This is a genomic window from Paenibacillus taichungensis, from assembly GCF_003287275.1.
GTDB classification, from domain to species: Bacteria; Bacillota; Bacilli; order Paenibacillales; family Paenibacillaceae; genus Paenibacillus; species Paenibacillus taichungensis_A.
In genome coordinates, this window is sequence record NZ_QEVW01000008.1 from 403,699 (window position 1) to 461,369 (window position 57,671).

The following is a 57,671-nucleotide window of genomic DNA, read 5'->3' on the forward strand; positions in this document are numbered from 1 at the left end:
TTATCAACTGGGCCGATCGAAAACAATCCGGTTTCTGGTGTTAGACCGACACAACAGGTAACGATTAGGTTGGTAAGTCGAACTGCTGTGGACCCTGTAACAGTATCCGTTCAGGGGTATGTGTTAAGCACAACAAGAACACTGTATGTGAGCGAAATGATCAGTATTGCATCAAACGAAGCAGTGACCAGAAATTATTTTGCAGACTTAGATGCTTTTGAGTTTGTTTTTGGAACCAGTACAGAAGGTGCGGAAGAAGTAGGAATCTCAGTATGGGGCAAACAAACGTCGGGACAATTGGTAGATGCTCACCGGGTAGTGGAGCACGAAAAAACAGTTAAAAACATCTAGCAGATAAAATTTACTCAAAAGAAAGGGGAGAGTAACGATGAGCTTTTTATCAACAGGGCCGATTGAAAATAATCCTGTTAGTGGTGTAAGACCGACTCAGTCAGTTACCGTCAGAATGGATAACCGCAGCGATGTGACAGCTTCAACTATACAGATGCAAGGGTATTACATGAGTGGTGGATTGAGGGTTCTGTATATCAGTGAATCTTTTGACATCGCACCAAATCAAGTCATAACCAACAACTACTTTGCAAATCTGGATGCCTTCGAGTTTACTTTTACAACAACAACGATGGTTGATGATCCTGTTCAAGTATCCGTATGGGGGAAGAGCAGCACAGGTTCTTTGGTAACAGCCCATCGATTGGTTTCCTCAGAATTGCTGAGTGAAATTCCGAGCATCACTGGAGCCACAGGCGCAACAGGGGCTACGGGAGCGACAGGTACGCCAGGTGCAACCGGAGTAACGGGAGCGACAGGCACACCTGGTGCAACCGGAGTAACGGGAGCGACAGGTACGCCAGGTGCAGCCGGAGTAACAGGAGCGACAGGTACACCAGGCGTAACCGGAGTAACGGGAGCGACAGGTACACCAGGCGAAACGGGAGTAACGGGAGCGACAGGCACACCTGGTGCAACCGGAGTAACGGGAGCAACAGGCACACCTGGTGCAACCGGAGTAACGGGAGCGACAGGTACACCAGGCGTAACCGGAGTAACGGGAGCAACAGGTACCGCAGGCACAACCGGAGCTACGGGAGCGACAGGTACACCAGGTGTAACCGGAGTAACGGGAGCGACAGGTACACCAGGCGAAACGGGAGTAACGGGAGCGACAGGTACCGCAGGTACAACCGGAGCTACGGGAGCGACAGGTACCGCAGGTACAACCGGAGCTACGGGAGCAACAGGTACACCGGGGGCAACCGGAGTAACGGGAGCAACAGGTACCGCGGGTACAACTGGAGCTACGGGAGCAACAGGGGCAGCAGGTTCTGGAGCAATCATCCCTTACGCATCAGGCCTGCCTGTTGCATTGACTACGGTATTAGGCGGACTTTTGAATACCTCCAGTTTAGTTGGATTTGGCAACAATGCTACAGGAATAAGTGTTAACGGAGGGATTATTGATCTCACAGGCGCTGCAGGCACCTTGCTTAACTTTGCTTTCTCGGCATCGCGTCCAGGAACGATTACTTCACTGGCCGCTTATTTCAGTACAACAGCTGGGCTTAGCTTGGTTGGATCTACAGTAACCATAACTGCACAATTATACCATTCGACTACACCTAATAACTCCTTTACCGCTGTACCGGGTGCAGTGGTAACCTTGGCTCCACCACTGACCGGCATTTTGTCATTGGGCACAATATCCAGTGGATTGACCACAGGACTGAGTATTCCAGTAGCTGCCGGTGATCGTCTGCTTATGGTGTTCTCAGCATCAGTAACGGCCGGAATTGATGTGGCTTCAACCATAGCCGGATATGCAAGCGGCAGTCTTACCATCACTTAATTTCGCTTTATACTTTATATCCAGTCAAGGAACAGGGACCCCTTGCCGATTATGGCAGAGAGGTCCCTGTTTCTATGTGTGAGCATAACAGTAGAGCAGTAGCACTTTTACTTAAGTTAGCCCTCTTCAACAGCAACCGGATTCTCCCTATAACTATTCAAGTCGCTCCAGCTCCGCTCATATGTTATAACATCTGATTATCATAATGCCTATGTTACAATAGGTTGAAAAAGGAGGAGTCATTATTGATTAAACAAAAAATTGTGATTATTGGCGCAGGTATTGTTGGGGCGTCCATGGCCTATCATCTAGCCAAAAGAAATCAAGATGTAACCGTTATTGAACGACATCCTGCAGCGGCGCGCGAAGTCACGGATAAATCTTTTGCCTGGATACATACGACTCATAGGGTGGCTCCCGATTACTGGCATTTATATGATGCGGCTTTGGAAGAATATCATGTTCTTCAGCAAGAATTATCCGAACTGGAAATTCATTGGCGCGGAGCGTTGACTTGGGACACTCCGCCGCTAAGAGAGCAACTCCACTTTCAAAAATTAAACCGGGAGCAGCTTGAGGCATTGGAGCCGAATCTGCTGGACTATCCGGATGAAGCGATGTATGTCCGCGAAGAAGGTGCGGTAGACCCCATAGGGATAACGGAGCTGTTGTTGAACAAAGCACGGGAGTATGGAGCAAAGATTCAGTTCGATACCAACGTTACACAGCTTCAGCATGAAGATTCACGCCTGGTCGGCGTGCATACGTCCAACGGTTTTCTGGAGTCGGATGTCGTAGTATTGGCTGCAGGTACAGGCGTCCCCGAACTTTGCAACCCGTTAGGTTGCCCAGTGCCAGTAACGTCGTCGCCTTCCATTCTGATTCGGATGAAAACTGCGAATAAACTGATCCATACATTAATCTCCAATGCGCAATTTGAAGCGCGTCAACTGACAGATTATACGCTGCTGGCTGCGGAAGATTATATCGACGAGTCGGAAGAAAACGGACCAGAGGCAGTTGGTAAGAGGGCGTTCGACACGTTGCGTCGCAGTCTGAAAGATGGGAATCAACTGGAACTGGAAAGCATAAAGGTCGGGTTGAGACCAATGCCTGAAGACGGCTATCCGATTGTGGGTTTCCAAGATCACGTAAAGGGACTTTATCTAACCGTGATGCATTCTGCAATTACACTGGCGCCGCTGATTGCACGTCTGGCTGCAAGTGAAATCATCGATCGGGAATCAAGAATTGAATTAGAACCTTGTCGACTCTCCCGATTTTAGGACCATACGAAAAATAAAAGAGTACATCGCCACATGACAGATGTACTCTATATTACATAGTGCATAGCTGCTTATTTCTTTTATTCTTCCCCCGTCGCCACCGGATTTTTCGACATAACTAATCACTTGATTCGGAAAGGAGACATCTTTCTATGAAGTATTACTTTCTGGAATCTCAATACCCACGTAGAGGGTTTATTAGTGGCGGAACGACCTTCACTCCCAAATTAGACATGAATTATTTGGCGATAGAGAATCCGCTGCCAGAGGGGACAACGGCAGAAGTTGAGTTACTGTCTACGGTGCGCAATCTGAAAGTAGATTATTTTGAGACGATCACAGGAACAAGGCATGTATCAGATCGTTTTAAAACGTTGTTGGAGGAAACTAAAACAAACACACAGTTTATTCCGACAACTGTGTGTTACCACGACGGTCGTTCGGTTGAAAAAACCTATTGGACTGCACATCACCTTGATCGTTTGGATGTTTTCGATTATGAAAATTCGGAATATGGGCGCAAAGCGGTCATTGCTGCATCTGTACAACAGCCTCCACGTAAAATAGTCAAAGTTGTATCTCGAGTCGGCCTTCATGAAGAGCAAATTGGCGAGCATGAATTTTTTATGCTGGACTATATAAATATCTTCAAACCCATTATTTCAAAAGATTTTTACGAAGTATGCCGAAAACATAAGCTGAATCTGAACGTTACAGGAGTCGGAAATATAAGCATCTAAAATTCTACATGGATATAATAAAAGAACAAAAAGCCCGCATTTGACGTGGGCTCTTAGTCTTTATTCTTCCCCGGTAGCCACCGAATTCCCCTCATAACTGATCCAATCGCTCCAGCTTCCTGAATACAACTTCACATTCGTGTATCCCGCTTCTTCCAGCGCAATCACATTCGGGCAAGCAGAGACACCCGAACCGCAATACACGATGATGGCTTCATCCTTGTCCAGCTTGCTGAAACGCTCTTCTAACACCCCAGTATCTGTCCAACGTCCATCCCAATCCAACACATCTTTCCAAAAATAATTCACCGCACCCGGAATATGTCCGGCCTTGGCATCAATGGGTTCCTCCAGACCAGCGTAGCGGCGGGCATCGCGGGAGTCGATTAGTACAGCTGAGCCGCCGGCAGATGCTTGTTGTACTTCCTCCACACTCGCCAATAGCTCTGGCTGCACGTTCACCTCAAACGAAGCCGGAATCTGAACCGGCACATCCCTAGTCACTGGAAACTTGGCATTCTGCCAGGCGGAGAACCCTTCGTCCATGACATACACCTGTTCATGTCCCAGATAACGAAGTAACCACCACAACCGGGATGCGTTCATACCACCTTGGTCATCGTAGGCAATAATGCGTGCATTCGAGCTGATGCCTGCTTTGGAGAGGCGATTGGCCAGTTCAGCCGGATCTGGTAGCGGGTGACGTCCTCCGTGGGTAGATACAGGAGCGGATAGATCCTTTTCCAGATCGAGATAAACAGCACCAGGAATATGTCCAGCTTCATAGGCTTGTCTTCCGGCATCCGGTTGACCGAGCAGGAATCGGCAATCGGCAATGACGACATCTGGTTCATACATTCTGGCGAGCAGCCAGCGCATGGATACAATATTTTTCATGAAAACACACCGCCTTATATGTAGTGGGATGGATTCAACCGGAATCTGCGTGGTGCAGGTTCCAGTTGTTTTTACAAATATCCGAATACAAACGCAAGTTACACCGCTGTAGGTTCGACTGGTCCTTTTCCAGCTAGCGGAGCATCTGAGGGAATGGGCTGTGGTTTGGTTTTGCCATACCGAATGAAGATCCATACCCCGAAAATAATGACAACTCCGGCAGACATCTGAAGCCCGTTGAGGGATTCACCGAGTAGCATCCAGGCCAGCAGAGAGGAAAATACAGGTTCCCCCAGTACCCCCATCGATACTGTCGTGGCATTCATATATTGAAGCAGCCAGTTGAAGAGATAATGTCCAAAGATCGTTGGTACGATTGCGAGCAACAGGAAAATTCCCCACTCGGAAGCCGCATAACCGCCAAACGGGTGACCATTAACCAGATTATATACCGCAAGTGTACAGGCAGCTACGAAAAATACCCAGAAGTTATAGGAGAAGGCACTTAGTCCGGCACGCAAAAACTGTCCAAGCAGCATGTGTACCGCCACAGCGATCGTTCCGAGCAAAGAAAGAATATCCCCTCGCAGCGCTGTGCCTGCCAACTGGAAATCTCCAGCTCCAATAGCGATCGATCCGAGCAGGGCAACGCCCATACCGATGATCATCATGCGGTTAATTTTGGCTTTGAACAGCCAGACGGAACCGGCGAGAATCAATATCGGCTCCAAAGCGAGAATGACCGTTGAACTGGCTACACTCGTGAGCCGAAGCGATCCCATCCAGAGCAGAAAGTGCAGTGCCAGCATCACGCCGGATGCGAGCAGTAAAGCCCACTGTCTGAAGTTTAAACGCATCATCTCGTGCCGGTATTTCCACACAAAAGGCAGCATTAGCAGATTGGTGAGGAACAGTCGGTACATCGCAATGACGGCGACGTCGGCTGCGGACCAGCGCACAAAGATGGAAGAAAACGAAATGGCAATAATGCCGACAAAGAATAGCAGATAGATCGATCTGCCGGCACGGTTCAAGCTAGTCATGGATGTAGCTCCTTCTTGAAGTCAAATGGCGTAAATCAATTTATTATACAGGAGAATGCATCCGCAGGAAAAGCATAAGAGAAGAAATAGATAAGTAGATTGTAACCGGCCTTGTAACTATTCTGTCATTCTCACGGACTATTTTTCTATTAATCTTCTATATAGAGACATGAAACGATATAATGTACCAATAATCGGGAAAAAATGAAAGTAAGGAAGTGGCCTGGAAGTGAGAGTTCAACAACAGAGAGCGGGAGAGAGTGGCGGCATTCCGCATAGAACAAGCCGAACCAAGACGCATGGAAGAAGAAAAATCCGATATGGGAGACTGAGTGCTGCGCTGGCGCTTCTGGCACTGCTCATTATCGGTTTAACATATGCATTCATTGGCATGACGCACTGGATCAAGGATTATGTAGCACCTCCGCCAGTAGCTGCAATTGAACAGCCAACGAAGCTTGGCATGATTGAAATGACACCGGAGTCCAAAGAGGAGCCTGCGCGGTTCCAGGGTCAGGTGCGCAAGCTGGCATACATAACGTTTGATGATGGACCAAGTGTATATACTGATCAACTGTTGGATATTTTGAAGCAGCATGAGGCAAAGGCAACCTTTTTCATGATTGGACGTCAGTTGAATCAACACAAGGAAGCAGTGGAGCGGCTTGTCAAAGAGGGCAGTTATCCGGGGCTTCACAGCATGACACATAACTATAACAAATTGTATAAGAGTGGCAGCTCCTCTAACTTTGTGAAGGAGTTCAAAAAGGAGCAGAAGATGGTCAAGGATCTGATCGGTTTTACGCCGCATCTGATTCGTGCTCCATATGGCAGTAGCCCACAGATCGGAGAAGAATTCAGGGGCGACATTGCTGCGGCCGGATTCAAAATGTGGGATTGGACCACTGACTCCCTCGACTGGAATCTTCCCGGTCAGCCGGACAAAATCGTGGAACGGGTTAGCAGCAGTGTACATCGGGATAAGGAAGTGATTCTGATGCATGAGCGTGAGCAAACGGTACAGGCACTGCCACGCATTTTGAAGCTGCTTGAAGATCGGGGTTATGAGTTTGAGGTTTACGATCCGAATGCACATTGGGTATCCAATTTTAGCGCAGACACCCGCCTGTAAGAATAACAACATAGCAGTTGCAAGAGAGGAGGCACCCCGAGGTGCTTAGAAGAAAAAAGATAGCTCTGGCCGGGGTCAGCATATTGCTGGCTCTGCTTGTCAGTGCTTGCGGTCAACCACAGGAACCTGCGGCTAATCAAGTCAATCAATTAATTCTTACCGATCAGGAGATGAACCAAAGCCTGAAGGAGCTTGTACGCCATGAACGGGAAGACATGGAATTATACGGATCGATTCTGAGTAAAGGAAAGAACAAAAACAGTAATCTGGAGGCCTTGCTCGATCAGGCAGACGGACATATTGCCGAGCGAAGAACACTGCTGGAACAAGCTGAAGCGGTGATGAGCCGGACTAAAGAACAGATGGAAGAGCTGCGAACTTCGCTGGATCAGTTATCCTTTGAGAAGGAAGAGAACCTGGCTCAAGCCCACACGGTATTGGATCAGTATGAGCAAAGAGCTACGTCATTTGAAGCGTTTGTTGCCTCCTACAGGCAGAGCCTTGATGCGGACGAGCAGTTATATGCATTGATGAGAGGCAGTGTGGAGCCCAATCTGGTCAAAATCAAACGTGCGATTCGGGAACGGAACAGCCAATATGCCAAAGTTGCCGAGTTAAGACAGCAGTTTAACAAGCAGACAAAAGCTTTTAATGGAGCCAACGCGAAGCTTGTGCAAATGGAGCAAGCTGGCTGACTATTCATGGTGTCAAAGGAGCATTGAACACGTTCTATGATTGAGTGACGGGTCAGCCGTGTAAATAATACTAAGCTGTCAAGTTAACAAGTCAGGCAACATGGACAAACATCATTGCGTATAAGCTAACGGAGGTGTTCATATGCGAAATACTATGAATATTAGTGCATCATTACTTGTTTTGGTTATGGGATTCTCGCTGGTGGCCTGCGGCAATAGTAGTCCTACTGCTCAGCCACCCGCGAATAATACAGAAGAACAGACACCGACACCAGGGAAGCAGCCAGAGGAAAGTACTGTGATTGAAGCTGAAGGCATTTTGACCGGATGGGCAGACCCGCACACGGTTGAAATTCGTGTGAAAGAGGAACCGATGTCTTTCCAGGTGGGCGAAGATCTGCAGAAATCTCTGGATGACATTGACGACGAAGATTCCGTTCAATTCAAATATGTAGAGAAAGCCATTGAAGGCGATACAACGACCAAACAGCTGGTGCTTACGGAAATTGCCAAGGTCGAGTCCGATGATGGTAACGGTACGAATGCAGGCGGTAATGTTACATCTGATCGTGCCAAAACATCCGAGTTGGAAGTGACCGTGGAAGGCATGACCGAAAAGCGCTCGGTTACACTGGCTCAAGGCAAAGGATACTCATTATATGTGTTTGAACCGATGGTTTACGATGCGGATGATCAAGAGTTGACCATGAAGATTGATCCGGATTACGAGGTCGAGATTGAAAAACTGTCTTCGGATTATAACCTGAATGAACTGAAGGTAGATGCGAAGAAAGAATTGTCAGAAACCGGAACGGTCAAACAATTAAGCGAGGAAGAGCTTAGCAATGGCCCGATGAAAGAGGCAAAATTGTTCATGATGTCTCAAAACAATAAGAAAATAGAGTATTTCATCATAAAAGAGCTGGATGGCAATGGATTCGCTTTCCATATCCATGCACCGGTTGGCGAACCTTCCGAGGGCTTCCTGCCTATGGTTTATGCCTCCATCAATTCCATCATGAACGAGTAAGCGTGCTTCAATAAAAAATATGTATGCCGTAAGTTTGAAAAAGCCGGAAGGAACGATGCGATAAGCATAGGTTCCTCCCGGCTTTTTTGGCCGTATGTCTATTCAGTTTGCGCGATCAACCTACTGACCTATGGTTAATCAGGTTAAGATGGTTGATTCCTGTCGCCCTTTGAGCTCTTCATAACGGGCGATAGCATGCTGATGAACGGGATGTTCGTCGGGAATTCCCATGCGTTCACGAATGAAGGCAGAGACGCCATCTTCGCGAATCAGGTGTTGGAGCTTCATGGCTTCCTCGTCGTGTTCATGATTGAACAGCATCGCGGCTGCCATAGCTGAAGTTAAATGAGGAATTTCAATTCCGAATTCGCTGGCCTGCATCGCTGGGCGAACAAGCCGGTCGTAAGGCGATAACTTGCGAAGGGGTGAGCGTCCGACCCGGGTTACCTGATCCGTCAGGTTCGGGTTGGCAAAACGTTCGAGAATCGTATCGATATATCTGTTGTGTTTCTGAGGATTAAAACCGTGCTTGGCGATGAGCAGGGCTCCGGTTTCTTCCATCACTTTGCGTACCTTGGCACGAATCGGTGCATGGCTCATTACTTGCCGGATCGTCTTGAATCCTTCAAGATATCCGAAGTATGCGGCGACGCAGTGACCGGTATTTACCGTAAACATTTTGCGCTCAATATAAGGTTCAAGAGAGTCCACGTAGTGCACGCCTTCAATTTCCTTAAATCCTTCCAGCAGTGCAGGGCGATGAACCACCCATTCATAGAAAGGCTCAACGGTAACTTGTAGCGGGTCTTTATGATCCTGAGCGGGGACGATGCGGTCAACCGCTGCATTGGGGAATGAGACATAACGTTCTGCTTTTTCCCGGGTCTCCACATCCAGAAACGGATATACCCGTTTTTTCAGCCGAGTGCTGCCTCCGATGGCATTTTCGCAAGCGATAATGTGAAGTGGCGCAGAATTATTATTTTTCATACGGAGATAGATGCCTTTGGCAATAGGTTCAGCGATATCTTCCAGTGCTGATACACCGACGGCTGTTGTGATCAGATCTGCTGAAGCAATCACTTCAGCAACGCGATCCTGTTCGTCGACATTAATGGCGGTTACGTTATTCACAATGGTTGTATCCTTATCCGCATTTGCGAGGGTAATGGGATATTCCTGCCTCTTTTGAAGCATGGCGATTTTCTTCGGGTTACGTGCGACAAAGCAGACTTCATAATCGGAAGCGGACAACATATGACCGATAAATCCGCGGCCAATATTGCCCGCACCAAAATGTACAGCTTTCATGTGTGAACTCCCCCTTTAAAGTTTGAAATGCGAAATTCGTTCAGTCCCTAGACTGTAGTGACGAGTGGTTTCGAAATCAAATCGTTAAATTCGAGGTCGGTCAGGCATGACAGCCGTTGGTGAGGCATATCGAAATCAAGTGTCCCGGTAATGGTATTCGAGATGACTACACAGTGAATACCAGCCGCAGCAGCTGAACGCGCGCCGTTAGGTGAATCCTCAATCGCTACGGCTTCGTCTGCAGTTACTCCAAGGGCTTCAAGTGCTTGATTGTACAAAGCAGGGTCAGGCTTCACATGGGCAACGTCATCTGCAGTGCGAATGACTTCAAAGTAATCTTTCAGCTTGAGCTGTTCCAGATGCTGTTCAACCCAGTCTCGTTTGGAGCTTGAAGCGACAGCCAGTTTCAATCCAGCTTTGCGTGCAGCTTCAAGGTAGTTTTGGATACCGGGCCGTACCTGTTCCTTGTTCATTAAGGCTGCATGATGCAGCTGAACGGATTCCCTGAACGCTTCCCGATCGATCGGAAGATTCAAATCTGTGATGAGGTACTCATAAGGATTAAATGTTTTCAGACTGGTACCGATGCATTGCGAGTACATCTCCAGGGTTAAGTCTACGCCGTGTTCCTTGTAGGCATCACGAAAAGCAACATACCATGCTGTCTCCGTATCAATAATCGTTCCATCGAAATCAAAAACCAGTGCCTTAATCATAAATTTGTTCCTCCTGTTTCAGAATTAGTTTTGGGATAAAGCTAAATGAATCTTTTTGCCAATACACACTGTAATCTTTTTAACTTGCGGTACATTAGTTGACGTGAAAACTGAGTTATAAATATTAATTTGGGAAAAAACAGGTGTAAAGGTTAATAAAACCGTAACATAGGACAAACGTAAGGGTCAAGTGCGTTATGATTGTTTACATGGAAAATTTGCACATGGATGATTTGTTTTCAGAAAATGATAAAAGTGGAAAAACGTTATGCCCTTTGCATGTAAGCGGTGTACTGGAAAACCTGTATTTTCAGTTTATACGTAGCAAACTTTTTTTAAGAAATTTGGATGATTCAACCGTTCAACAGCTTTCGACACTTTTATAATAGAAGAAAGGCAACTCAGCATAGGGTTTAAATAAATTTGCAAATCGAACTAACCTATTAAAATTCTTTACGCCATATCAAGCCATGTGGGAGAATGGAAGAAGATATTTGACTCATAAATCGCGGAGGAGGGATCGACGATGCTGCATAAGGATCGTTTCCAAGGTTGTTTCATTGGACTTGCCGCGGGAGATGCACTGGGAACTACAGTGGAATTCAGCAGTCCCGGCACATTTGAGCCTGTTATCGATATTGTGGGAGGCGGGGTATTCAATTTGGCGCCTGGACAGTGGACGGATGATACGTCGATGGCCCTGTGTCTGGCAGAAAGCTTGGTGAGAAAAGAGAACTTTGATCCCGGGGACCAGATGCGCAGATATACGAATTGGTATCAGGTAGGTTATATGAGCAGCACGGGAACCTGCTTTGATATAGGCGGGGCTACTCGGAGTGCCCTTGAACGGTTTGCAGCAACCGGTGAAGCCTATAGTGGTTCAATCAACCCGATGACGGCGGGAAATGGATCAATTATGCGGCTCGCACCTGTAGCCATGGCATATGCCAATCAGCCGGATCAAGCAGTGCGGTATGCTGGGTTGAGTTCCAGAACGACTCATGCTGCTGTTGAAAGTGTGGAAGCATGTGAAGTGCTGGCGGCAATATTGGTTGCAGGACTGCGCGGAGCGGACAAGGAAGTTATGTTACGGCCTGAAACCTGTCGTCAGTGGAGGGAAGAGAAATTTTTTTCACCAGCGATTGAAGAAATTGTCCAGGGATCATACCGGGATAAAGCACCGCCTGATATTCAGGGGAGCGGCTATGTTGTTCGTTCACTTGAAGCAGCGTTATGGGCATTCCATCAATCATCGACCTTCGAAAAGGGCGCGCTACTGGCAGTGAATCTGGGTGATGATGCTGACACGACGGGAGCGGTATATGGGCAAATTGCCGGGGCGTATTATGGATTAAGCGGCATTCCGATACACTGGCGAGAGAAGCTGGCCATGCGGGATACGCTGAGTGAATTGTCAGAGGCATTGTGGTCAAAGGCCGAAGCTAGATAGAAGAGACAGGAGAAGAGAACATCATATGCGTAAGACAGGGTCATCTCAAACGGAATCGCAAGTTACGAAATCTGCTAAACGAGGGGCGTTTCCTTTATCCCTTTTATGTCTGACGGTAGGGGCTTTTGCCATTGGCATGACAGAGTTTATTATTATGGGCCTTCTGCCTAATGTAGCGACGGATTTGAATGTGAGTATCCCCCAAGCAGGGCAGTTAATTACGGGTTACGCGCTTGGTGTGGCGGTGGGTGCGCCTGTACTAACCGTGTTCACACACAAGATACCGCAGAAAAAACTGCTGGTACTGTTAATGTGTATTTTTATCATTGGTAATGCATTGTCTGTTATTGCACCAACATACGGACTGCTCATCTCGGCACGTATTCTAACGGCATTTGCCCACGGTACGTTTCTGGGTGTAGGCTCGCTGATGGCGACACGGTTGGTTGCACCGGAGAGAAGGGCAGGGGCAGTATCCGTAGTCCTGGCAGGATTAACGATTGCCAACATTATCGGTGTGCCGTTCGGTACCTTCATTGGGCAGCAGCTAGGATGGCGGTCATCGTTCGGAGCCATTACCATTCTGGGCATCATCTCATTGATTGGTATCATTCGTTTCATTCCGGTGATTCAGCAGGGACCACCAGCAAACCTGGGTCAGCAATTCCGGAATCTGGTTCGCCCCCAAGTGTTATTAATATTGCTGATAGGTGCGCTGGGCTGTGGAAGTCTGTTCGCCGTGTTCACCTATATTACGCCAATGCTTGTGGATATTAGTGGTTTTGCCGAGCAGAGCGTGACCTGGATTCTGGTGCTGTTCGGTGTCGGCGTTACATTGGGTAATATGCTTGGCGGTCGTCTGGCAGACTGGAAGCTGATGCCTTCCCTAATGGTTAACTTCGGTATACTGGCAGTTCTGTTGGCGGCCTTAACGTTGACGCTGGACAATCCGTATCTTGCGGTAATCACCATCTTCTGCTGGGGCGTTGCGGCTTTTGGTATTATGCCAGGGTTGCAAATTCGAATTATGAATATGACTCGCGAAGCACCGCTGCTGGCGACCACGTCGAGTCACTCAGCCTTTAATCTGGGCAACGCAGGTGGTGCCTATTTGGGCGGGTTTGCAATTACGCATACGGGGCTCATCTCGGTACCGTTGTATGCAGCAGTTATTGCAGCACTTGGCCTTGTGGGATTATTCGTTAGCGTGACAATGGAACGCAAAAATAGGGTGCCGGAAATCGCCGATGCTGTAGAGCCGGCACCAGTGAATTAGATATAGACAGGTAGATGCAGCCTTCACTCCGCATTAACGTGTGGGATGGAGGCTGTTCTATGGAAGGATTACAGTTTCAACTAGAAAAAGACAAACCAGCCAAGTTAAAGTATTATTGGTATATCATAATAATTAGAAAGGATGGATTTCAATTTGAATAAATCATTTGCTATGTTAATAAGCTTCTTATTGGTGTTTCTATTTATAATCCCAATAAGTGATGCGAATGCCGCCGGGTCGAGCACAGTAACGACAAAAATCTACTCGTATAAAGGGCAAAAGTATGTTCAAATTATTGGCGGCGAACAAAAGGTCAGGGATAAAATAAATAAAACACTCAAAATCCATGCCGTAAATGCCGCTATACAGAATACATATCTAAAAAAACAGCAAGATTACTTTTACTGGAATACCACTGCACAGACTAAATACAATCAAAACAACCTACTATCTATTGTATATACAGATTTTAATTTCAGAGGCGGCGCGCACGGGTATGAAGAAGTAACGACTTATAATTACGATCTAACAACAGGAAAGCGACTTTACTTGAACCAGGTGGTTCAAACCAATAAACAAGTTGTTAATCTAGCTGAGGGGATTGAATCAGACCTAAAGAGTAATGAGAATGTTTTCCCGGACAGTTATTATAACTTTCCCTTGTCTAGTACATCTAGCTTTTACTACCAAAACACAGGAATTGTTATGGTATTCAATCCGTACGAAGTTGGGCCTTATGCGGCCGGATTTATAGAGGTAAAAGTTCCTTACGCCAAAATTCAGTCTGAACAGAGCAGGCCATTTTTTGATTTAAATAAAAACTCCATTCAGGAGTTGAAGAGTGGGAGAATACCGGGGTTTGAAAATATTAGTTTTGGACAAACGAAAGCAGAAGTGTCGAAAGCGCTGAAAAGTTCAGCTCGTGACCCCTATTATGAACCGGAAATGGGAGGACTTTTCTGGATATTTGAAGGCGTAGAGTATGCTTCCTTCAATTTTGGGGAGGGAGACACAGACCGTCTTGACCATATTTATTTGAGTTGGAAAACCCTCCCTATGAAAACCTTCGGTGACATTGAGAAGATATGGGGAAAAGGTCAAAAAGGTGAGAACCCTGATATTCAAGGGGAATATTTACTCTCCTATCGTTTTGGGGACACAAGGGTCCATTTCGCCTCCAGTTCAACCGAGGGTCTTATTCACGGCATCACAATCTCACATTACTAAGAAAAGATGCTGACTTTGTAATTTTCAAGTGACGGGGCGGAAACATTGTACCATAGAAAGTCGCTAATCTAGCGGCTTTTTTACTTTCGTTGTTGGAGTTGCTATCTATTATTTCCTGTTTCCACTCGGACCTGAAAGGATCGTTACTGTGAGAAAAATAATTAATTATATTCTGATCGTGCTGATCATTTGGGTAGCGCTACTGTATCCTATTCGTTCTGCATGGTTTGAAGGTGTAAATCAGATTCCAGAAGATCTTCACGGTATTTACTTACTGTTCTTGTTCTTTGGCTATCTTATTTGTTCATCAGGCATGGGGCTTATGCTTTACAAGATGTGTTTTAAACGAAAGGAATAGTAATTACAGTAGGTTAAAATCATTCAATTCTCCAAGAAGAAGGTGACAACTTGTACTACTACAAAGGTGCGTTCAGAGAAACGGACAATTTTATCTATTTCAAAAGCGATGTTCAATTAGCCGAGAATGATGTCGTGATATTTGGTGAGAAGAAGTATTTTATCGATAGTGTAGAGAAAGAATTCCTCATCCTACAAAAGGTAGGCTCCATCGTTTCAGTGAGTGTATAAATCTTCGTGAGCTGTGAATAAGACATATCAAAGCTTGAATAACAAATAACCTCCGCTATCCACACAATGTGCGGTGCGGAGGCATTTATCATTACATTATCCTGGAATTAATAAATTTCCAGCTCGTTAATCCGTACATACCCAGCCTGATGCGACGGTCCTTTGCGGCACACGACCCGAATTTTGGAAGTGTTGACGGGACTAAAGCTGTGTGTTCGATACGTATCTTTATTACTGGTAACCTTGACAAGGGAAACCCAGGTTGAGCCGTTCCAGTATTCGAGATCATAGTCAGCCAATACGTAGCCTTGTGTCGTGTACAAGTCAATTTTGCTTACTTGTTTGCTTTGACCAAGGTCAAGCGCAACGTTTTGAGGTAAAGGAGTATTCGCACCATTGGCCCAACTGGATGCACCGCCAAGTGCTGTGCTCCGGTCACCGTCATTTATTTTGGATAGGGAATATCCACTGAAGGTTGAGTCTGCTGTGATGGATGCGGTGCGGGCCAAATTCGGATTGCCATAAATTTCGAGTTCGTTAATTCTTACATATCCTGGCTGGTGGCTTGGTCCTTTGCGTGCGACGACACGGACTTTAGTTGTATTAACTGCTGTAAACGTGTGTGAGCGCATCAAATCCTGGTTGCCTGTTACTTGAACCAGATTCACCCAGGTTACGCCGTTCCAGTATTGTAGATCATAATCGGCAATCGGGTAGCCTTGGGAGGTATATAAATCAATCCGGTTAATGGAATTGGCTGTACGCATATCTACTACAACATATTGGGGCAATGGGGAATTTCGATCATTCGCCCAGCTATAATTTTCACCGAGTGTCGTGTTCCTGTCACCGTCGTTGATCTTTGCTGCTGAGTACCCCGAGAAGGTTGAATCAACGGTTATGGTCGCATTTCGCGCCAGATTTGTTCCTGTGCCGGGATTGGTCGATGGGTTTTTCTCCAGTTTCACCAGATTCCAGCGCAGTTCAAAGAGCTTGAACGATTTATTGAATACAGCACCCTCTCCCTTGATAAGCGCATCAATAGTAAGGGACATAGCGCTTGGCACATCCGTACTGCTTGTCCATTTTCCCGTCCCCTCAATGCCAGCGAAGACACTGACTTCCAGAATTTTTTTGCCGACAATGGTTAATCCAACCTCTGCTTTGGCACCTGCCCAGGCTGTAATCTGTCCTTCAATTTTATGGGTAACGGTCAGATACTTGTCCACACTGCTGTAGGGTTGAATTTTGATAGGGATGAAGACACGGGTTTTTCCCTTGACTCCCGCAGTTACGGTGTATCCCTGATCTACCTGGAATTCAAACGTGACGCTGCCGTCAACGCCGATTACCAGGAATACACCGACGGATACAGCGCCCAAACTGCCGGCACTAATGTTGAATCCAAAAATCGGAACTTTGACTTCCTTTTTAAATTTTGCATCGCCCTTGATGTAGATGTTGGCCTTCTCGCCAGCTGTAAATTTCAGATCATAATTGCCCCAGAATCCATATTTTCCAGTTACCTTTGGTGTAATCAGTGTAAGTTTGCCGCCTGCTTCCACATAGACTTTGTTGCCATTCGAATTTTGCTGATTCACGAGAACTTTCTTGAAATCACAGACGAATTCATTACCCGATTTGCGGCAATTGGCAAAATCATCTGTTCCGGCCGTCCGAATGATTTCGTCCAACTGCATGACAGCATCATCATTGGATGGCGCTTCCTGATTCATTTCCTGTTGGCTGCTCTGTTCTAGGGATGAAGAAGCATCGAATTGCAGAAGATCCTGAGCATCCAGTACCATGTCAGGGTCAGGCATTACGATATTCTGCTCTTCTAGAGATACTTCCTGCTCAGGAATATCGTAATAGTCGAAAACCTCCTCTACACCAGGTGTAGTGTAATCGACGAGAGTTCCGCCCGAATTGCTGGTGAGATTGGTTACTTTGATCGCACGAGCAGAGGATTGATCCAGGAAAATCTGCCCCGACACCAGACTGTTACCCAACTGGGCAGCTTCTTGTGAGGTCAGAACAAAACTGCCCTGTTCTTCAGCGGTTTCAAATACCGGGTTCACGACAGGAAGTTTTTGAGAGATGGAGGGAGGCATAGGAAGTGTGGGTTTTAACTGATAGTCAACTTGTTCGAATTGACCGGAGGACTGTACCGGATTGCTCACAGCCAATCCATCTTCAGTTACGTTAAAGGAAATGCGGAAATAGCCTTCGGTAACCGGAGAATTATAGTTGCTGCTACCTGCCCAGATCCAGCGAGCGCTTGTTTCCTCTGGCATACCGGTAATCTGGTTCCATGGGGATGTCCCGTATCTTCCGAAATCGGTGGCACGAGACCAGGAAGAGTCATCAAAATTCGACTGCTCCCAGCCCCCCGCATAACGTTCAGATACTTTCCAGTTGAAATCCGTTACGATATTTTCATCCATATAGCTAAGGTCAGCGAGCAGTCCCGCATAACTGCCCAAATCCTTGGCTTGTATTGCAATGACGTTTTTACCTGTTTGAATCTGAAGAGGGAAAGTATAAGCTCTGCTCCAATCGTTCCCTGTACCAATCACTTTGCCGTTAAGATACAATGTAAATTCATTGTCTGCCGTTAAAGTGATTGAACCTTCGTTGTTAGATGCACCATATACTTGCCCAGGCCAAAGCCCTGCCAGCAACGGTAGTAGAAGAGATAGTACGAGAAAAGAAGCCCATGCCTTTTTAATCGAAGAGTATACCTTGTGCATAATCATTTTCCTCCCAGAAAATAAATGAATTGCAAAACAAATCGACTGAATGGGTATAAGCGTGTTTCTTAGAGTATGTCAAAAAGCATCTAGTCCTCCTTTCGAAATCTATAATAAGGTAAAATATTCAATTAAACAACAAAAATTTACATTTTATGCGAGAGGGATTTGGGAGAGTTTTTAACAGAAAATAAGTACAATTATGATAAGGATAGTTTGACTATTCTTGCTATCTCGGCGGTGTATTAATGAGTATAGGCATTTGGTTGCAAATGGTGGATATATTGACGGTCTGTGGCGTGCGGTAATTATGACTGAGGCTACGATTACACAAATCCGTGCAGAAAGTGATGGGAAAAAACCATACTACCCGTCCTATTTTTAATCATCGTACTGGCGGCATCTGCAAAGAATATATTCTAATTCTAAATTAATTTTGAACGAAGTTCCTCCGTTATTCACTTGTGGATAAGCTTCTACCTAACGCTGATACACCGCAACAAAAAAAGCAACTCATCCGCAGACAAGTCGCTTCCTATACTCTATTGTGATCAGTACTACCTGTAGCTTGTGCTCTCACTGCTTCGATTTATAAAACTCGTGATACAGTTTCATTAACGCCCGCTTTTCAATCCGTGATACATAGGAGCGTGAGATGCCAAGTTCCTTCGCTATTTCGCGTTGGGTGCGCTCTTCCCCGCCTGCCTCCAAGCCGAATCGGCCAATAACAACTTCCTTCTCCCGATCATCTAAGATGTCGAGATTGCGGTAAATCTTACTTTTTTCAATCTTGAGTTGCACCTTATCTACAACGTCGTCGGCTTCTGTTCCGAGAATATCGATTAATGTAATTTCATTGCCTTCTTTGTCCGTTCCTATAGGATCGTGAAGGGATACGTCTTTACGTGTTTTCTTCAGAGAGCGAAGATGCATAAGTATTTCATTTTCAATACAGCGAGCAGCAAACGTAGCTAGTTTAGTGCCTTTTCCTTGTTGAAAACTTTCAATGGCTTTAATCAAACCAATCGTTCCAATTGAAATCAGGTCTTCCTGATCTTCGCCAGTATTGTCAAATTTCTTGACGATATGCGCGACGAGGCGCAGATTGTGTTCAATAAGCAGATTACGGGAATGAGCATTTCCTTCGGCCATGAGGCGTAAATGTTTGGCTTCATCATCCTCAGCGAGAGGCTGGGGGAAGGCGTTGTTTTTGACATACGAGACAAGTAACGTTAACTCTTTAATGAACAGGGCAATTGCGGTAAACAATCCGGGCACAGATGACACCTCCTGCAGTTTTACAACGATCTGGCCTGAGCACATGTGGGAACAGGGTCGATTTATTGTATGTGGGCAGGGGCCCAGAAGTGCACGTACACTTGAAAAAGGTTTAGATGCTCAAACCAATCCGTTGAGACAATTATGGGACATTACATACGATTGTACCTTTTAAATGATTCATTATGTGAGACTAGGAACTGATGTTGTCTAGCCGATTTAACCATTTCAGAATGATCTCCACAGCTTCCAAATATCGCTGGCCAACGAGCAATCCGGTATGGGTCGTATCCCACAGCCCTGCATATTCAGCGCCTAGCTGTTCTGCAGTCAATTGACCTCTTCGCTCCTCATCATCGGATTCTACGGCTTTGATGACCAGACTCGGACATGTAATTAAATTGCCGTTGATGGATACACCGCCGCTTGATCCAAATGCCGCCGAGAACGTGAGAAATGCCTTCGATGACTCCATCTGCAGATATTTACGTTGAAATGCAATGTCCTCCGCAGATTCGTCAATACTGCTGTGCTCTTCGCGGGCCGGGGGAGGGATAACAATGTCAGGTGTAATTCGATCACCCTCAGGATAGGGAATCAATTGATGAACTTCCTGGCTTAGACTGGAATCAATCACGACCAATCCAGCTAAAGTAATCGTCTCGGCAATCTTCTGACTGAGTATTCCACCCATGCTGAAGCCGATGAGAACAGGAGGTGTTGTGCACTCTGCCAGAACTTCGCGGATATCCTCCAAATAATCCTCAAACGTAATTTTCGTCATGTCCATTACCCGGCTTTTGTAATGACTTCTCAGGTTCATGACGTAGCAGGTCCAGCCTTGTTCAACAAAGTGGGGGATATATTTGCTCCACATCCAGCTGCCTGTATATGCGCCATGAACAAACAAGAGAGGTGGCTTTGTTACTGAATTTACCGAGTGGGGAGCCGTATCACCTGCATATATTTCAAGGTACAAATCATGTTTTCCTATCGTTTTGACTTCATGTTCAGGTAGCAATTGAGTAAAATCGATCATTAGGAAAAACCTCCAAAATTAGTTTTATATCAAACTATTAATCCAAAAAAAATTAGAAGTTGCCGTGAATTTTCATCAAAATTCGAAGCAGTTCCTTTTTCTCCGCTTCAGTAACATCCGCATAAAACGCGTCCAGCATACGACGTGAAATATGTTCAAATACCGGTTTAAGTTCTTCTCCTTTTGCAGTCAATGTCACATGGACAATCCGTGAATCTGTTGCATCACGATCTTTGGCGACATAACCGTTACGCACCAATTTGTCGACAAGCGCTGTGACCGTGGATTTATCCTTGCCAATTTTTTTGGCTATTTCAGCCATGGTCATTCGGGAATTATTGTACAGGGCGTAGATAATATCCCCATGGGATGTGGCCAGATCCTGGATTCCCTGTTGAGCCATCTCGGATAAAATGAAGCGGTTGACCTTCTCTTTAATTTTGGATATGAGTGATATAGCGTCTGTCGTTTTCATATGTGTAATATAGTTTGTTATCAAACTAATGTCAAGCTCGTATTTCAATATTGGTGTGTAAAAGAGATAAAAAAGAGCAGCTAGAATAATCTCCTGCTCTTTTGGTTGTATTCCAATGTCCTTATTTTGTATATATACAATTGACAAAGATAATCATTCTCAATTATAATCCGAGAAAATGCTTTGTAAATAGCTACATTTTTATTATTCAAATTCAAGTGGAATTGATGGGGGAAGAGATGGCACAGACGGCTCAGGTTCAGAAGCAGCGTATGGGAAAAAGGGAATCCCTGATTCACAGCAAATCCGGTTTTGCAGTACTGATTGCCGCTTTAATCATCGTAATGGTTGTTTCGGTTGGGATTGCTGTATCCATTGGACAGGTGAGCATTCCGCTCGCCGAGTCTTATCGTATTCTGTTGTACAAATTAACCGGATTTCAGTTCGGATCTACACCGATTGAGGCGGGGTCATTTACGGATATCATCTGGCAGATTCGCTTTCCGCGTGTACTGATGGCCATGTTTATCGGTGCCGGGTTAGCTTTGTGTGGTGCAGTTATGCAGGCTGCCGTGCAGAATCCGCTTGCAGACCCGTATATACTGGGCATCTCCTCAGGAGCTTCACTAGGGGCTACGTTTGCCATTCTGATCGGATTCGGCGCGATTGGCTGGCTGGGTCAGACCGGGGTGGCCTTCTGGGCATTTGCCGGAGCGATGGGTGCATCCTTGCTGGTCCTGGCTCTCGCAGGTATTCGGGGGAAAATGACATCGGTCAAGCTGGTGCTTGCCGGGATGGTCATTAATGCACTGTGCAGTGCCTTTTCGAACTTTATCATTTATTTTGCCAACAATGCCGAAGGCATCAAGACCGTAACATTCTGGACCATGGGCAGTCTTGCCTCATCAGGATGGAACAAGCTTCCGCTGATTAGCATCGTTGTGCTCGTAGCCATTCTGTTCTTCCTGTTGCAATCCCGGGTCCTTAATACGATGCTGCTGGGTGACGAAGCCGCGGTTACGCTAGGGATTAATCTCAGTGTATATCGCAGATTGTATATGCTGTTAACGGCGCTCGTCACCGGCGTAATGGTGGCAAGCTGTGGCATGATCGGTTTTGTCGGGTTGATTATTCCGCATATTGTGAGAGGGCTGGTTGGATCTGACCACCGTAAGGTCATGCCAGTATCCGTACTATTCGGTGCCATCTTCCTGATCTGGACGGATGTTATTGCACGATCACTGATTTCCAGCGTTGAATTGCCGATCGGGATCATTACAGCGATGATTGGTGCGCCGATGTTTATGTATATGTTAGTCAAAAAAGGCTACGGTTTTGGAGGAAAATAAACATGAAACTGAATGTAGAAAATGTATCCATATCGGTGCTGAACACGGATATTATCCGGGACATTTCTTTACAGGTGAAAGGCAAGCAATTCGTCGGGCTGATTGGCCCGAATGGTTGTGGCAAATCAACGCTGCTCAAGAGCATCTATAAAGTGATCAAACCACAGCAAGGCAAAGTATTTCTCGATCATACTGACATTTTGAAATCCAGTCCCAAGGTCGTGTCCCGGCATATGGGCGTTGTGGGTCAGTTTAACGAATTGAGCTTTGATTTTACTGTGCGTGAAATGGTCATGATGGGTCGCACTCCTCACAAGAAACTGCTGGAGACGGATAATGAAAGGGATTATGAAATCGTGGAGCAGGCGTTGGAAAAGGTACATCTGACCGGCCATGCAGACCGCAATTACGTGTCCCTGTCCGGCGGGGAGAAGCAGCGTGTGGTCCTCGCCCGTGTGCTGGCGCAGCAACCTGAATTTCTGATATTGGACGAGCCTACCAATCATCTGGATATCAAATATCAGCTTCAGATCCTCAACATTGTGCGGAGTCTGGATATCGGCATATTGGCTGCGCTTCATGATCTCGAACTCGCCGCAGCGTATTGCGATTACCTCTATGTCGTGAAGCAGGGACAGATTGTGGTTCATGGCAAACCCGCCGATATTCTGACCCGTGAAATGATTGGCGAAGTATTCGACGTGGAATGTGAAATCTACGAAAATCCGGTTACCGGTGGCTTGGGTATTGCCTATTTGAGTACACGGTGAGACAAAGAACTGTCTTCAGTTGAAACTCACATGTTCTCTCATTATCTCTTCCACAATAGCTCCGGTTGCACAGGGAATTATGGAGTAAGCAGCAAAAGAAGAACTGTCTTTAAGCGGAATATATGCTTAAATGACAGTTCTTTTTGTTCCAGAGTCAAGGGTCACATGTCAAGTGTATTCAGATGCCATGCATCACCTTTTTGGAGGTGGGGCTACTCCCTCTAATCCGATGTTCCCATCGCTTTATATGTTCCTAACAGAGCTATGCGGGTCAATTGAAGAGCCATATGATGAGGTGAGTTTACCTTACTGTCAGCAAGCCATTTGTGAATAATTCCAATGGTGGAGAAGCTGATATGATCCAGTAAAATCTCGAGAGGAACTTCTTTTTGCTCCATACCTAATTGGGCTATCCGGTCCAAAAACATCTCTCTAATCACTTCGTTCAATCGGCTGTTGAAATTCCCGGCAGGATTAATGAGTAACATCACCCGATAGAATTCATCATGTTCCAAAATATGTTCGAACAATACTGCAAAAATGGGATCTGGCTCGTTAAATGAAGGCAGGCTCCCAAGGTGAGCATTCCGTTCCGCCAATAATTCCTCAAGCAGTTGAAATTTCTCATTCACCATGCTATCCAATAAATCATCCTTGTCCAGAAAGTGGGCGTAAAAGGTAGAGCGATTGATATTCGCTTGTTCGGCGATGTCCACGACACTAATTTCGGTGTAGGCTTTTTGTGGCAGAATTTTCAGGAGAGCATTGGAAATCATCACACGGGTCCGTAAAATTCTTCGATCCACTCCACGGGATTCATTCACTTCTCATCACCTCGAAAACAACGGATTGATCAACTTTGTTGAGCCTTCAAATGGTTTGGGAATGTAGATGAATAAGACATTTCGCAACACATCGGTCAAATGCGTTGTTTAACCTTCAGATTCTGCCTAATTGATCGTTGATATCCAACAGATAATAGCTATCATAATAAATAAAACATAGCAAATCAATCGGAAAAATAAAATATAAGGATAGGAATGAGGACATACCTATGGAACTGTTTTGGTTTATTCCCACACACGGGGATGGCAGGTATCTTGGAACAAAAGAAGGAGCCCGGGCGGTCAGTTATCACTACTGCAAGCAGGTGGCACAAGCCGCGGATGAACTAGGATATGCCGGTGTTTTGTTACCTACGGGAAAGTCGTGTGAAGATGCGTGGATTGTGGCTTCATCGCTGATTTCTTCCACGGAAAGGCTCAAGTTTCTCGTCGCTGCGCGTCCGGGACTGATGATGCCTACTACAGCTGCCCGCATGGCCGCAACACTGGATCGTTTCTCCAAAGGAAGACTGGTGATCAATGTGGTGGCTGGTGGAGATCCCATTGAGCTTGAAGGCGAAGGGCTGTTCCTGGACCACGATGAGCGCTATGTGTTAGCCGATGAATTTCTGACCATTTGGCGCAAGGAATTGCAGGGAGAGGCGGTTGACTATGAAGGCAAATATCTGAAGGTTAAGGGTGGTTCCGTCCTGTATCCGACCATCCAACAGCCACATCCACCACTCTATTTTGGAGGTTCCTCGGATGCTGCAATGGAAGTGGCAGCAGATCATGTCGATGTATATCTAACGTGGGGTGAACCACCAAGTCAGGTGCAAGCTAAAATTCATCAAATGCGGGAGCTGGCTTCGAAAAGAGGAAGAAGCATTCGTTTTGGCATACGTATGCATGTTATTGTACGTCCGACAGCAGATGAAGCATGGAAGGCCGCAAATGAGCTAATCTCCCATCTGGATGAGGATACAATAGCCGCTGCCCAGAAGATCTATGCCCGCATGGATTCCGTGGGCCAGCAGAGAATGGCCAGGCTGCATAATGGGGATCGCTCCAACCTAGAGATTAGCCCCAATCTGTGGGCGGGGATCGGATTGGTTAGAGGTGGTGCCGGAACCGCACTTGTGGGTGATCCCGATCAGGTGGCAGCCAGAATCAGAGAATATGAAGATTTGGGGATTGAGACTTTCATTTTATCCGGTTATCCGCATCTGGAAGAATGTTATCGTACGGCCGAACTGCTGTTTCCAAAACTTCAGTACTCGCAACATGGAGAATGCGGCGATCATTCCTTTGTTGGTCCATTTGGAGAAATCATTGCCAATAACAACATTCCGGACCACCCGGTCAAAACGGAAGTTACTTTTAAGTCCTAATTTCATAAGGGATTACCAGTGAAAATTAAAAGACACCTGAATGAATCCTTCGGGTGTCTTTTTCATTTACTGTATCTTGGAGTCGATTGGACGCGAGTGTCCGTCCTGGATGACCTCCTGGAACAGTTCCTTGGATTCCGTGGGCCATGTACCTTGCTTCAGGAGTGCTTCCAGATCACCTATGGTTACTGGGCGTGCGTGCCGTTTGAGCACGTATCCGAGTTGTCCGTTTGGCTCCACCGTGGCCGTTTCCAGATCGGCAATACTTGTAATTCCTTTTTCCCGCAGTTGCATCTCCAATTGGTCCACGGAAAAGCGCATGCGTTTCAAATTTGGCAGATTTAACTTCCCATCTTCCACAACAACCTTCGATTTTCCGCTCATCAGTTTTTCAAACCAATTAAATTTCAATTGCAATTGTTCAACGATCAGAAGTGTGATGATAAACACCGCCGCTGATCCGATCGCTTTGCCTAACTCATGATTCGCAATTGGCTGCACAATCGTTGTTCCGATTGAGATAATAATGACCGTCGTGGCTACACTCATTTGCGATATGGATTTACGTCCAGCAATCCGCAACAGAATCATGCCAATCAGTACAAGCAAGATGGATTTCCATATCCAGTCCATTGGTTGTATTCCTTTCTGTACCAAATCATGTGTCGTATTTCTTAGCCTGTTCCTGATCTGGTTGAAATATACAATTGCTTAGGACAAGAGATGTGGATGAGGAAAATAGTCCCGACATTATAAGGACCATTATACTACATCCTAAAATAAGGAAATGACCGATATTATTATGGAGAGCTTTATTCTAACAAAATGAGGAGTGATACAACGTACAATGTATACAAACATGATACAAAAGCATCTTTCCCAAGGAGATATGGAAGGCGTTGTTAAACAAATATCATATATTGGTGAAAAAAAGGATATAACTCAATTCGCTTTCTTGATTGAACTCCTGAAATCTACGGACAACACCATATTACGCAACACAATTGCTATCGCTTTATCTGACATTGGAGATGATCGAGCAGTTGAACCGTTAATTGAAGTCATCACCGACTCCAAGACATCAGGAAGCAGAGGCACATTGCTATACGCTCTTGAAAATCTGGATTACATAGTACATATTGAGAACATTATTCCATTTATCGGTGATTCCAGTCTGGAAGTGAGCGCGCAGTCATTTATGTTGCTGGAACAAATGATGGATAGGTTATCGGATTTACAAAACCTTAGGTGTCAACAAATTATTGAAATGCAAATCTCACATAACCCAAGCAAGCTTCTGGAAGTAGCATTAGACATGTTGAAGAAATGGAGGTATCAAGTGTAGAAATTAGATAAACACGCTTCTTTCAATCTGACCTCCCTATCGTTTACAATAAGGAATTGAATGCAGCATACGAAGGAGCGGGTCATATTGGCAAAGCAGAAATACTATGTCGTCTGGGCAGGAAAGCAGCCTGGCGTATACAGCACATGGGCTGAATGCAAAGCACAAACGGATCATTTTACCGGAGCAAAATATAAATCGTATGAATCGAAAGCTGCCGCAGAAGAGGCATATCATGCAGGATGGAAAGGAAACTGGGGTACGGGTGCCAGTGGTTCAGGCGCTTCTTCAAAGACGAAGTCTGGCAGCAGCGGAAGAAGCGCGGGCATGGAGACCTCCGCAGAAATTGACTATGACAGCATCTCGGTTGATGTTGGTACGCGTGGGAATCCAGGGCCGGTAGAGTATAAAGGCGTAGATACCCGCACGGGTGAGATTATTTTCTCCGTTGGGCCAATCTCCAAAGGTACAAATAACCTCGGGGAATTTCTGGCCATCGTACATGCCTTGGCGTATCTCAAAAAAGAGGGCAGTAGCAAGACGGTTTATACGGACTCCGTCAATGCGATGAAATGGTTGAAGCAAAAAGCGGTGTCCACCACACTCGCAAGGGATGCCTCCACCGAAGAGATCTGGCTGATGATTGACCGTGCAGAGCAGTGGCTCCGAACGAATACGTACAGTAATAAAGTGCTAAAATGGCAGACCAAGCAGTGGGGCGAAATCAAGGCAGATTACGGCCGAAAATAGCCCTATTTCTCTACAATTTCTGTATTATTAATTTTCTATGAGAAACGATGTTTACAATTTCCAGTTTCCATTCTATAATCAGTTCATTATGATAAGTTACACATATGAAGGAGCCTGTCATCAGCGGGCTCTTTTATATTTATGGACCTTAAAATCCATAAAATGTTGAAAGAGTATACTTTGCAGGAGGCAGACATGAGTTCCATTTATAGAAGTGAAGAAGGCAAGAGCAGCATACTTGAGGAATACGAAGCGTATGTTGAGCAATTGGGCGAGGATTTTACACGAGAGTACGTCGAGACACGTTTTGGACAAACGCATGTTTTATTAACAGGTCCAGAAGACGGTAAGCCGCTATTTATTCTTCAGGGCGGAAATTGTGTGAATCCGATGACGTTGTCATGGTTCTCTTCTCTTTTCAAAGATTACCGGATTATCGCGCCGGATACGATCGGTCATCCAGGCTACAGTGAAGAAACACGAATTTCGGCAAGGTTTGATAGTTTGGCTTTGTGGATTTCTGATTTGCTGGATCACTACAAGATCGAAAAAAGTGCGTTTATCGGTCCTTCCTTTGGAGGCGGAATTATCCTAAGACTGGCAACTTACATTCCGGACCGAATTGCATGTTCTGTTCTGGTAGCACCCGCTGGACTGGCCGTGGGATCCAAAATTAAAATGGCTCAGGATATCGTGTTGCCACTTGTAACATACAAAATGACTTCTTCTCCAACTTCTTTGCAAAAGATCGCGGATATCATGTCATGCAGTTGTATGAAAGAAATAGATAAAAATATAATCGGGAAAATCTTCAAATACGTCAGTCTGGAGCAGGATATGCCCAAGCTTACAGAGCAGGACGAATTGGTGAATTATACATCGCCAACTCTGCTGCTGGTGGGAGAAAAGGATGTCTTTTTCCCGGCAGATAAGGTCATTGAAAGAGCGCAGAAGATTATTCCGAATGTCAAAGCAATCAAATACGACACAGGTCATTTTCCGTCTCAAGACGTGTTGATGCAGATGAACCAAGAAATTAAGCAATTTTTACAGAAGAATTATTAAATTTAGAATTTTTTTAATATTTCCGCATGCTTGTGATTCAAATTGCATCATTTGGTTTATATACATGGTTGGCGATGAAACGCCTGTCTGGTTGGACCGAATGATGCAACATGCGGCAAGTCTTCCGATCGACAAGGTTGAAAAGAGGGTCTGTTATGAAAAAGGACAATTGTAAAATGGCATTGCAGCGCAATGTAATTTTAAATGATACATATCAGGTAAGACATCTCATGGCTAGCAGTGAGCTGGCTATTGTATATGCAGGAAGAGATCGGAATACAGGTGCAAAGGTAGCGATTAAGGAGTTTTTCCCGCAGAGGCTGGCAACACGTCAGGCTGACAAACGGGGAGTGTTCTGTTCTTCACGGGGGTTCAGTGGTCAGTATCAGGAACTTCTTGCTGCATTTTTGGTCGAAGGAGAGCTGTTATCCACGTTGCATCATCCTCATATTGTGTCGTACGTGGATCATTTCGAAGAAAATGACACAGGGTATCTTGTTATGGAATATTGTACAGGGGTAACCTTAACCGAATATCTGATTGAGCGAAATCATGCGCTGGACGCGGCATTTATTACGGAAACATTGCTTCCGCTAGTAGATACACTGGACTATATTCATAAGCAGGGAATTCTTCATCGCGATGTGAAGCCATCCAATATTATGGTGATGGAAGACGGTACGCCGAAACTACTGGACTTCGGTTCAGCAGCTCGTTGGCCTGTACAATCCGGGGAAAAACAGGCGATCTTTACATCGGCCGGGTATTCGCCGCTTGAGTTCTACTCGGAGAAATCCAGTCAGGGACCGATGTCAGACATATATAGCCTGGCAGCGTTGCTTCATTATTGGACATGCGGGCAGCCCCCTATGGATGTAAAACAGCGACTGTTCCGCGATGAATTGCCATCTGTACGTTCTCATAATGAGTATGTGAATCGGTGGCTCGCACGCGTTATTCACTGGGGATTATCGGTTCGTTCCGAGCAACGGTGTGCTTCCCTCGCTTGGGTTAAGAGATCACTTCAAGTACAGGCCTGGATGTGGAAAATACGCAAACCTGGCACGGTAGAATGGGTTTTGGCGGAGAATGAACATACCCAAGTCTACGAAGCAGAGCCGAAGAAACAGCATGAGACGGCTTGATTGCAGCCTTGTCTTATACATATAGTTGTAACAAAAAAGCCAGTTTGGTCCTTATACGGATCGAACTGGCTTGTTTTTTGTGTTTTTTAGCCTAAAAGAAAAATTATTTCTTTTTTTTATTTATTTCTGGAAGAATACTTCATTCTAACTCCAGGGCCTGCATATACTCCATTGGAAAGATGGAGTAATTAGCCAGGAAATCTGACGTAAGCGCCGGCTCCCGTCTTATACCAAACTGAGGGGGAATGTTGTGTGACCACCAACAGAAAGGGCTTTACAGTATCTTTGCTGCTAGTCGTTATGATGTCTATGCTGCTTGCCGCCTGCGGAGGAAATGACAATACGGCTGGTACGCCGAGTCCGGGAAGCACTGGGGAGACGGGTACGGAAGCTGGAAAGCCGGTGACGCTGGAATTTTGGACGATTGCTTTACAGCCAACGTTCAACGATTATTTCAATGAATTGATTGCCAAGTATGAGAGCAGTCATCCTGGCGTGAAAGTCGAGTGGAAGGACTATCCATATGATGCCATTTCACAGCGTTTATTGACCAGTACGGCCAGTGGCAAAAGCCCTGATGTTGTGAACCTCAATACTGAATTCGCCAGTCAATTGGGAAGTAAGGGAGCGCTGCTGAATCTGAATGAATACCTGACAGATGAGGAAGCGAAGAGTTACTTTGAAGGCATTTATAATTCTACTGTTTTGGATGGCAAAGCTTACGCGCTTCCTTGGTACACAGGTACCGAAGTGCTGTTCATGAATACCAAGCTGGTGAAGGAGGCAGGCCTTGATCCGGCAAATCCGCCGCAGACCCGAGAGGAACTCGTGGAGTGGGCCCGTCAGGTCCATGAAAAGACCGGAGTGGCCGGTTATGCGCAGCAGCTTGTCTCCAAGCTGTTTCCAATCGACGGCATCCCGATTCTAAATGAGGATAAAACGGCAGCAGCTTTTAATACACCGGAAGCAGAGGCGATGATTGCTCAAATGCGTGATCTGATGGCTGAAGGCGTTGTGCTGAAGGAGGATGCGGAATTCAGCAAGCAGATTCAGTATTTTTCCGGGGAGCAGGTCGCTTTCCAATTGTCGGGTCCAACCTTTATCAACTTCATTAAGAAATCTGCACCGGATGTTTACAAAAACACGATTGCGGTAACGCTCCCAACGGGCAAAGCGAACCTGCGGCTCTCCAATTCCATGGATCTCGTTGTGCCACAAAAATCCAAAAACCCCAAGGCAGCGGTGGAATTTGCCGCCTTTATGACCAATGCAGAGAACCAGACTGCCTTCTCCAAGGTAGCCAATACGCTGCCATCGAGTAAAGCCTCCATTGAAGATCCGTTCTTTACGCAATCCGACGGATCGCTGGAAGCCGAAGCCAAGGTAGCCTCCTCTCAAAGTCTCGATAAAGCTACTGATTACATGGTCGGCGTACCGAATGCAGGAGATATCAACTCCGCATTGGCACGGGGCTTGCAGGAAATTTTGATGAACGGAGCAGATATTAAAGAAACGTTGAACGCAGTGGAGAAGGAAGTTAACCAGATTCTTAACCAAGATTCCTGAACTTAGCGGTACAGTCTGATGTGGGGGAGTACTCCCCCTCAATCCTAGAAGAGAGGGAGGCGTAGCCGTGTACAAGGCGATTCGATCCGAATCTTTTGCTGCATGGGCGTTTATGGCACCGGGATTGTTGTTTCTGGCGATTTTCACCTTTTGGCCGATTATTTACGGGATACCCCTCTCATTAACCGATTATTCTGTCATTACAGAGACACATTTCGTTGGTCTGGATAACTTTACCCGGGCCTTTCAAGATCATAATTTCCTGATTTCACTGTGGAATTCGCTGGTGTATGTGCTGGTTGTACCGGTGATTCAAATCGTCTCGATCCTTATGGCCATTCTGGTTAACAGCCGGATTCCGGGTGTCAAAATGTTCAGGGCTGCCTACTACATACCAGTTGTAACTTCCATGGTCGCAGTGGCACTGATCTGGAGTTGGCTGTTGGGTAATAACGGCGTGGTCAATTACCTGCTACTGAAGGTTGGCATTCTCAGTGAGCAGGTCTCCTGGCTTTCCACGAGCAGTACAGCGCTGTATGTGTTAATGTTTATCACCATGTGGAAGGGTTTGGGCTATTACATGATGCTCTATCTGGCTGGGCTTCAGGGCATTCCGGCAGATCTGTACGAAGCCGCCAGAGTGGATGGAGCTGGACCACTGAGACTGATTATTCATGTGACGCTTCCGCTGCTGCGGCCGCATATTCTCTTTTGCACCGTAATTTCGGTGATGGGTGCCGTTCGTGTATTCGATGAGGTCTATATTCTCACCAAGGGCGGGCCGGGAACGTCCACGCTGACCTCAAGCGTATACATTTTCCAAAAAGGGCTGGAGCAATTCAATTTCGGGTATGCCTCGGCGCTTGGGCTGATCGTCAGTGTGATGGTAGCTGCGCTCAGTGTGTTGGTGTTCCGGCTGAACCGGAGAGGCGGGGTGAATACCTATTGATCCAGCGTACGCTTTCGTCTAAAAGAATGAAAAAAACGCTTCGTCATTTGATCATTTATGTACTATTGATTTTGCTTGCCTTGTTTATGATGGGTCCTTTTCTGTGGCTGCTCAGCGTATCGCTGATGCCTGGTCGTAATGTGTTCGCCAATCCACCAGCCATTCTACCTACCTTCATCGCGTTTGATAACTACGTACAGGTGTGGGAGTTCATGGATTTTCCACGCTACATCATTAATACGGTGGTGATTACGATCCTTGGGGTAGTATTTAACATCTTTTTGTCCTGCCTTACGGCGTATCCACTCGCAACCTTTCGGTTCAAGGGACGGAATCTGGTGTTCACGCTGCTGATCTCGACCATGATTATTCCTTCGGCAACGGCGATGATTGTGCATTATTTAACCATTCAGGCCTTTCACTTGGGCAATACGTTTCTTGGGGTTGTGCTTCCGGCCGCGGTGTCGGTATTTAACATCTTTCTGATGCGACAAACGTTTCTGGGCATACCGACGGATATTCGGGATTCTGGCAAAATGGATGGAGCCTCCGAACTCCGCATCTTCGTGCAGCTTGTCATGCCATTGGTGAAACCAGGGGTTGCCGTCATTGGCTTGCTTGAAGTTATGGCATTCTGGAACAATTTCCTGTGGCCGATTGTGGTGCTGGATGATCCGCAGAAATATCCATTGGCTGCGGCCCTGACGTATCTGAACGGTCAGTTCTCGTATAACTTCGGCTGGATTGCCGCCGGCACCATGATCTCGGTGCTGCCGATTATCATCGTGTTCCTTTTCACCCAAAAATACTATATGGAAGGCATCGCAGGAGCGATTAAAGGATAAAAAACACAGAAAGGGTGAACGCATTCATGCTGAAGCAGTATAAGCTAACCTTTGTTCCGTTAGATGAACGGCCTTGCAATTATGAGTTCCCTTATTTGTTGGCACAGGGAACGGAATTCAAAGTTGAGCGTCCCCCACTTGAAATCATGGGCCTGAAAAAGCGTCCGGGCGATGTGGAACAGTTATGGACCTGGTTTGAGGAGAGCTGTGCAGGGGCAGATGGAGCAATCGTTGCTTTGGATACGTTGCTCTACGGCGGGATTATTCCTTCCCGGCTGCATCAGTTGAAGCCAGATGAATTGACGGCGCGTCTGGAGCGCCTTCGGGGGATCAAGCTGCAGTACCCGCAGCTAACCCTGTATGCGTTCCAACTGATTATGCGCTGCCCGCAATATTCCCTGTCCGATGAGGAGCCGGATTATTACGCCGACTGGGGAAGAGAGATTTTTCGCAAAGGTTTCATCAGCCATCGGCTGGAGTTGGGGATTGCGACGGATGAGGAGATCTGCGAGCTGGCCGATATCAATAACCGTCTACCATTGGAAGTGCTGGAAGATTACCTGGGACGCAGGGCCGTAAATATTGAAGCTAACAAGCAAGTGCTGGCTCTGGTCCAGGAAGGAATTATCGACTTCATGATTGTGCCGCAGGATGATTCGGCGCCTTATGGACATACAGCCAAGGATCAGGAGAAAGTGCGAGCCCGGATTACCGCCCTTGATCTGGAACTTAAAGTCTACATGTATCCTGGTGCGGACGAAGTTGGTTGCGTACTGCTCTCCAGAATGATGAACAAGGCTCGCGGCCGGATGCCGCTGGTGTACCCACGATTATCATCTGTTCAGGGGGCGTTTGTTACCCCGCTATTCGAGGATCGATTTTTCTATGAGACGCTCAAATATCAGATTTTGGCTGCAGGTGGGTTAATTGCATCCAGTGAGACTGAAGCAGATCTGGTGCTGTTGATTAGCACACCCGGAGAGACGATGGCGGAAGCGGTGTCGCAGCAGCATTCTTTTTACAGCTATGATGTATACCGAAACCTGATGGAACTGGTGGAATATGGACACTTTCTGCTCAGGAGCAAGAACAAGCCGGTGGCTGTAGCGGATGTGGGATATGCCAATGGTGGGGATCAGAAGCTGGTCAGGATGCTGCGGCATAAAGACATGTTATTTGATCTGGCTGGATATGCCGCCTGGAATACCAGCTCCAACTCGCTGGGAACCGTCATTTCGCAGGCCATGATCTATCTGCTCTATGGACGTACACAATCGCATCTTGATTTCCTCGCTCTCCGCTATGCTGAGGATGTCTGCTATTGTTCAGTCGTTCGGGGAGAACTTAGCAATGGCCCGGTGCAGGAGATGGGATATGGCAAGTACTTGCTGGATGGATCTCGTGGCCTTGTTGCCGCCCGAGTAGAGGAAAGGCTGCGTCAAGAGCTTGCTGTGCGAATCGATACTGCAGCAGGGAGTATCCAGATTACTGATTGTTATATGCCATGGAACCGGATGTTCGAAGTGGGCCTGTCTGTACGATTCGTACCATCCAACCCTGGTAAGGAAAGCAGAATATAAGAGAGAGGGTGAGAACCCTGACAAAGGTAGTGCTGGAGAAACTGCATTTGGGGCTGATTGTTTCCTGCCAGGCGCTGTCTGATGAACCGCTGCATGGCGCGGCTATGATGGCCCGTATGGCGGCGGCTGCGGAGGAAGGAGGGGCCGCGGGTATTCGGGCGAATGGGGCAGCAGATGTGCGTGCGATCAAGCAGACCGTCTCATTGCCGGTTATTGGCATCGTAAAGCGCAATTACCCGGATTCTGCTGTATATATCACCCCAACCCTCAGAGAAATTGACGAGCTGCTGGAGGCCGGAGCGGATATCATTGCATTTGATGCGACCCGCCAGAGCAGGCCGAAAAATCATACATTGGAGCAAATCACCGCCTATCTGAACGCCAATGGGGTAGTTTCCATGGCAGACATCTCCATTCTGGAGGAAGCTTTATATGCTGAGTCACTTGGAGTCAGCTGTGTTTCGACTACACTATCGGGTTATACACCGTATTCCCGGCAGCAGGAAGGGCCTAATTTGGAGCTGCTGGGAATGTCCGCACAGCGGTTGAAGATTCCGGTCATTGCCGAAGGGCGGATTAGTAAACCTTTTCAGGTAGAAGAAGCGCTTGATCTGGGGGCATACGCGGTTGTGGTGGGCTCCGCAATAACTCGGCCACAGCTAATTACCCGACAGTTCGCAGCAGTGACCAGAAAAAAGCGAGGATGAAGAGTAATGGAGATGAATGACCGAATTAATACGTATTATCCTTCCATGACCAAGTCGGAGCAGAAGGTGGCCAGGTGCGTACGGGACAATCCGGATAATATCATCTATTTTTCTGTGACTGAGCTGGCTGATTTTGCTGGTACCGGAGAGACCACGGTGATGAGATTCTGCCGTAAAATCGGGTTTAAAGGCTATCAGGATTTCAAGCTGATGCTGGCCCAGGGGCTGCCGAAACGGCAGAACCAGCCAGACGGCGAGCAGGGAAAGGACGATTACGCCGACCATTTATATGCATCGATGGTGGGTGTGCTGCAATCCAGCTTGGGTATGCTGGATCGCAGCCAGTTGGAAGAGGCAGTAAAGTCTCTGGACAGCGCACGACATGTGCAATTCTTCGGCGTGGGCTCGTCAGGCATTACCGCTATGGATGCCAAGAACCGATTTTTGCGTATCGGGCGGCGTGCGGAAGCGAATTCAGACAGCCATATTCAGTCCATGATGGCGGTAACGATGGGAGAAGGTGACGTGGCTTTTGGCATCAGCGTGTCCGGCAGTACGCTGGATACCAACGATATGTTGATGAAGGCCAAACAAAACGGGGCTAAGGTGATTGCCATGACGAACTATGCCAAATCCCCCATTGCTTCTATTGCAGATATCTTGCTCTTGACCGCGGGGAAGGAGTCTCCCCTTGAAGGCGGTTCTGTAGGAGCTAAAATCTCTCAGCTGTTTATTATCGACTTACTCTGCCAGGGACTGGAGCGCGAGCATGGCGAAGAGACTAAAAAGATGAAGGAATTAACGGCCAGGGCGGTTATCGACCGTATTTATTGAAGGGTTTGTGTGAATAGGGGGAAAGCAGATGCCGCAGGTCATTGGCGTGGATGTAGGAGGCACAGGCATTAAAGGGCTTGTGGTCAATGAAGCAGGAGTCGTTCTGGTAGAAGCTACATGTGCAACCGAGGCCCGGTTGGGCCGAAAGGCTATACTTGGCCAGCTTCACGGGTTAGTAAGTGAACTGTTGTCTAGCTGTGAAGAAGTGAAGGCCCTGGGTATTGCCACGGCAGGAAGGGTGAATGTGGAAACGGGTGCAGTGATTCACGCAACGAACAATTTACCTGGCTGGCAGGGAATGCCACTAACACAATGGGCAACAGCGGAATTTGGCCTGCCTTCAACTGCCGATAACGACGCCAATGCTGCACTGCTCGGCGAGGCGTGGCTTGGTATCGGCCGTGGTAAGCAGAACTTGGTTATGCTGACACTCGGAACTGGGGTTGGTGGGGCCAATATGGCATGTGGCAGGATGTTACGGGGAGTAGACTGGCGCGGTGGGGACTGGGGGCACAGTGTGCTAGTGCCTGACGGTCTACCTTGCAATTGTGGCAAACGCGGCTGCGTGGAGCAATACATTTCCGGTAGTGCACTGATGCGGCTGGCGCGGGAACAGAAGGGCAACACGTATACTCACGGCCGAGAGATTATGGCCGCTGCAAGCCAGGGAGAAGCAATAGCGTTGTACATTCTAGAGCATTACATATCTGATTTAGCCTTGGTTATTGCGAATATTTCTGCCTCGATAGATCCGGAATTGATGATTCTTGGTGGCGGTGTGACCCAAGACCAGGCTATGTGGTGGCCGATGCTTACCGCTAGGTTATACAGTGTCGGATTGGCAGACCGGGTTGCAGTGGCTGAACTCGGTAACTGGGCAGGCTGTTTCGGGGCGGCGCAGCTGGCCTTGGAACGCCTGCGTGAGAACGGCATTGGTTGGTCTGAAGGCATTGACAGGGAGGAGACAACCCATGGGGATTGAACAGGAGAAACACAGTGATATCGTCATTATTGGCGGTGGTCTTGGCGGGACTGCAGCTGCGCTGGCTGCAGCCAAGGCAGGGCTACGGGTACTTTTGACGGAAGAGACGGACTGGCTTGGCGGTCAATTGACCTCACAGGCAGTACCGCCGGATGAGCATCGCTGGATTGAACAATCTGGTAGTACAGCTTCGTACCGTGAGTTCCGCAGCCGGGTCAGAGATTACTACAGACGGAACTACCCGCTTACGGATGTCGCCAAGAAGGATCCTGTTCTTAACCCCGGTAATGGCTGGGTGAGCCGCTTGGCGCATGAGCCGAAGGTCGCGCTTGCTGTTTTACATGAGATGCTTGCGCCATACGTGAATACCGGTCGGATCGAGGTGCTCTATCATACCGTGCCAGTTCATGTAGAGACAGCAGGTGACCGGGTGACTGGCGTGACTGTATGTGAAGAGCGAAGTGGGGAATTGATTAAGCTCCGGGGTGCCTATTATCTGGATGCCACAGAATGCAGCGACCTGCTTCCCCTCGCCAGAGTAGAGCATGTAAGTGGAGCGGAATCTCGGCGGGAAACGGGTGAACCACATGCCCTGGATGAAGCGGACCCGCTAGACATGCAGTCGATTACCCATGTCGCTGCAGTAGATTATGTAGCGGGTGGAGACTTCACGATCCCTCGTCCGAGGGATTATGATTACTGGCGTCAGTATGTGCCCACGTTCTCACTGTATCCGATTCTGAGCTGGTACGCTTCGGATGCCAATGATACCTCCAAGCTGAAAGAGTTCACGATGTTCCCGAATGATCAGGGCATAACCTCCCTGTGGGATTATCGGCGGATCGTTGACCCGACTATATGGACAGAGTCACTGAGTGATGGTGAAGTCACGCTGCTCAACTGGGCACTGAACGATTATTACGCCGGGCCGATCATTGGCGTATCGCGGGAGGAACGCGAGCGGCATCTGGAAGCGGCGAGGCAACTAACTCTTTCCTTGGTATACTGGCTTCAGACGGCAGCTCCCCGCCTGGACGGCGGAAAGGGTTATCCGGGCGTAAGGCTGCGTGGAGATGTGATAGGTACGGAAGACGGTCTCGCCAAAGCACCGTATATTCGGGAATCACGGCGAATCCGAGGCGTATATACCATTACCGAGCATGATGTGAGCAAGGAATTGCGCGGAGCAGAGGGAGTCAAATGTTACGAGGATAGTGTGGGTGTCGGCAGTTATCATCTGGATCTCCATCCAACAACCGTGAGCCAGCGCACTTTTTATATACCGAACCATCCCTATGAAATTCCGCTGGGTGCACTCATCCCGGTGCGAGTCAAGAACTTGCTTCCGGCTTGCAAAAATATCTCCATGACCCAGATTGCGAACGGTTGTTACCGTCTGCATCCCACCGAATGGAATATTGGCGAGGCTGCCGGCACCCTTGCCGCTTATGCCATTGCACAACAAGTAGAGCCCTCAGAGGTGAGGGCTTCGACGGAACATCTTCGTGCCTATCAGGCACAGCTGATTCGCCAGGGTGTTCAGCTTCATTGGACAGATGCGGAACTGGCAGGGGAGTGTTAGACAGACTTTTAAGAGAACGTTGCTATCTTCAGAACACATAAGCACTCGAGATACCGAAGGGATAAAAAAATGATTCCTGTTCTGAACAGGAATCATTTTCTATAAGTCGATTAACTCTCTTTATGCATCTGTTTTTACAATAGTGTTATTGCAAATGATCGTTCTCATCAACACTGCGATGATTATCCCATGGCCTGCTGTGGATCTTTCTTTTGTCCTACATAGATATTGGTGCTTGGTTTGATGGCTTTGTATCGAATTTCAATCTCCGTGACTCCATCCTCAAAGGTAATATACAACTTTTCATTATACTCCAGAGCTTCTGTATGTCTGGGCTTCACTGGTGTTCGTCCACGGACGACTGTGCAGTTCGTGTCATGACGTACCAATAACGTTTCTTTTTTACCAGCCTCCAGCCAGATTCGGCCTGACTCCGGTACCTTAACCCCAATGTCCATACGATCAAATAGTTCACTGAGACTTACTTTCCGTCGCTCCAATGAAGTCAGTGGCCAATTCGTCACGGGAATATCTTCTCCGTTTGCAGTGGCTAAGAAGTATCCTTCCAGTCTTCCACGGAATACAGGTTTTGGTTTCAGTACAAACCAATATAGGGCGAAGATTCCCCCGGCTGCGAGGAGACCGAGTCCCGTATATAGCAGTATCTTTTCACGTAAAGAATGAATTTTCAACTGGATGTCTGCGGTTACACTCGCGCCTTCAGAATCCGTGGCGGTCACCTTAATGGATGAACTACCGGTGTGGAGCGAAGACCAACGCAGTATATTACCTTCAATGACAGCGTCTCCGAGTTTGCGCTCACTCCCACCTTCTGCGAGGGCATACGTTAATGGGTCATTGTTGGCATCCTTAAAATAGTTGCTTAGGTCAACCTCTGTATTGCTATCGTCTTTGGATAACACCATGGACTCCCCGGTTGCTACGGGGGCCTGATTCGTAATATCTACTTCAACGGGAGTGATCTCCCGATAAAAGTCAGGACCATCAATTCGAAGACCCCATGTGTATAGATCCGATTTTGGAAAAGTGTATTTTCCCGTAAATCCGCTGCCTGTATTGGTCAAAGGGATGCGCTCTGTTTTTCCATCAGATGGAGTGACAATGAGTTCTGCTTCAAGTCCCTTGTAAACATTCAAATCCTGAATGGGTTTAGGGTCCACAGCCTGATCGTAGAGAGAGGCTTCAAATGTGATGCTTTTCCCCTTTAATGGCTGTTCCGTTGCCATATGTGCAACCGCAGACACGTTGTAGTTTCCAAGTAGGTTGATCTTCACCAAATCTCCGCTGCGCCCCTTGAATTTCAGCTTGAATTGTCCTTTGACCGGACGAATGATCTTCATTAGAGCATATTTATCAGATCGGATGAAGCTGACATTGCTGGACTGATAATACAGCTGCGCTTCAGAGACAGCATGATCAGAGAGCATGATAATGTTGGCATCCTCCATGCTTGAATTGGGGATGTCCACAGTTACCTCCTGCATTGCCCCTGTTGCTGTTACTGCTGCCACAGATACAAGAACAGATTGTATCTGATCTGCAAAAATTCGGTTAAAAATTTCAGGCAAGTCGTCTGCACTTCCCGTGATAAAGGAAGATCCACCCGTCTCCTGAGCTATCCGCTCCAGTTCAGCGGGGTTAACGGTACCATCGCGGTTTAGTCCGACGGTATAGATTGGATAATTAGCTTTTTGAGCCATCTCAATCACCTTGTCTACATCTTTGGATGAATCAGTTGGTGTTCTGCTCGACGAGCCACGCAAATCTGTTTCCCCATCAGAGAGCAAAATCATAAATGGCTTTCGTTTGTCCGTCTGGGACTGTTCGAGCAAACTCGCACCTCGGCGCAAGCCAAGTCCAAGATCTGTATAGCCTGAGCGTTTTAAGCCATCAACACGACTACGAAGGTTATTTCGTGCCCCAGAGGATGATATGTCCATTAGAGGTACGGATGAAGTGATTTGATCATTATAAGCTACGAATCCCAGTCGGGTCTTAGGTCCACTACTCATATCCATAAACATATGTATAACTTCTTCGGCGATGCGATCTTTGTCGGTCTCATTCATAGAGTAGCTAACATCCAGGACAAACATGGCATCGAGCCCTTCATATGCGTGGGTCTTGACAGATGATTCCGCGTAGATGCTACCCATGTTCCCTGCTGGAATTAAAATGCTAATCACCAATAGGGTAAGCAGTATTTTTTTGCATTTAATTAATATCATGTGAGGCTTCGAATCTCCTTTCTGGTTTGAAAACTTCGGTACACTTTTTGGGGAATATTAAATTTTTTTCAAAAACTTTTGCTTAATCACGATATCAAGCCGTTATGCGTAGTTTTCATTAATTGAGAATAATGCAACACCGCATACTTTCAGTATTTTTACTCTTGATTAGGGGGAAAACCCCACTAGTATTAAATCATTCAACTTAATCCAAATTATAGGATATTATATATCATCGGCATGATCAGTAAGGAAGTGAAGCGAATTCCAAAAATTAGTTCTATAGGTATATCGAAGGTTGTAAAATGAGCTTTTAGACCTATAGTGGGTAATATTGACAAAACATATTGCTGATGATTAAGATGAATTCCATAAATCTCCAAAGCAAACGGCATAATCTGGTACATAAGTTCCAGTCGTATGTTGACAGCTCGTTCTATTGGTCTTGTGTTTGCTGGGAGTAGTGATTCTCCTGAATCATGACCGAAGGCTGATAGAGATGTGCGGAGTGTCAAAAATTGATGGAGGGGGGGAAACATTCGCCCGCATGAATCATCATCTTGGCGGATGTTGCCTGAATGGACATTATTAATCAAACGAACCGAACGATGCTTTTTGAAGAAATCAATCCCGAGAAGTTGGACTTGATCACCATTGTTGGTGATGTGAAGGGCATCGACAGTCTGAGTGACGATAAGATCAAGGAGATTAACGAACATTTGCTTGTTCGCAGTTTCGATGAGTTCCTGGACAAGTTCTCACCTAGCGTGTACTCCTTTTTCAATGCGGTAAACCAGAAAGTCATGTATACGCTTAAAAAGCCGGAAGGTATCCCGGACGAAGCTATCTCGGAGATCAAGATCGACCATAGTAACGACTTTCTGAGAATGCTGTTCACCCTGATTGATACCAAACGCAGTCAAGGTATTACGAACGTTGATTTCAAGTTTGAAAATCTGCTTGATATGATTTCACCGAAAAAAGTTATGGATGACATTCGTCAGGTCCGGAAGGAAATCCATTACATGTATGGCCAGCATGAGAAGCTGGATGACGGCGATCCGAAGAAGCTGGATATCGGAGATAAGCTGAACGTCATGTTTGAAGATGCAAGCCGGAACTATAACAATGTCATGGCCATGCTTCCACTCGCCATTGAAGATATTAAGACCCGTTTGTTGCTGGGCCGTGCACAAGAAGAAACTTCTTCAGAAGCGATTCAGGTAGGGCAACTTACGATTGGTGAGAGCGGAGAACTGAAAATTATCGAAGCTCCGAAGAGTGATAACAACGAGCTGATGCTTCTTGATGAAGCAACAAGCACCGATTTGACGCAAGTATTTGCTGAAGATTACGATTCACTCTCCGAGACACCTTCGCCGTATGTACAAGATCTGGTAGTCCGCACATTCTGCCCGCTTCCTGCGGTACAGTCTGAAGTGGATACTGCTGTTGAAGTGCAGAATTACAATACATACCTGGAGTTTTACAAAAACGCCAAGGATGATTTTGTGAAAACGGTAAAACCGCTGGTCGAGAAAATATTGGGTGTCAAAATGTTCTTTGACCAATATGCGATTAAGAATAAAGGCATGCTTCCTTCCATGCTGATCTCCAATGCCAAACTGGATATGCTCGTCAAGAGCAGTAATATTCCGCGGCTTGAGACATATCTCAACACCGTCAACGCGAAGAATGATTTTACCGACACAATCTGGTTCGGTATCGTCCCTTCTGTAGAGTTGGAAAATACAGGGCAAGTCAAAGTCAGCCGTGCCCGTTTCCGTGGTAACGAGAAAGTGGTTAAACAAGACGGAAACAGCATGGAATCTCTGGCAATGCTCCTGCAAGTTGTTAAGGATTACAAGGTGCAGGTGTTCTTCAGCTTTGAATCCGGGGAAGAAACCACCTTCAGCAGCATGGCTACCGCAGGTATTGATAAGTATATCGATAAATGTTCAGTGTTGACCCGTAAGGAATATAGCGAATTTGCCATTCCGAGTGCTCCAAACTTCACGATTATTCCCAAGGAGAAATCGGGTGTCGTTATCGACAGCCGCATGCTTCAGACGGAGAATGGTGTGGAACTTTCCAAGGAGAAGGAAGACATTCTGAAATTGTGGATTGAAGGCGTGTATGTTGGAGCGTCCTATGTATCTGCAGGGATTGTTGCTGCGTATCAGTGTCCGGAATACCTGAAAGGGGCTTTCAAGAACGTCAACCGTGATTATCCAGGTGTGCGTTTTGACATTGAGGCAGGGGACAACAGCTTGCGTGTTGTAACAACGATGACCAAAGAAATTTCCGGATTTACAAATACCATCAAGGATTTGATTAACCGAAAAAACTTTGGATTTATTTTCTCATCGGAAAATGCCCAAATCCAGGATAGCGACATCAAACGGATCACGGTCTATAAAGCGAGAAGCATGGCGATGTCCGAAGATGGTTTTGATTCCTTGTACAAAACACTTGTTAGTACTTACATTGAGCGCTTGCTCCGTTTCCAAACCGGTGATTTCAAACATGAAAATATCGTCAAATTCTTCAGCAACAATCCGAGCAGTCAGAAGAGCCGGTGGCTGGGAACTCGAGGGTCGATCAATTCGATCATTCAGGAAGGCGACGACATGAGCTTTATCATCGATGAAAAGAGCAACATGTGCCACATTGACCTGGTATTCAACGGCAACGTGAAGAACCTGGAGGTCATGATTACCAAAGGCACCAGTGCGATGAAAGTGTAAGAAAACCATTGGAACAAGACTAACTATTAAATATGATTCATCAAACAACGTATTATAGACATTTATTTTGGTGTTAGAGGCAGACTTCGTCGTCTTGCCTTTATACATATATTCCGGTACCTCTCCCGAGAGGGGGAGCATACCGGGCACATTTTTTCCTAATCTTAAGGAGGTTTTTATTAATGGGTTTTGTATTGAAAGTAGAAGGCGCAGAAACAATCGAATTGGGAATGGATAATATCCGTACAGTTGTGTATGACACGGATACACCAGATGATTCCAACGCTAGATCCACAGATGTAGGCGCAACACTTCGCATCAGCGGCAAAATTATCACTGCAACCGACGGTGACAATGCAGATGACACGATGAAACTTGCTTTGTGGTCCCTCGTGCCTGCTGAAAAAGCGGATTGCTACCGCAAAGTAACCCTGGAAGTGGTTGCAGCAGATCAAGTGGTACGTAAAATTTACTTGCCTAACGCATTTGTTGTGGATTACACAGAGCGTTTCGGTGATACCGAAGGCGTAGGTGAATTCAGCCTGTTCATCAAACAGAAAAAAGACAAAACTGAATTCACTAAAATTGAGGGCGGCTTCCCTGTATAAAAGGAAACAACTGTTGTCTTGGGCCAGTTCGTTCTGGTCCGGAACAACGCTGTCATGTTAAGGGGCCCTGGTGCCCCTTAATCTTTATTTACGCCCGAATACGGCAGGGAGGCAGGAAAGAATACCATGAAAGATTATTATGCCGTGCTTGGTGTAGAACGTGAAGCTTCTCCGGAGCAGATCAAGAAGGCTTATCGTCAATTGGCGAAGAAATTTCACCCGGATGTCAATGGGGGAGATGCACAGGCAGAAGCGCGTTTCAAGCAAGTACATGAGGCATACAGTACACTCGGAAATTCCGAGCTTAGAGCAGCATATAATCAGCAGCTTCGCACTGGACGTAATACAGGTCAAGCAAAGGGTTCAGCATCCGATACAGCCAGATCCAGTAAAGGCAATACGAAGTCCGGGAGTGCAAATGCCGAGAAGGTGTGGTCGGATCCATCGCGGATGCAGGAACAGTTCGAACAATTTTTTGGCTATCACCCCAAAGGCAAGGAAAGTCCAAACGGTGGCAAAGCCGGTCCCAATAAAGGAATGGATATGTCCGCCATGTTTGACCGATATTTCGGAGTTCGAAAAAAGTAGACCGGTAGCTCGTTATGGATCATGCCGGTTCAGGCGGAGGTTATGGAAGTGAAACGAGGAAGGTCGGTATTGACGATGGGGCTTGACGCTTGCGTCGCCATGATTTCGTTAGCCGTGCTGTATTACATATTTATCATCAACCGGGATATGAGTGCCCAATGGGTAACTGGAATTATCGTGGTCCTCTCTGGAGGAGCATACCTGTATTTTAAATACATGCCAGCCACCAAGGCGGAAAAGAAGAAATTGTCTTCGCGTGTCGTGAAGCTCGTCCTCCTGGACGACGACGGCACAAGTGTGAAGGAATGGTATATTCAGGGCGAAACGAGTGTTTTGATCGGGAAAAGTTCGAAGAACAGCGAGGCTGACATTGATCTGTCCGATACACCCTATGCGTCTCTCATTAGCTCGCAGCATGCCGTATTGAACAAAGCCTCAGGTCAATGGTTTATCGAGGATATCGACTCGGCCAGTGGGGTAGGTGTACGTAAAGGAAATCAAAGCAGAGCATCCAAATTGGAAATCGAAGAACCCAGCCTGATTGAGGCAGGGGACTTAATTTATATTGCCAATACCCGCATTTTGGTGAAATAACGTTGGCGTACATCATACAAGCTTACGGGGGAATGAAACGAAATGAGTCTGACTAGATGTGGAAACGGACATATGTTCAGCACGAGACGGCACGGTAATACGTGTCCATATTGCAATCTGGCCGTTGAATCGCCAGCTACCAGTAATGGTGAGGCAGCGGGTGCAATCCCACGCGCACCTCGTACGGCAGAGGATGACAGAACGATGCCATACCTGGGCGAAACGACAGGAATCGAACCGGTAACGGGATGGATGGTGTGCATCGAGGGTCCGCAGATGGGCCAGGATTATCGAATAATGGCTGAAAAGAACTTTATTGGACGTTCGGAAGAGATGCATGTTCGCATCCTCGGGGATAACACGATTTCTCGGCGTAATCACGCGGTGATTGTGTACGATCCCAAAAAGCGGAATTTCTATTTGCTGCCCGGCGATGCTTCTGGCCTCGCATATCACAATAATGAAGCAGTCTATTCTCCGGTGGAACTGGCTGCCTACGATGTTATTCAATTGGGACGCAGCAAATTCATTTTCATTCCATTGTGCGGTGTGCACTTTGAATGGGAGCAACAGTGAACACCTTCATGATTTTGTGGAACGACAAGGAGCTAACGCCCTACTGGGTTCTTGCGGGTGGCTGTTTGTTGATTTGGTTGCTGTTATTCGCACGAAGCCGGATTCCGGTAAGGCAGCGTGACGATAGACCGGTTGGAGTTCAGATTGGCAATGGACAGACCATTGGTGCTCGCAATGAACAGGACGATTATTTTGCCTGTGCCGTGCAGCCGCATGGTGTACTTGCTGTACTCGCGGATGGAATCAGTGGATTGTCCGGTGGAAAAGTGGCGAGTACGACTGCCGTGGAAATATTTATCCGGGAGTTTGAAGAGTTGGAGCGGTTTCCTGATCCGGAAGAGTTCTGGGATGCTTCATCCCATGCGGCAAATCAGGCCATCCTTCGGAATTTGCTGGGCGTTCCCGGAGGGACAACATTGGTGTCTGCCATGATCAAGGGCAGGGATTTGTATTGGGGTGCGGTAGGAGACAGCATCTTGGCCGTGTTTCGCAATGGAGAGCTGCTTGCCATCAATCATAAGCATACACTGGAAAGCCAACTTGAAGAACAGTATATGTCTGGAGAGATCTCGGAGCAGGAGGCACTTGACAATCCGCAGCGCAAAAGGCTGGTCAACTATTTGGGGTACGACCATTTTAAACAAATGGAAATCGCGGACGAGCCGTTTGCACTGCAGCCGGCGGACAAGATTGTGTTATGCAGTGACGGGGTATACAACTCCCTCACGGAGATGGAACTGGAGACCATTCTGGCGCAAGATATTCCGCCATTTGATGCAGCCCAGGCTATCATTGATTTAATTGAAGAAAAACAGCTCGTGCATCAGGATAACGCCACGATTATCATTTTGGAGCAAGGATGGTAACGGATCGGGCAACGCACAGGGACGGGAAATGGGGAGACGGATGAGGAAGGAGAACAGTGAATTCAAGACGGCTTTTGTCTCAGAGGCGGGGTCTTTCCTGAAAAATCGGGATTTCTACGGCTGCGTTGAACTGGAAGACTGGGCTTGTTATGTCATTGCAGATGGTCTGGACACCGATACGGAAGTGAATAGTGCACAGATCACAGTACAGACCATTCTGGAATCCTTTTTGGGAAAGCCAACCATGTCCAAACGCAGACTGACGGAATATATCAAGATCGCACATGAATGGTTGCAGTATGAAAGCCGCCGGGTCAGGCTCAAAACGGGATTCGTTATTGTTGTAACGGATTATACACGCATGGTGTGGGCATCGGCCGGACATAGCCGCTTGTATCATTTCCGGGGAAATAGGCTTGCATTAAAAAGCAAGGATCATAGTGTAGCTGCCCAACTGGCAGCGGAAGGCCAGATTGCAGAGGATCGTGTGGATCAGCATGATGAACGCGGCAATCTGAATGAATACGCGGGCAAACCTGGCATGATCAAACCGTATGTATCCGATAAGATCAAGCTTTCCGATGGCGATGTGCTTGTTCTATGCACCCCTGGATTATGGGAAGGTGTGCAGGATGCCGAGATGATTGATGCGGTGGAAGGTGCCAATGACCCGCAGGCGCTGGCCGATACGTTGGAAGAAGTGATGCTCAGCAAGCAACGTTCACGAATCGAGAATTATAGTGCGGCAGCCATCTATGTGAACAAGATTTTTCATGAAGAACCCAAGAACCGTAAGAAGTGGATTAAACGGATTGCCATCATGTTGATTATGCTCCTGATTTTTGGCGGAGCCGGCATATTCTACGCGGTGAAAAGCGCAGCCAAAAAAGCCGAGCTGGTCGTAGATATGCTGCAATACGAACAAAACGCTGACCAGTACGTGAAGGAACAGGAGTACGCCAAGGCAGTCTCAGATTACAGTCTTGCTCGCAACAATTCGATCAAAGTAAAGGACCCTGTGCACAAAAAGTTGCTGACTTCGAAGATGGCTGCTGCTCAGACATTGGTTGACGGCGAGGCTCATCTGAAAGAAGGGGATATTCCCAAGGCAACCGCCAGTTACACCAAAGCACTGGAATTGTCTGAGTCCTACAATATGTTCAACCGTGAAGTCATTCAGGAACGTTTGGAACAGATGACCACCTTTCAGCAAGTACAAGACTGGATCACGGAGGGAGATCTGAAACTCCAGAACGGAGACTACAGTGGAGCGATCATTTTGTATAAAAGGGCCAGAACAGCGGCTACGGAAACAGCATATAAGGAAGCTCTGAAGGAAGTTGCCACCAAACTGGAGACGGCCGAAACTAAACGGGCGGATATCAAGCGCCAATCCAGACAACTTCAGGCCGATACGCTGGAACAGAAGGGTGACCGCTTCAATGAAGCCGGAGATTATAGTGGCGCCATGGATGCCTATGCTTCGGCACAGGAAATTTATCAGGAGATCGATATGTTGGAACGCGTGCTGGCTATGGAGCGGAAAATAAATAAGCTGGATGAGAAACTGAATCCACCTGTACCGGCGGTTGATCTTACTCAGGATGCGGCAGGGTTAGGGACAACAGATTCGTCTGGTTTGAACTCGGATTGGACCGGGAATGCGGGAGGAATGAGCGCAGGCAATTCAGTGGGAAGTACTTCTTCTGCAAGTAATGCCTCTTCGGCCGGAAGTGGGAATGCGGATGCTTCTGGCTCCGGGTCTTCTTCAGGGACAACGACAAGCAATGCTAGCATTAATTCCGCTTCAAAGGCTAAAGGAAGCACCGACACCACCGAGGCTGAAGCGAATGAACAGGAAGCAACGGAAGGAGGAGATTCGTGATGAAAGATATTATTCGTGACCGTCTAAACAAGATGGAGGATCTGGAACAACGTCGCATGCTCAAAGATCTCATGACAGGCGTTTTTCTTAATCTGGTCGAGTATCAGGAGGCGCTAAACAAACAGATCGAGCAACGGGTGTTTGACGAGGTGAAGAATCAGGAGGGAAAGTATGAACTCCACATCACATTAATTGACCGGGAAGATTATGATCCCATCCATGAATTTCTCCGACCGATGTTAAGTTCCGATTTGAACAATCAAGTTCTAGATATCAGTGGTGTTGCAGAACTTGTACGTAATGGAGGGGAAATTCCTTTATTCTCCTTGTTTTTGGAAATGGGTACCCAGCAGATTTGGGAGCTACTTTCAAGTGAACGGATATTTAAGGGCACCATGATTACGAATGCAGGCGAGTATCCATTATTTTTTAAGTTAAAACAAAACCTATCGTACATAAACGAAATAGAGAAGCTCTATCAATCGTTTATGTTGAACGGGATGAACTGGCGGACGATTAATCTCCCATATATTTATAAGTTTGTGGATTGTGTGCTTGTTGGAGGAGAAGGAGAACCTGCCATACATGAAGAGGTAAAGGAAATTGTTGTGTCACTGGAGGAGTATGACGTCTATAAACGTTCAGGCGTTATTCCGTTATGGAATTTGGAACGAATAAGTCAACGTAATACAGGTTTCCCGATGCCGGCCATAGATCGAATTAATTTTGAACATACACTTTCTTTACGGCAAGAAGGCGTTGAACATGGATATTTGGTCGATGCCAGCGAAGCGGATGTTAGATATATTTTGCGATCCGAGGATCGATTAGTTATCGTTACTCCCCGCAATGAATCAGGCGAATGGGGGCTTGTGAAAATTATTAAACCTTCTTTGACGAATTTGACTCATTTCCCGTATCCCACATTTTCAAATCGGCGTAAGGAACAGTTCACTGTCCGTTTAGCCGAAAACAAGGGACTAATCATTCGCTCTAAGGCGGAGATTCTGCGAATTGTTAGTTCTCTTGAAGCAGCTGAAGGAATTGAATTGGTCGAAATTCAAATGTTGGATCCAGTAAAGAACGGTCAAATGTTGGGTGATACATCTTCCTTGACCTATTCATTAAATTCATTTGTGAGTGACGGTATACGAACCGATCACGGTAAGCCGGTCATGAAACTAGGTTTTAGATTGGAGGCAAGCGGCAGGGAAAGAATACCAAAATTTTTAGAGGTGGATGTATTAAGTTATATTGTTGCCGAAATCCAGAGGTATTTTCCCGATTACAGATGTGAAGGTGCATATCTGTGAACTATATATGGGATGTCATGTTGAATTCACAGTTGAAGGGCATGGATGCAAGCAGCATAAAGTTTGTACCCGCGGAGAACTACTCGCCATATATGGAGCTCAGTTTGGAAGATCTGAACATGCGGGAAATCGATCAGACCATCGAAGTGAATCCTTATTATCGATTTTACTCCATATTCAAGAATCTCTTTCTTCCGGATGATGAAGAAGTTTACGAGCTGAGGAAGAATCTTTTTGATATCCTTTTTCACTTTCTGGGAACGATTGATTTGCATCAGGGAATGAACAAGCGTGAGTATTATATTCGCTTTCTAAAGAGGGATATATGTGATGGCGTGTATGGAGGCAGAATTGCATCCACTTTTAAAGATCTGAATAGAGAGGAGCAGGACAAGATCTGCGAGGGATTGTTGATGGTTTACGAGACAGGAGAACTGATTCATTTCCTGAAACAGACCATGAGCAAGATTTTCAAAAAATCCATTATTTACGCCAATTGCGAAGAAAAAAATGAATTACTGATTTATATGGGGCAGAAGAAAACAGAAGATGCCAATTCCAAAGTCGATTTGATCATGGGATTATTTTTACCACTCGATTTCACGATCGAGATCTATTGGAGTCATCATTTTGGCATTTTAGAAGAGGAAACCACCATGAGGATTGAAGGAATAGCGCTCTACTAAGAGGGAAAAAAAGTGGTACCTCGTTGAATGAAAGGAAACGTGAATGATGAACGGACCTTATAAGTATAGGCTGCATCAACCGGACACAGATGATAAAGGCAGTCCATTCGCGACCAGATATGCAAGAGTGGAGCTTGAACAAATGACAACTTTCCAGTTAAAAGAAATATGTCATAAGCAGCGTCTTGTAGAAGGTTTGGCCAACCGTCTGGATCGGAATTCACTCATTAGTCTAATTTTAAAATTCAGGAGTGACGAGGAACACTTTTTAATTACACGTCATCACGATGGCGGTTTCGAAAGAATCGAAACCATTCTGCAGCAATATTGGAAGGACCAACGGCCGAAGGAAGCGACGATTCGTGTTCCCGCCAGAATTACTTTATATCAGGGCGTGCGAACGGGCCAGAATGATCGTTATCTGATCCAATCCGATGAAGTGTGGCTCAATAATTCCAATGTTTTATTGGTAAACGGGAGTGGGCAGCTGTGCGGCATCATGAATATTCTCAAAGATGAGAATCGCCAAGGATGCTTCTATCTATCGCGCGATGAAGATACAGATCTAAGGGAAACATCCAATCGGGACTATCGTTTGTTGTTCTTAAAAAAACAGGATTCAGATTATTTCTATCATGCATATTACAATGATCGGCCCATGCTTCCATTGAAATTTCAGGCTGCCTGTGTTCCCGTCTCCGAATTAGTCATAAGGGATACGGAAACGACACAGGCGGTACTTGCGATTGATTTTGGGACATCCAATACAACAGCTGGAGCATACTTAGATGATGAATATGTTTCGAAGCCGGAGAGAGGCGTTCATTCTTCAGTCCAAATCAATTCAATCAACTATGTTTCGTTTCCACAGCGAAAGGGACAGGAGTGGACAGAAGTGTTACCAACGGCAGTTCGTATTGTGGATTGCTCCAGTTCGCAACATGTTGTCTATTCTTATGGTGAAGAAGCACTAGGAGATCATGAATTTGGAGGAACGCGGGCGAGTGTCTTCAGGGGGATAAAAAGGTGGATCAATAACTATGAAGCCAAAGAAGAGATCATTGATTCTGTAGGGAATACAGCCGTTGTTGATCGTAGTGAAATTCTCGGAGGCTTCCTCCGTTATGTGATAGGTACAGCAGAACAGCAATTCAAATGCCGATTCAAGAATCTTCATTTTACCGCTCCGGCCAAACTTCAGGTTCAGTTCATTGAGATGTTCAAACATGTTCTTCCCGATTACAAAATCGTTGAAGATCAGGTTTTGGATGAAGGTCTGGCTGTTCTATATAATACACTGGCTGATCAGATGGATCGAGGAGCTTTTGCAGACGGTGAAGAATATCAGGCGCTTGTCATGGATTGTGGGGGAGGAACAACGGATCTATCTTCGTGCCGCTTTCGGATTGAGGATGGGAGGATAGCCTACAAACTCGATATCCATACAAACTTTGAAAACGGGGATATGAACTTTGGAGGTAATAATCTAACTTACCGAATCATGCAATTCATGAAAGTTGTGTTTGCAGATTATTATGCAACCGATGGACGTTACTCCGATACGGATATTGATACATTAATCAGCATACCTGGAGGAGATTTGTATCGACATGTTGATGAATTTGGAGTAGATGCGGTTTACGAAAGATTGGAAAAACGGTATTTAGAGGCTGGACAAATTCTGCCGACCGCATTTAAGAACTATGAGAGCGCGACACGTGAAGAATATCAGAGGGTATTGAATAACTTCCACCTTCTGTGGGGTGCTGCAGAAAACATGAAAAAGGAATTTTTTCATCGAACAGGCATATTGCGCAGCAAATTTGAAGCGGAGCGTGGCACCGCTACAGAAACGGATCTAAATATCGAGGTAATGGATCGATGGCTGATATCTGTTGTTGAAAATGGCCGTTTCAGGGATGAGCATCATCTTCCAGGAGTTGTGTTCAATATTAGGGAGATTCATCAATTGCTTAAAGCGGATATCTATAATATTGTTCGCAAATTTCTGGATGAATTCTATCATAATGGACGCTTGCAAGATTACTCGATTATCAAACTTACAGGGCAGTCTTGCCGTATTGATCTGTTTCGCGAGGCGCTAAAGGAATTCGTCCCGGGGAAAAGCATTGAATTTAAGCAAAAGGCTGAAGTAAGCCAGAAAACACCAGAATTAAAAATGGCATGTCTTAAGGGAGCTATTCGCTATCTGAATTCCAAAAAGATGGGGATGATTGATCCACAGATTACGCATCAATCTCCAGTAATTCCGTATACGATCAGTTCCTTAACTCACTCGGGATCGGAGAAGAATCTCATTGAAGGCTTGAATGAAAAGAAAATATCCGGATTCATATCCCGCCCTTCTCATGCTTCAGAGATCGAATTTTATCTTACTTCAATCGATGGAAAACAACGGGGACGCTATGTATATCACAATCAACCAGCCGCATATGAGATCAAGTCTTATGAAGAGATCGCAGTGAAGTTCGGAAGGTTTATCCTGCAAGACGACACCGACTCGATTCGTAATGGCGAAACCAGGTTTTTTGTCTTTGCCGGGGAACAGCATTGGGGATTTGTCGTCGTCCCCGTATCACGGAATGAAGAGCAGCTCTACTTAGGTCCCAAAAAGTTTTTTCCCTTTGAACTGGAATCATCCGAACTTGATTTCTTCGATGGCACAAAGTGATTTGCTTGTTTGAAGCAAAGAGAGAGGGGGAGGGCTATGCTGGTACACATCGTTCCACGATTTGAGAAGGGGCGCATTCTACGTACCGAAATGTTAGAGAATCTTAGGGATTTTCCACGGAATTTTCTAGATGTTCGATTCGAAGATTATTCGGATGGGATATTGACAGGATTAAAGGTAAGCGTGGAAGATCAGGTTCTTATTGTGGGTAAAGGTGTACTCAAACATGCCGGGCGCCTTTACTTGCTTGAAGATGATTTTTCGGTTCCATATATGGCTACTGGCCGGGTGGCCGTATTGAAAATGATTTTTCTTGAACCGACCCGAAGGCCCGATTTTACGGCACATCATGCCGAAATTGTATTGGAGGGCGAAGAGTCATTGGGGCTTGATGAGGTGGAATTGGGAAGATTCAAGTTAAAGCCGGGTGCTGTTCTTCGATCTGATTATCAAGATTTTGCGGATATGAATACCGAATTTAATACATGGTGCGATCTACATGCTCCTTACTCCGCAATTTCAACACCTACGCTGAGACCGGATATCCTGCGTTTTTTTGCCTATGAGATGTTGCAATTTCGTTCAGGAGATGTCCAGGATCATGTTTTTTCGTTCACCTGCTTGAATTCGGAAAGGGTATCCCGTCAAGTAGTTGAGCAGTATATCTATCTCAAAACCGGAATGAATTGCGAGGATTATTCGAATGTTCAGCTGCATAGGCAACTGTCCATGATATTGGATGAGTCAGGTCGTAATACGAAGACGGCAGTGCCATGGGCCAATGGCCGCAAAGGAAGAATGATTGTAGATTGATTTACTTACGGAAGGGAGGCGGAGGTTTTGTCTTATCTGGATGAGGAGATAGCCAAGCTTGAAAAGCAGCGAAGACTGGAAGAGCGGGAGAAAAAACAAGGTAATACGATTCACCAGAACTTGAGAGAGCATCCTGAACTGGAGGAAACTCCATCCCCGCAAGAAATTATGGAAGGTATTCTAAAAGGGACGCTCATAGTGGAAGGAACGGAGGTATCTTTTGATAAAACAAGCCTTATGCGCACGGGCATTTGCATGAGATTGCCTCAAGAATTCGTGCAGACCTTGGGGACGTCAGAACATCTGGTCTACAGTAACGAGAAGCTTGAAATGAACTTGATGATGCAATGGATCAAACCTGTAGAAGCCATGTCGATGGGGCAATTCAAAGAGATTATGCAGCAACAGTTTCGATCCATGGAACTGGGCATGAATTGGATGGAGGAGGGGAATGTTGTTCCGTGTGCCTTGCAAACCAGGTATTGTGTGTTTAACAGTTCCGTGGCCAATGGGCACATATTCAACTATCAAGCTTTTATAGAAAAAGGCGATTATCAGCTCATTTTTAATGTAAACGGTAATTTGGAACGATGGAGTCATTGGAAACCGGTGATTACAGGAATGATATCTTCGCTGGAGGTGACAGATTTATGAGCTCAGAAGCTTTGACTTACGAAAACATAAAAATCACTCCGTTTGACCAGATAAGATTGGAACAGTTCTCGATCGAACAAATGGTGAACGAGCATGGCAAGATATCGCTATCCGGAACGATCACTAAAGAGCAACATGATGAGTATATGCAGACTGTGCAATCTCTTACTCCGGTGAATGTGTTGCAGGTCATGTCAAATGGTAATACCAAAAAGTTGTTCTGTGGATTAATCACCATGTTGGAAATGCGCAAGGTACAGGATGTTTACTATTTACAAGCAGAAGCCCATACGTATTCGTACATGCTCGATCTCAAACGCAATACTCGTTCATTTCAGAATCCTTCACTTAATTATAATGCGTTGGCTAAAGAAGTCGGAAAAAGCCATAAAGGATATGACGTCATATACGCTGTCGGACGTGATGATAGCATCGGCAAGTTTGTTCTTCAATATTATGAAACAGACTGGACTTTCCTGAAACGGATGGCTGCCCGTATGAATACGGTTCTATTACCGGCAGCACATCTGGACAGCGTGAAGATTTACTTCGGTGTGCCCGACGATGACACGGATGAGCATCTAGAGAATTATAACTATGTCGTCAAAAAAGATCTATCCTCCTACCTGTATCAATCCCGAAACAGCCAGTCCCCCGTCCATGAATCCGATTTTGTGCATTATGAAGTGACAACGCATCGCGTCTTGAATCTGGGTGATGTGATCCGGTTCAAGGGGCGCCCTTATTGCATTCAAAGATGTACATCTAGCATGGAAAAAGGTCTCCTTGTGCACCGTTATACAATAACGAGCCGCAAAGGTATGAATAAAGCTGCTCTCTACAATGACAGTATGCGCGGCGCTTCCATTGGAGGACGTGTTCTTGCCATTCAACGTGACACTGTCAAAGTACATTTGGAGATTGATGGACAAGGTCAAGAGAGTACGGCCTATTCTTTCCCGTATGCTACTTCTTACGCTTCAGAAGATGGTAGTGGATGGTACTGCATGCCAGAGAAGGGGGATAGTGTCCGGGTGCATTTTCCGAGCTCCCGAGAAACCGAAGCTTATGCCATCAGCTCTGTTAATACCTATTCGGAGGAAACGGCACTGTCTCAGCCGGTTGCTGTAGGCACCGGGAACCAGGGCGGGGCGATGCTTGCCGCTGGAAGCAGTGGCGGATCAAGTGCTTCTTCCTCCGGTGATCGCATGTCCGATCCGAACGTACGTTATTTCCGCAATCCTGCAGGAATGGAAGTTAAGCTCACGCCAGATAATGTTCAAATATCTGCTAACAACGGTCAATCCATTATTATGTTGGAGGCTAACGGTGCAGTAACCATTATGGGACAAAAGGAAGTCTCTCTTCATTCACAGGAAAACGTTCGTATTCGTGCTGAAAAGACACTGCTTTTGACGGCCCAGGACCAAATTGTAATTAGTAGCGACAAAGGCGGTAAAATCACGCTGGATGAGTCGGGTAACGCAACAATGGCTGGCACAGAGGTGTTCACCAATAGCTAGGCTTGAAATTGACCATCTTTATTGTTGGCAAGGAGGTGTTGGATGTCATGAAACGGACGGAAGCTTTGAATGAACTTCACCAGCAATGGGTTCCGCCATTCAGAGCAAATTGTATTGGCGATTTGCATCAGAGCTTGGAAGTACATCTGGAGGAGTTGCATAAGCATGCTTTGCACATGTTTACAGAGGGTTGCTCCAAAGCATTGGAAATGCAAAGGCTGGGACGTAAAGGAAAGATCGGACACATTCATATCACATTTTTCAGAAATCGCATTATTAGGCAGGATTTTCGGTGCAGGATCTACTGGTATGACCAAGCGCTCTATGCCGATCCATTGGAGTGCTTCATCGAATATGATGCAAGTTGGGCGTTCAGATACTTAATGAAATTCAATGAGTTGACTTTGCAGGAGAGCAAAAAATACATCGGCAAAATACTGGACGCAGACTTGCTTCTTCTGATGAGACAGGAAGCTTCGCTCTATATGCACTATATTACCAATCTGTTCAGGCAAGTCATGAAGGTTGCTGTAGAGCAAGAGACATTCCTGCAGTTGGATAAGGAAGAAGAACTGTACATCCGGTCAGGTGAGCACAGGGATTTCAATGAATTGATATATAAATACAATGCTTGCGTTCCCGTTACGGAAGATATTAGGCAAAAGCTTATCCCTAACGAGCTGGATGAGTATGTGCATGGCAACTTCAGAAATATCGATTTGAGCGATATGTACTTCAAGTTAGTGAATCTCTGTTATGCCTACTTTACTCATACGAATTTGATCGGCAGTTTACTCGTCGGTTGCCCACTGATTGGAGCCGATTTTCGAAATGCGAAACTGTCCCACGCCAATTTTGGGCATAGCCTCATTCATGGGGCGGATTTCGGTGGGGCTGACCTATCCGGGGCACAGTTCGAGGAAGTTCAGGCAAGTTATGTCACACCAACCTGTGAAGAATTTCATATTCCGGCGTTCAGCCCCACACGGTTTGAAGGAGCGGATTTGACCAATGCCGTATTCGTGAATGCTGATCTGAGAGGAGCCGACTTCAGAGGGGCTGTTTTCGAAGGAACAAACTTTGTGCAGTGTCGCCTAGATGGGGCTCATTTTCTTGAAAAGGATCTTAAAATAATAAAATTAAGTTCAGAACAGCGCGAAGGATTGAAAATTTACTCCTAAACGAAAACGGCGGATGGATAGCATAATGCGGGAGGAGGATATAAATGGATTATTTTATCATGACGCAGGATCGGCTCCTTGATGAACATATGATCATGTTTGATGGTTTAAGATCTGCCTATAGAACGTTGGAGGTTTCGAAAGACCGCGCCCAGGAGATCAAAGATTTCACCGTTGTGTATGTCGAAGGAAAGGACAAGATTATTCCG

52 protein-coding genes (2 of these 52 only partly in view) are annotated in these 57,671 nt (G+C 46.4%); 41 read left to right on the top strand and 11 right to left on the bottom strand.

Features of this window, described 5'->3' with window-relative positions; translation table 11 throughout:
- The 4 genes from DC345_RS14400 to DC345_RS14415 form a co-directional block, all read left to right on the top strand.
- Positions 1–351, top strand: the 3' portion of a protein-coding gene (locus DC345_RS14400) for a hypothetical protein (protein WP_113053677.1). It extends 9 nt beyond the left edge of the window; the window shows 351 of its 360 coding nt (coding positions 10–360); its start codon lies beyond the left edge, outside the window; its stop codon occupies positions 349–351.
- A 37-nt stretch (positions 352–388) separates the two neighbouring features.
- Positions 389–1,867 (top strand): exosporium glycoprotein BclB-related protein, encoded by a 1,479-nt coding sequence (locus DC345_RS14405; RefSeq protein ID WP_113053678.1) that lies wholly within the window; start codon positions 389–391, stop codon positions 1,865–1,867.
- Positions 1,868–2,112: 245 nt separating this feature from the next.
- Complete coding sequence (locus DC345_RS14410) at positions 2,113–3,153, top strand: NAD(P)/FAD-dependent oxidoreductase (protein ID WP_113053679.1); 1,041 nt, start codon at positions 2,113–2,115, stop codon at positions 3,151–3,153.
- A 152-nt stretch (positions 3,154–3,305) separates the two neighbouring features.
- A complete protein-coding gene (locus DC345_RS14415) occupies positions 3,306–3,893 on the top strand; it encodes an imm11 family protein (protein ID WP_113053680.1) in 588 nt (195 codons plus the stop codon).
- A gap of 60 nt (positions 3,894–3,953) precedes the next feature.
- On the opposite strand, the gene DC345_RS14420 is transcribed toward DC345_RS14415, so the two are convergent.
- A complete protein-coding gene (locus tag DC345_RS14420) occupies positions 3,954–4,790 on the bottom strand; it encodes a sulfurtransferase (protein ID WP_113053681.1) in 837 nt (278 codons plus the stop codon).
- Between the two features lie 98 nt (positions 4,791–4,888).
- On the bottom strand, positions 4,889–5,833 hold the full coding sequence (locus DC345_RS14425; RefSeq protein WP_113053682.1) for a DMT family transporter: 945 nt from the start codon (positions 5,831–5,833) through the stop codon (positions 4,889–4,891).
- A 229-nt stretch (positions 5,834–6,062) separates the two neighbouring features.
- On the opposite strand from DC345_RS14425, the gene DC345_RS14430 reads away from it, so the two are divergent.
- From DC345_RS14430 to DC345_RS14440, 3 genes are all read left to right on the top strand, one after another.
- On the top strand, positions 6,063–6,965 hold the full coding sequence (locus tag DC345_RS14430) for a polysaccharide deacetylase family protein (RefSeq protein ID WP_258530664.1): 903 nt from the start codon (positions 6,063–6,065) through the stop codon (positions 6,963–6,965).
- A 41-nt stretch (positions 6,966–7,006) separates the two neighbouring features.
- Positions 7,007–7,660, top strand: coding sequence for a YkyA family protein (locus DC345_RS14435; RefSeq protein ID WP_181586594.1), 654 nt, complete (start codon positions 7,007–7,009; stop codon positions 7,658–7,660).
- Positions 7,661–7,802: 142 nt separating this feature from the next.
- The gene (locus tag DC345_RS14440) at positions 7,803–8,690 is read left to right on the top strand and encodes a hypothetical protein (protein WP_113053684.1); all 888 of its coding nucleotides are present in this window, start codon (positions 7,803–7,805) and stop codon (positions 8,688–8,690) included.
- Between the two features lie 138 nt (positions 8,691–8,828).
- Here the strand turns inward: DC345_RS14440 and DC345_RS14445 are convergent, their stop codons facing one another.
- Both DC345_RS14445 and DC345_RS14450 read right to left on the bottom strand, forming a co-directional pair.
- Complete coding sequence (locus tag DC345_RS14445) at positions 8,829–10,001, bottom strand: mannitol-1-phosphate 5-dehydrogenase (RefSeq protein WP_113053685.1); 1,173 nt, start codon at positions 9,999–10,001, stop codon at positions 8,829–8,831.
- Between the two features lie 47 nt (positions 10,002–10,048).
- Positions 10,049–10,717, bottom strand: coding sequence for an HAD family hydrolase (locus DC345_RS14450; protein ID WP_113053686.1), 669 nt, complete (start codon positions 10,715–10,717; stop codon positions 10,049–10,051).
- A gap of 526 nt (positions 10,718–11,243) precedes the next feature.
- Between DC345_RS14450 and DC345_RS14460 the strand changes: the two genes are divergently transcribed.
- The 4 genes from DC345_RS14460 to DC345_RS14480 all read left to right on the top strand — a co-directional run bounded on the left by DC345_RS14460 (position 11,244) and on the right by DC345_RS14480 (position 15,258).
- Positions 11,244–12,167 carry an ADP-ribosylglycohydrolase family protein gene (locus DC345_RS14460; protein ID WP_113053688.1) on the top strand — a complete coding sequence of 308 codons (924 nt, stop codon included), beginning with the start codon at positions 11,244–11,246 and terminating at the stop codon, positions 12,165–12,167.
- Positions 12,168–12,192: 25 nt separating this feature from the next.
- Entirely contained in the window at positions 12,193–13,443 is a 1,251-nt protein-coding gene (locus tag DC345_RS14465) for an MFS transporter (RefSeq protein WP_113053689.1), read from the top strand.
- A 153-nt stretch (positions 13,444–13,596) separates the two neighbouring features.
- Positions 13,597–14,670 (top strand): DUF3298 and DUF4163 domain-containing protein, encoded by a 1,074-nt coding sequence (locus DC345_RS14470; RefSeq protein ID WP_181586595.1) that lies wholly within the window; start codon positions 13,597–13,599, stop codon positions 14,668–14,670.
- 408 nt (positions 14,671–15,078) lie between these two features.
- Positions 15,079–15,258: a hypothetical protein gene (locus DC345_RS14480; protein WP_063565447.1), complete on the top strand. Its 180-nt coding sequence runs from the start codon at positions 15,079–15,081 to the stop codon at positions 15,256–15,258.
- A gap of 107 nt (positions 15,259–15,365) precedes the next feature.
- Here the strand turns inward: DC345_RS14480 and DC345_RS14485 are convergent, their stop codons facing one another.
- The 4 genes from DC345_RS14485 to DC345_RS14500 form a co-directional block, all read right to left on the bottom strand.
- Positions 15,366–18,011 carry a galactose-binding domain-containing protein gene (locus DC345_RS14485; protein ID WP_113053692.1) on the bottom strand — a complete coding sequence of 882 codons (2,646 nt, stop codon included), beginning with the start codon at positions 18,009–18,011 and terminating at the stop codon, positions 15,366–15,368.
- A gap of 576 nt (positions 18,012–18,587) precedes the next feature.
- Positions 18,588–19,289: an RNA polymerase sporulation sigma factor SigK gene (sigK, locus tag DC345_RS14490; protein WP_113053693.1), complete on the bottom strand. Its 702-nt coding sequence runs from the start codon at positions 19,287–19,289 to the stop codon at positions 18,588–18,590.
- 193 nt (positions 19,290–19,482) lie between these two features.
- Positions 19,483–20,328, bottom strand: a complete 846-nt coding sequence (locus DC345_RS14495) for an alpha/beta hydrolase (RefSeq protein WP_113053694.1) — start codon at positions 20,326–20,328, stop codon at positions 19,483–19,485.
- A gap of 52 nt (positions 20,329–20,380) precedes the next feature.
- The gene (locus DC345_RS14500) at positions 20,381–20,731 is read right to left on the bottom strand and encodes a MarR family winged helix-turn-helix transcriptional regulator (protein ID WP_258530665.1); all 351 of its coding nucleotides are present in this window, start codon (positions 20,729–20,731) and stop codon (positions 20,381–20,383) included.
- Between the two features lie 344 nt (positions 20,732–21,075).
- On the opposite strand from DC345_RS14500, the gene DC345_RS14505 reads away from it, so the two are divergent.
- Together DC345_RS14505 and DC345_RS14510 are read left to right on the top strand one after the other, a co-directional pair.
- Entirely contained in the window at positions 21,076–22,152 is a 1,077-nt protein-coding gene (locus tag DC345_RS14505; protein WP_218642250.1) for a FecCD family ABC transporter permease, read from the top strand.
- Positions 22,153–22,154: 2 nt separating this feature from the next.
- The gene (locus DC345_RS14510) at positions 22,155–22,922 is read left to right on the top strand and encodes an ABC transporter ATP-binding protein (RefSeq protein WP_113053695.1); all 768 of its coding nucleotides are present in this window, start codon (positions 22,155–22,157) and stop codon (positions 22,920–22,922) included.
- 221 nt (positions 22,923–23,143) lie between these two features.
- On the opposite strand, the gene DC345_RS14515 is transcribed toward DC345_RS14510, so the two are convergent.
- A complete protein-coding gene (locus tag DC345_RS14515; RefSeq protein WP_258530666.1) occupies positions 23,144–23,728 on the bottom strand; it encodes a TetR/AcrR family transcriptional regulator in 585 nt (194 codons plus the stop codon).
- Between the two features lie 248 nt (positions 23,729–23,976).
- Between DC345_RS14515 and ssuD the strand changes: the two genes are divergently transcribed.
- Positions 23,977–25,137 (top strand): FMNH2-dependent alkanesulfonate monooxygenase, encoded by a 1,161-nt coding sequence (gene ssuD, locus DC345_RS14520; RefSeq protein WP_113053697.1) that lies wholly within the window; start codon positions 23,977–23,979, stop codon positions 25,135–25,137.
- Between the two features lie 66 nt (positions 25,138–25,203).
- Here ssuD and DC345_RS14525 read toward each other — a convergent pair whose 3' ends face one another.
- Positions 25,204–25,770: a DUF421 domain-containing protein gene (locus DC345_RS14525; protein ID WP_113053698.1), complete on the bottom strand. Its 567-nt coding sequence runs from the start codon at positions 25,768–25,770 to the stop codon at positions 25,204–25,206.
- Between the two features lie 226 nt (positions 25,771–25,996).
- Between DC345_RS14525 and DC345_RS14530 the strand changes: the two genes are divergently transcribed.
- From DC345_RS14530 to DC345_RS14585, 12 genes are all read left to right on the top strand, one after another.
- Positions 25,997–26,482, top strand: coding sequence for a HEAT repeat domain-containing protein (locus DC345_RS14530; RefSeq protein WP_146752136.1), 486 nt, complete (start codon positions 25,997–25,999; stop codon positions 26,480–26,482).
- Positions 26,483–26,569: 87 nt separating this feature from the next.
- Entirely contained in the window at positions 26,570–27,232 is a 663-nt protein-coding gene (gene rnhA, locus DC345_RS14535; RefSeq protein ID WP_113053700.1) for a ribonuclease H, read from the top strand.
- Between the two features lie 195 nt (positions 27,233–27,427).
- A complete protein-coding gene (locus DC345_RS14540) occupies positions 27,428–28,297 on the top strand; it encodes an alpha/beta fold hydrolase (protein WP_113053701.1) in 870 nt (289 codons plus the stop codon).
- Between the two features lie 155 nt (positions 28,298–28,452).
- Positions 28,453–29,442 (top strand): serine/threonine protein kinase, encoded by a 990-nt coding sequence (locus DC345_RS14545; RefSeq protein WP_113053702.1) that lies wholly within the window; start codon positions 28,453–28,455, stop codon positions 29,440–29,442.
- A 252-nt stretch (positions 29,443–29,694) separates the two neighbouring features.
- The gene (locus tag DC345_RS14550; RefSeq protein ID WP_258530667.1) at positions 29,695–31,008 is read left to right on the top strand and encodes an ABC transporter substrate-binding protein; all 1,314 of its coding nucleotides are present in this window, start codon (positions 29,695–29,697) and stop codon (positions 31,006–31,008) included.
- Between the two features lie 67 nt (positions 31,009–31,075).
- Positions 31,076–31,957, top strand: a complete 882-nt coding sequence (locus DC345_RS14555) for a carbohydrate ABC transporter permease (protein ID WP_113053703.1) — start codon at positions 31,076–31,078, stop codon at positions 31,955–31,957.
- Between the two features lie 26 nt (positions 31,958–31,983).
- Positions 31,984–32,802, top strand: coding sequence for a carbohydrate ABC transporter permease (locus tag DC345_RS14560; protein WP_113053773.1), 819 nt, complete (start codon positions 31,984–31,986; stop codon positions 32,800–32,802).
- Between the two features lie 26 nt (positions 32,803–32,828).
- Positions 32,829–34,382 (top strand): DUF4127 family protein, encoded by a 1,554-nt coding sequence (locus DC345_RS14565; RefSeq protein ID WP_113053704.1) that lies wholly within the window; start codon positions 32,829–32,831, stop codon positions 34,380–34,382.
- A gap of 17 nt (positions 34,383–34,399) precedes the next feature.
- Positions 34,400–35,089: an N-acetylmannosamine-6-phosphate 2-epimerase gene (locus tag DC345_RS14570; RefSeq protein ID WP_258530681.1), complete on the top strand. Its 690-nt coding sequence runs from the start codon at positions 34,400–34,402 to the stop codon at positions 35,087–35,089.
- A 6-nt stretch (positions 35,090–35,095) separates the two neighbouring features.
- The gene (locus tag DC345_RS14575) at positions 35,096–35,923 is read left to right on the top strand and encodes a MurR/RpiR family transcriptional regulator (RefSeq protein WP_113053705.1); all 828 of its coding nucleotides are present in this window, start codon (positions 35,096–35,098) and stop codon (positions 35,921–35,923) included.
- Positions 35,924–35,951: 28 nt separating this feature from the next.
- Positions 35,952–36,905, top strand: a complete 954-nt coding sequence (locus DC345_RS14580) for an ROK family protein (protein WP_113053706.1) — start codon at positions 35,952–35,954, stop codon at positions 36,903–36,905.
- Positions 36,895–38,487 (top strand): FAD-dependent oxidoreductase, encoded by a 1,593-nt coding sequence (locus tag DC345_RS14585; protein ID WP_113053707.1) that lies wholly within the window; start codon positions 36,895–36,897, stop codon positions 38,485–38,487. Before DC345_RS14580 ends, DC345_RS14585 begins: the two co-directional genes overlap by 11 nt.
- Positions 38,488–38,669: 182 nt before the next feature.
- On the opposite strand, the gene DC345_RS14590 is transcribed toward DC345_RS14585, so the two are convergent.
- Entirely contained in the window at positions 38,670–40,736 is a 2,067-nt protein-coding gene (locus tag DC345_RS14590) for a VWA domain-containing protein (protein WP_258530669.1), read from the bottom strand.
- A gap of 578 nt (positions 40,737–41,314) precedes the next feature.
- Between DC345_RS14590 and DC345_RS14595 the strand changes: the two genes are divergently transcribed.
- From DC345_RS14595 to DC345_RS14665, 15 genes are all read left to right on the top strand, one after another.
- The gene (locus DC345_RS14595) at positions 41,315–43,483 is read left to right on the top strand and encodes a hypothetical protein (RefSeq protein ID WP_064636265.1); all 2,169 of its coding nucleotides are present in this window, start codon (positions 41,315–41,317) and stop codon (positions 43,481–43,483) included.
- A gap of 182 nt (positions 43,484–43,665) precedes the next feature.
- A complete protein-coding gene (locus DC345_RS14600; protein WP_053781361.1) occupies positions 43,666–44,091 on the top strand; it encodes a hypothetical protein in 426 nt (141 codons plus the stop codon).
- Positions 44,092–44,217: 126 nt separating this feature from the next.
- Positions 44,218–44,679, top strand: coding sequence for a J domain-containing protein (locus DC345_RS14605; protein WP_113053708.1), 462 nt, complete (start codon positions 44,218–44,220; stop codon positions 44,677–44,679).
- A gap of 42 nt (positions 44,680–44,721) precedes the next feature.
- Complete coding sequence (locus tag DC345_RS14610; RefSeq protein ID WP_072734550.1) at positions 44,722–45,273, top strand: FHA domain-containing protein; 552 nt, start codon at positions 44,722–44,724, stop codon at positions 45,271–45,273.
- Between the two features lie 42 nt (positions 45,274–45,315).
- The gene (locus DC345_RS14615) at positions 45,316–45,849 is read left to right on the top strand and encodes an FHA domain-containing protein (protein ID WP_053781358.1); all 534 of its coding nucleotides are present in this window, start codon (positions 45,316–45,318) and stop codon (positions 45,847–45,849) included.
- Between the two features lie 8 nt (positions 45,850–45,857).
- Positions 45,858–46,715, top strand: a complete 858-nt coding sequence (locus tag DC345_RS14620) for a PP2C family protein-serine/threonine phosphatase (RefSeq protein WP_113053776.1) — start codon at positions 45,858–45,860, stop codon at positions 46,713–46,715.
- Between the two features lie 40 nt (positions 46,716–46,755).
- Positions 46,756–48,600, top strand: coding sequence for a SpoIIE family protein phosphatase (locus DC345_RS14625; RefSeq protein ID WP_113053709.1), 1,845 nt, complete (start codon positions 46,756–46,758; stop codon positions 48,598–48,600).
- The gene (locus DC345_RS14630; RefSeq protein WP_113053710.1) at positions 48,600–49,913 is read left to right on the top strand and encodes a normocyte-binding protein; all 1,314 of its coding nucleotides are present in this window, start codon (positions 48,600–48,602) and stop codon (positions 49,911–49,913) included. Before DC345_RS14625 ends, DC345_RS14630 begins: the two co-directional genes overlap by 1 nt.
- On the top strand, positions 49,910–50,599 hold the full coding sequence (locus DC345_RS14635; RefSeq protein WP_062329779.1) for a hypothetical protein: 690 nt from the start codon (positions 49,910–49,912) through the stop codon (positions 50,597–50,599). Before DC345_RS14630 ends, DC345_RS14635 begins: the two co-directional genes overlap by 4 nt.
- Before the next feature lie 46 nt (positions 50,600–50,645).
- Positions 50,646–53,291 (top strand): acetate and sugar kinases/Hsc70/actin family protein, encoded by a 2,646-nt coding sequence (locus DC345_RS14640; RefSeq protein WP_113053711.1) that lies wholly within the window; start codon positions 50,646–50,648, stop codon positions 53,289–53,291.
- A 36-nt stretch (positions 53,292–53,327) separates the two neighbouring features.
- Complete coding sequence (locus tag DC345_RS14645) at positions 53,328–54,104, top strand: DNA and RNA helicase (protein ID WP_113053712.1); 777 nt, start codon at positions 53,328–53,330, stop codon at positions 54,102–54,104.
- A gap of 27 nt (positions 54,105–54,131) precedes the next feature.
- Positions 54,132–54,758: a hypothetical protein gene (locus DC345_RS14650; protein WP_113053713.1), complete on the top strand. Its 627-nt coding sequence runs from the start codon at positions 54,132–54,134 to the stop codon at positions 54,756–54,758.
- On the top strand, positions 54,755–56,281 hold the full coding sequence (locus DC345_RS14655) for a contractile injection system protein, VgrG/Pvc8 family (RefSeq protein WP_113053714.1): 1,527 nt from the start codon (positions 54,755–54,757) through the stop codon (positions 56,279–56,281). The genes DC345_RS14650 and DC345_RS14655 overlap by 4 nt, the downstream gene beginning before the upstream one ends.
- Before the next feature lie 47 nt (positions 56,282–56,328).
- Positions 56,329–57,462 carry a pentapeptide repeat-containing protein gene (locus DC345_RS14660; RefSeq protein WP_113053715.1) on the top strand — a complete coding sequence of 378 codons (1,134 nt, stop codon included), beginning with the start codon at positions 56,329–56,331 and terminating at the stop codon, positions 57,460–57,462.
- Positions 57,463–57,506: 44 nt separating this feature from the next.
- Positions 57,507–57,671, top strand: partial view of a hypothetical protein gene (locus tag DC345_RS14665; RefSeq protein WP_113053716.1) — the 5' portion only. The gene runs 372 nt beyond the window's last position; only the first 165 of its 537 coding nucleotides appear in the window; the start codon lies at positions 57,507–57,509; the stop codon falls past the right edge of the window.

Excerpts from the sequence above, each read along its gene's own strand:
- DC345_RS14425 (WP_113053682.1), bottom strand. The coding sequence starts at position 5,833 with ATGACTAGCTTGAACCGTGCCGGCAGATCGATCTATCTGCTATTCTTT.
- DC345_RS14640 (WP_113053711.1), top strand. The coding sequence starts at position 50,646 with ATGAACGGACCTTATAAGTATAGGCTGCATCAACCGGACACAGATGAT.
- DC345_RS14580 (WP_113053706.1), top strand. The coding sequence starts at position 35,952 with ATGCCGCAGGTCATTGGCGTGGATGTAGGAGGCACAGGCATTAAAGGG.
- DC345_RS14625 (WP_113053709.1), top strand. The coding sequence starts at position 46,756 with ATGAGGAAGGAGAACAGTGAATTCAAGACGGCTTTTGTCTCAGAGGCG.
- DC345_RS14465 (WP_113053689.1), top strand. The coding sequence starts at position 12,193 with ATGCGTAAGACAGGGTCATCTCAAACGGAATCGCAAGTTACGAAATCT.
- DC345_RS14485 (WP_113053692.1), bottom strand. The coding sequence starts at position 18,011 with ATGCACAAGGTATACTCTTCGATTAAAAAGGCATGGGCTTCTTTTCTC.
- DC345_RS14505 (WP_218642250.1), top strand. The coding sequence starts at position 21,076 with ATGGGAAAAAGGGAATCCCTGATTCACAGCAAATCCGGTTTTGCAGTA.
- DC345_RS14525 (WP_113053698.1), bottom strand. The coding sequence starts at position 25,770 with ATGGACTGGATATGGAAATCCATCTTGCTTGTACTGATTGGCATGATT.
- DC345_RS14600 (WP_053781361.1), top strand. The coding sequence starts at position 43,666 with ATGGGTTTTGTATTGAAAGTAGAAGGCGCAGAAACAATCGAATTGGGA.
- ssuD (WP_113053697.1), top strand. The coding sequence starts at position 23,977 with ATGGAACTGTTTTGGTTTATTCCCACACACGGGGATGGCAGGTATCTT.
- DC345_RS14545 (WP_113053702.1), top strand. The coding sequence starts at position 28,453 with ATGAAAAAGGACAATTGTAAAATGGCATTGCAGCGCAATGTAATTTTA.
- DC345_RS14540 (WP_113053701.1), top strand. The coding sequence starts at position 27,428 with ATGAGTTCCATTTATAGAAGTGAAGAAGGCAAGAGCAGCATACTTGAG.
- DC345_RS14620 (WP_113053776.1), top strand. The coding sequence starts at position 45,858 with ATGATTTTGTGGAACGACAAGGAGCTAACGCCCTACTGGGTTCTTGCG.
- DC345_RS14420 (WP_113053681.1), bottom strand. The coding sequence starts at position 4,790 with ATGAAAAATATTGTATCCATGCGCTGGCTGCTCGCCAGAATGTATGAA.
- DC345_RS14495 (WP_113053694.1), bottom strand. The coding sequence starts at position 20,328 with ATGATCGATTTTACTCAATTGCTACCTGAACATGAAGTCAAAACGATA.
- DC345_RS14560 (WP_113053773.1), top strand. The coding sequence starts at position 31,984 with ATGAAAAAAACGCTTCGTCATTTGATCATTTATGTACTATTGATTTTG.
- DC345_RS14645 (WP_113053712.1), top strand. The coding sequence starts at position 53,328 with ATGCTGGTACACATCGTTCCACGATTTGAGAAGGGGCGCATTCTACGT.
- DC345_RS14450 (WP_113053686.1), bottom strand. The coding sequence starts at position 10,717 with ATGATTAAGGCACTGGTTTTTGATTTCGATGGAACGATTATTGATACG.
- DC345_RS14500 (WP_258530665.1), bottom strand. The coding sequence starts at position 20,731 with ATGGCTCAACAGGGAATCCAGGATCTGGCCACATCCCATGGGGATATT.
- DC345_RS14405 (WP_113053678.1), top strand. The coding sequence starts at position 389 with ATGAGCTTTTTATCAACAGGGCCGATTGAAAATAATCCTGTTAGTGGT.
- DC345_RS14585 (WP_113053707.1), top strand. The coding sequence starts at position 36,895 with ATGGGGATTGAACAGGAGAAACACAGTGATATCGTCATTATTGGCGGT.
- DC345_RS14445 (WP_113053685.1), bottom strand. The coding sequence starts at position 10,001 with ATGAAAGCTGTACATTTTGGTGCGGGCAATATTGGCCGCGGATTTATC.
- DC345_RS14440 (WP_113053684.1), top strand. The coding sequence starts at position 7,803 with ATGCGAAATACTATGAATATTAGTGCATCATTACTTGTTTTGGTTATG.
- DC345_RS14415 (WP_113053680.1), top strand. The coding sequence starts at position 3,306 with ATGAAGTATTACTTTCTGGAATCTCAATACCCACGTAGAGGGTTTATT.
- DC345_RS14590 (WP_258530669.1), bottom strand. The coding sequence starts at position 40,736 with ATGATATTAATTAAATGCAAAAAAATACTGCTTACCCTATTGGTGATT.
- DC345_RS14460 (WP_113053688.1), top strand. The coding sequence starts at position 11,244 with ATGCTGCATAAGGATCGTTTCCAAGGTTGTTTCATTGGACTTGCCGCG.
- DC345_RS14615 (WP_053781358.1), top strand. The coding sequence starts at position 45,316 with ATGAGTCTGACTAGATGTGGAAACGGACATATGTTCAGCACGAGACGG.
- DC345_RS14565 (WP_113053704.1), top strand. The coding sequence starts at position 32,829 with ATGCTGAAGCAGTATAAGCTAACCTTTGTTCCGTTAGATGAACGGCCT.
- DC345_RS14660 (WP_113053715.1), top strand. The coding sequence starts at position 56,329 with ATGAAACGGACGGAAGCTTTGAATGAACTTCACCAGCAATGGGTTCCG.
- DC345_RS14510 (WP_113053695.1), top strand. The coding sequence starts at position 22,155 with ATGAAACTGAATGTAGAAAATGTATCCATATCGGTGCTGAACACGGAT.
- DC345_RS14575 (WP_113053705.1), top strand. The coding sequence starts at position 35,096 with ATGGAGATGAATGACCGAATTAATACGTATTATCCTTCCATGACCAAG.
- DC345_RS14595 (WP_064636265.1), top strand. The coding sequence starts at position 41,315 with ATGGACATTATTAATCAAACGAACCGAACGATGCTTTTTGAAGAAATC.
- DC345_RS14655 (WP_113053714.1), top strand. The coding sequence starts at position 54,755 with ATGAGCTCAGAAGCTTTGACTTACGAAAACATAAAAATCACTCCGTTT.
- DC345_RS14610 (WP_072734550.1), top strand. The coding sequence starts at position 44,722 with ATGGAAGTGAAACGAGGAAGGTCGGTATTGACGATGGGGCTTGACGCT.
- DC345_RS14605 (WP_113053708.1), top strand. The coding sequence starts at position 44,218 with ATGAAAGATTATTATGCCGTGCTTGGTGTAGAACGTGAAGCTTCTCCG.
- DC345_RS14630 (WP_113053710.1), top strand. The coding sequence starts at position 48,600 with ATGAAAGATATTATTCGTGACCGTCTAAACAAGATGGAGGATCTGGAA.
- DC345_RS14530 (WP_146752136.1), top strand. The coding sequence starts at position 25,997 with ATGATACAAAAGCATCTTTCCCAAGGAGATATGGAAGGCGTTGTTAAA.